Here is a 57671-nt window from a genome sequence, read left to right as displayed (position 1 = left end):
TCTCGGTGTATATACATGCGTTAAAATAAATAAAAACTGAATAATGAATCAAAAGAAAATCCATTTTGAACAATCCTTTTTCAAAATGGATTTTTTTTAGTTACGCTAATATGGGGGTTAAAGAGGACATTTTGATTAATCTTTATTTCAAAGCTACAACAGTTAAAACATTTCATTAACTTCCCATGATTCGACTATTTGATGCGCCATCCTTGGATCATATCCTTTACCCATCAGATAGGCAATAGCTGCAATTTCCATCATTGCATGAGGGACAGATGTTTTTTGAGCTTCGTTTAAACCATACTGTACCCAAGGGCCAACCTGTGACAATGTTTCTTGTTTGAGATGGTGTGGGTTAGTGTAAGAAGGAAACACAATATTACATCCTTTCAAAAATATAGATAAATATCACAATCCTATTTTATGCACCTTAACTTATCCCGTGTTCGATATTCTCTAATTTTATAGATAAAAGTTATGGGTCAAAGGATGTTCTTCTTCAACAATGGGTGGAAATAAGATTTTATTAACAAAAAATCAAGATGATGAGGGGTATTTTTATCTATTCCCCGGCGGTGGACAAGAACACGGCGAAACCATTCATAACGCATTATTAAGAGAGTGCATGGAAGAGGTTGGAGAAGAAGTGGAGATTGGAGAGCTGCTTCATATTCGTGAGTATATAGGAAAAAACCACGAGCATTCTTCATTCGATTTTCATGTTCACCAAGTTGAATACTATTTTGTTTGCAGCCTGGTAAAGGAAAAAAATAATAAAGCGCCTACCAATCCAGATAGTCACCAAGTAGGGGTAGAATGGATACATATTAATGATTTACTTCAGTATAGGATATATCCTAAAGAACTAAGGAAATATATCATACAGCATGTTAATCATCAAAAGTCTCCAGTTTATTTAGGGGATATTAATTGAAGCCTTGTTCAACGAACGGGCGCGATGAATCAGCTAAATGAGTGAATAAATTAAGCCATATTCTTTCGAAAAGAATATGGCTATTTAAAATTGATTCGGTAGTTTTGAAAGATTGTTTTGCAGGATTACCTTTAGCGGGACACTTCGCCGGAAGCAAATCATACACCTATTAATCTCGTCATAATACACTATTTTCATCTTATTCCATCTGTAGTATCTTTGTTTCACAGAATACATAAATGGGGAGAGTCCCACACAAAAGGAGGTCTTCCAAATGAATAAAGAATCAGTACTGATCGTGGAAGACGAAGAAAAGATCTTAAGACTGCTTGAATTGGAGCTTGAAATCGAAGGCTATCAAGTCGGAAAGGCAATTGACGGCAAGGAAGCCCTTGAAGCATATCAATCAAGAAAGTGGGATTTGATCTTATTGGATGTGATGCTTCCGGGCATAAGCGGGATCGAGCTGCTTCGGAAAATTCGAACGAAGAATACTATCACTCCTGTCATCCTGTTAACGGCAAAAGGCTCGGTTGAAGATAAAGTTTCCGGTCTTGATCTCGGCGCGAATGACTATATCACCAAACCTTTCCAAATTGAGGAATTGCTTGCCCGAATTCGTGCGGTTTTAAGAATGCGGCCTGCTGCACCTTCAATGGAAGCTGAAATCGGTGGATGGCTAAATACTGCCGATTTAAAAGTGAATGTCAAAACACGCGAGGTCATTAGAGGTGATAGTCATATTGAACTAACGCCAAAGGAGTATGATTTACTTCTTTATTTACTGAAGAACAAGCGTCAGGTGCTAAGCCGTGATCAAATTCTGGGAGCGGTTTGGGGGTATGATTTCCAGGGAGAAACAAACGTGGTGGATGTGTATATCCGATATGTTCGCAAAAAGCTCGAACATGGCTTTGAAACGCCACTCATTCATACCGTAAGAGGCGTTGGCTACGTCATGAAGGAAGCAAAATGAGACTTCGCAAGAAAATAAACTTATATACAGCGGTGTTATTCATTTTCCTACTGCTTTTGATGAATGTTTCCATTTATTTTGTTTTCAGTAATCTGATGATGGTGAATGAAATGAACCGTGCGAAAGCGGAGACAGGGAAAATTGCCTTTGATGTTAGTGAAAATGTTAATAATATATCTCCAAATGATTTACTTCGAGCCTATCTGCCTATAGATGGCATGATTGGTATCGTAATCGAAGGTCAACGAAAAGGAACAGCTGTTACATCCAATTCTGAAAAACAATTAAGCAATCGAAATAGCAGCTTTTACCCCGGTGAGAAGAGCGAGATCATCACTTATCAGCAGAAAAAGTATGTATTCGTTTCAAACCCGATCGTTTGGGGGGATGGAAGTGTAGTTAATCTTCAAATCACCAAAAGCATGTCAGCAACCGAAGAAATGCTCGCTGTTCTGCGCATCGTATTAATCGCTGTAACCATCATTGCCATGATACCTGTTCTGATATCAAGCACTATTCTTAGTAACTTCATCGCCCGTCCGATTCGATCGATGATCGATACGATGAAGGAAATTCAAACTAGCGGCCAATTTAAGCGACTTAGCCTAGAAGAAAAATCAAAGGATGAGCTTGTGGAAATGGGAAAAACATTTAATCACATGATCGATTTACTGCAGGCCAACTTCGAAAAACAGGAGCAATTCGTATCGAATGCTTCACATGAATTAAAAACACCGCTAACTGTCATCGAAAGCTATGCAAGCCTTTTGAAGAGAAAAGGGTTGGAGCGTCCTGATTTGTTTGATGAATCCATAGAAGCCATTCATTCTGAAGCCATTAGAATGAGAGAGATGACAGAGCAAATGCTCCTGCTTGCAAAGCATCAGGAAAAATGGAATATAGAGAAGGAAAACGTCAATCTGACCGATATCATGGCAGAGTTAGCGAAAGTATATAAAAATGCGTACAATCGGACAGTGGAGATTTATAGTGGCGATGCAATTGAAGCAGTAACGGATGTTCAAAAGTTAAAACAGCTTTTGTTTATTTTTTTGGACAATGCCAGAAAGTATAGTGACGAGCTAATCTCCGTCTACATAGGACAAACAAGTAATGAAGCATATATCCGCATCGAAGACAGAGGGGATGGAATTCCAAAGGCTGAATTGCCAAAAGTGTTCGATCGTTTTTATCGTGTAGACAAAGCTAGAAACAGAAAGCAAGGCGGATCAGGATTGGGGCTTTCCGTGGCAAAGGAAATTGCTGATGCAATAGATGTGCGGATTGAAATGGACAGTCTCGAAGGCAGGGGAACGATCGTTACTCTTTTATTTAATTAAGCCAGAATGATGTTGGATGGGGGATACGATGAAGATTAGAAAAGTGCTGATAACAGCCGGATCGACTCTCGTTTTTGGTCTGCTATCATTCGTCGGATTTCAATGGTGGGCTCCATCATTATCCGCGGAAAGTTTGACGAAAGAAGAAGTGAACCAGACAGCAAAGGATAAATTTCCTGGAACCATTATAAAGACAACGAAAAGTGAAGGTGAAGAATATAAGATTGAAATGCAGCTTGAAACCGGGGTCTATCAAATTAGGATGGATGCGAAAAGCGGGGAAGTCCATTCTATAAAAAAAGAAACCATAGGTCATACAGCTGAAGCGACTACGGAAAAAATACCTCAAAAGCAACTGACCCAAAACGAAATAAAGGCGCGAATTTCCTCACAAGGTGACCTGGAACAAATTGATTTTGTACAGGAGAAAGACAACTCCTTTTATAAAGCAGTGGTAAATAAGAATAACGAAAAAATCACCTTAATACTCGATCCACATACAGGAGCTATAATTGACTCGACAATGGTGGCAGATAGTATCATTACAGAAAGCGAAGCAATTGCGATTGCCGAAAAACATGTAAAAGGAACAGGTGACGATACAGAATTTTATCAACCTCTAGATCAGACACCTTATTATTTGGTCGAAGTTGAATTGGAGAACGATCGAGACGCAGTCGTTCAAGTGGACGGCTACACGAAGGAGGTAAAAACAATCACATGGGAAGATGACGAAGAGAACGATAATGATGGCCCTGAATAAAATAGTGGCTCATAAGGGTTTACTAATCTAGACGTAAATTGAATAAAGCATAAAAAAGGGTGATGCTATTAGCTGTCTAATACGCATCACCCTTTTTGGCTTTAGTGAGTAAGAGAAATGCAAAAAAAAAGAGAAGGAACTGTAATAATTCTCACCAATTTCTAATCCTTCTATCATTTAACTCTAATTAACTATCTCTAACATGGAATAAAGCACCAAATGATAAAACAGAGCCAAAGAAGTGAGTGAATGAAAGGCATCTGGATTATTGTACATAAAACATTCCATCATATTTCAACACCTTAACAAAGTTTTGCAAAGAGAAAGGAGAATCAGTAATGTCAGTTATTTCTAGCATTCTGGATTACAACAAGACGTTTGTCGATCAAAACAAATATGAAAGGTTTCAAACGACAAAGTATCCAGATAAAAAGATCGTCATCATAACGTGCATGGATACCCGTCTGTTGGAATTGCTTCCAAAGGCGATGGGGTTAAGAAATGGAGATGCGAAAATCATTAAAAACGCCGGTGCTATTGTTTCTCATCCATTTGGCAGCATTATGCGCAGTATCCTTGTCGCCATTTATGAGTTGAAAGTGGAGGAAGTGTGTGTGATCGGACATCACGGTTGCGGTATGGTGGGGCTTCAATCCTCTTCACTGCTTGATGCCGCAAAGGAGAAGAAAATCAGCCAGGAGCAAATTGATATCCTTACAAACTCTGGTATTGATTTAACAAAGTGGCTGACAGGCTTTCAATGCGTTGAGGAGAGTGTAAGGAATAGTGTCCATTTGATCAAAAACCATCCATTATTACCGGATTCCATTGCCGTCCACGGTATGGTCATCCATCCCGAAACGGGTAAACTCGATCGAATCATAGATGGATATAGCAATATTGTCAGCAAGGACGAAATGCATATTCAATAAAAGAAGGAGCGATAAAATGAAGGGTTCTAGCAGGTTTGAAGGATATAACTTAGGCCATTTTCAGAAAGACCTGGTTGCCGGGGTGGTAGTTGGGATAGTAGCGATTCCTTTAGCGATGGCTTTTGCCATTGCATCTGGAGTAAGGCCGGAATACGGACTGTACACATCGATTATTGCAGGAATCATGGTCTCCCTTTTTGGCGGATCGAAATATCAAATTGCAGGCCCGACTGGAGCCTTTGTCCCGGTCTTGTTAGGGGTGGTCATGCAGTACGGATATGAAAAACTCCTAATCGCCGGTTTCCTGGCAGGTATCATGATTTTTCTTTTAGGTGTCTTCAAACTGGGAAGATTCATCAAGTTTATTCCGCGTCCAGTTACCATCGGCTTTACAGCTGGAATTGCCGTGATCATCTTCTCGGGGCAGATTGCCAATTTCTTTGGACTCAGTAACTTAAAAAAAGAAGATGTCTTTCTTTTAAATATGAAAGAAATCTTAGTGAACTTCAATACAGTGAATATCTATAGTGTCCTGGTAGCTAGCATAAGTCTGACTCTCGTCATATTAACTCCAAAATATTTACCGAAAATCCCTGGAGCATTGCTGGGATTGATTGTATCAACCCTAGTCGCCAGCTTATTCTTTCCAGGTCAGGTAGCGACCATAGGATCGGCATATGGCGCCATTCCTAATGCATTGCCCCATTTTCAGTTTCCCCATATCACTGGCGGTCTGGTGATTGAACTCCTTCCGGCTGCTTTGGTCATTGCCATGCTTGGAGGAATTGAATCACTCTTATCCGCTGTAGTGGCAGATGGCATGACCAACAGTAAACATAACAGCAATAAAGAGCTGATGGGACAAGGATTGACCAATATGATTACGCCTTTATTTGGAGGCATTCCGGCTACAGGTGCCATCGCCCGTACCGCGACGAATATTAAAAACGGTGCAGTCTCCCCCATATCAGGCGTGATTCATGGGTTGGTGGTATTGCTGGTGTTAGTCAGCTTGGCTCCTTATGCTTCGGCCATTCCTTTGGCCAGCATGGCCCCGATTCTTATGTTTGTCGCATGGAACATGAGCGAGCGCAAAGAATTTTCGCATATCTTAAAAGCCAAAACTATGGACTCGGTCGTATTGCTCGTTACCTTCGTGTTAACCGTAGTGATTGACCTGACAACAGGCGTCGGGATCGGATTACTATTAGCCATTCTATCGTTCGTTAAACTGATGAGCGGTACATTGAAATTATCAAAGGTATTACCAGATCCAGCTGATAAACTAGTTAAACCAGAAATGGTGCAACAAGGTTCAAGCTGCCCGCAGATTAACATTTATACGATAGAAGGACCTTTATTCTTTGGCACAATCGAAAGGCTGCAAGAAGAAATCGAGGAAATAATGCGATCAAAACCAAAAGTCCTCCTATTAAGAATGAGCAATGTGTCATTTATCGATACATCGGGGGAAGCACTGCTGACCGACATCGTGAAGCAATTCAAGTTTCATAACCTACAAGTGCTGATTTCAGGAATTCAACAGGAACCTAAAGAAATGCTGAGAAAAACCGGATTTATTGAACTGGTTGGTGAGGAACAGTTCTTTTCCAGTACGGGTGATGCCATCAATAAAGCTTTATCCAAACTGGATGAGAACCGTTGTAAAGGGTGTAAACAGTTTTCATTTGCTGAATGTACCGCACTCTCACATCAAGTTCAAAAGCCTGCGTTATTAAAACAGAGCAGAAAACGGGAGATAGGGTTAACTTGACTCCTGTCAAGAAGAAAAGGCATCTGCTTTTGGCGGATGCCTTTCTCTTCAACTTCTTTTATTTTCGCTGCAAGATGGCGGATTATTGAAATCATTAACACATCGAGCTTGTTCGCTCAGGGATTTATCCTGACTATGCATGCGTGAACGTTTATTCCTCTATGATATCCAACTCTTTCAGGGCTTCAAGCGTAATCGTTTTGGCTTTGCTTCCGCTGCCGTCCATGTTCGTTGCGAAGGCCCATTTCCCTTTGTCCGTTTCGATGTACCCCACATACCAGCCCAATCCCATATCAGAAAGGCGTGTACCGGTTTTTCCATGGAGGACATATGAGTCAGCTTCTTCATTGATCATGATTCTCTTTACGGTTCTCATATGCTGCTTATCGATAGGCAGCTTTTCCTCTACAAGCTTTTCGATGAATTGGACTTGTTCCCGGGCTGAAATCTTTAAGCTGCTGTCCAGCCAGAACTGATCAATCCCGCCGGAGATATCATGATTGCCGTAATCGAGCAGGTTCACATACTGCTGCATGTTTTCCGCCCCGATATCGCGGGCCATTGCTTGATAATACCAAATCACGGAATGCCGCATGGCTGAAGCAAGCGTATGATCTCTGTTCCAATCTTCAAATTCCCTGATTACGCCATCCCAGCGCTTCACTTCATATTCATCGCTTACCGCTTTTGTCTGTAAACCGATTAATGCATTCGCCACTTTGAATGTCGATTCTGGAGTGTAGCGTACTTTACTTCTCTGTTTATTATAGATAAATACCTTATCATTTTTTAAGTTTTGGAGTACCATCGTGCCTTCCGCACCATCGAAGGAATCCCCGATATCCAGTTCTTTCACCTTTTGATCGTTAGCACTTGCATGAATCGTGCCCATGGAACCAGTGACTAGCAGGACAAGAATGAAACATAACGTTTTGATTTTCATTACACACTCTCCTTTAAGGCATGGATTGATCGATCATCAAATAATTTACATAAAATAGGTTGATAGCTAAAGTTTATCTATTCCTGATAAAAAACGAAACCTTATTCTTGGATTCCATCTAGATAGTATCGATTAAGGAGGAATGCAGCGGGTAGCTAATGAATATATAGAGCAAACGATAGAATGGGAGGAATCTATCATGGAGGTTAACCAAAGAAAAATAAATAGTAATGAAAAAGAAATTACATACACACATATTGAAACCGGAAGTCCGGCCGTTTGTTTTATGTTTTCAGGTGCGGGGTACACGTATGAGAAACCGCTATTCTATTATTCGACGATGATCATGCTTCAAAATCAGTATGATGTCGTGCATATTCATTACGCCTACGACCAGGATATATTCAAGCATCCATTGGTAGATATCACAAAAGTGATCGTTAATGATATCAATCCCGTCATTGCGGAAGTGCTTCAAAATCATGAATATCAAGGAACTGTGTTTCTAGGCAAATCACTTGGCACCATCCCCATCATCAACGGAATCATAAAAAGTGAGCAGTTTACGAATGCCAAAATGATTTTGCTGACGCCGCTATTGAAGTTCGATTCGATTTTTGATGGGTTATTGAGCAGCAATCATTCAGCACATATAGTTATTGGTGAAAAAGATCATCATTATATTCCAGATAAAATTCAAGCGATTGAAAATAAACCGAACATAAGCATGAATAAAATCCCGCATGCCAATCATTCCTTGGATATTGAACCTTTCGATACTTCAAGGACGATCATCGTGCTGGAAGGTGTAATGAATAGAATGGAAGGGTTTTTAAAAAATATAGGTTAGCGAAATACAAAAGGGATTCAATCCAGGGGTTAGCAGGTGGAGAATGTTATAATAAGAGTATTGTAGTTTGGAGTTCTGAAAGGAGAAATGATGGTGGGAACCAATACATTTCATTCAATTGATGAATATATCATACAATTTCCCGAGGAAGTTCAGGAGATATTAAAAACGTTAAGAAAAGTCATAAAGGATGCAGCACCGGATGCAGAAGAGAAGATAAGCTATCAAATGCCTACCTTTGTTTTATATGGAAATCTGGTACATTTCGCTGCCTATAAAAAACATATAGGATTCTATCCAACTCCAAGCGCGATCTCTGCGTTTGAATCTGCCTTATCTGAATATAAATGTTCAAAAGGGGCCGTTCAGTTTCCACTAAACAAGCCAATTCCTTATGAATTAATAACCAAGATGGTTATATTTAGAGTGGAAGCGAACAAAAAGAAAAAAGCAGAAGGCAAATCTCAAAAGAAAAAATAACATCGATTATTATCAGAATTCACAAAATGCTTAATATATGAGAGTATGAGCAGCAAGGATTCAAGACCGAAAGAGAAAGGTGGAAATAATATGTTCAAAAAATTATTCAGTAAAAAAGAAAGTGTGGAACAACTGCTTGCTCCTATAAACGGACAAGTAATAAAAATAGAAGATGTTCCGGATCCGGTGTTTTCCGGGAAAATGATGGGGGACGGAATAGCGATTCTTCCTGAGGAAGGGTTGGTCGTATCTCCAATCGATGCAGAAGTGATCCAGGTTTTTCATACTAAACATGCCCTAGGCCTCCGTACGAAGAATGGCATAGAATTGTTGATTCATATTGGCTTAGAAACAGTTAACCTTAAAGGTGAGGGATTTGAAGTCCATGTCGCAGAAGGGCAAAGGGTAAAAGCAGGAGACAAGCTTGTGACATTTGATATCGATTTTCTAAAATCCAACGCTCCAAGCATCGTAACTCCGATCGTTGTCACGAATGGCGAGCTGGTTGAAAAACTGGAAAAAACAAATAATACCCAAGCAACTATTAACGATACGGAGATTATGAGTGTTTATTTGAAATGAAAAGAAAGATTCCATGCTGATCTCTCCTTTTAGTCTGCAAGCAGGAAAATCCAAAATTGCAGCGAATAGTAGGTGAGTGAACAAATAAAATCAAGCGAGGGTGAATTGGATGGGAGTTCAAGCAGAAAAGATTTTTGTAAACTTGCCTGTTAAAGATTTGGATGCCTCAGTAGAATTTTTCACAAAGGTCGGTTTTGAGTTTAACGAGCAAATGACCAATGAAAATGCGACATGCATGGTTATAAGTGAGTCCATATATGTCATGTTGTTGGTGGAAGACTACTTTAAAACGTTTACCAAGAAGGAAATCCCTGATTCTGCAGCGAGTAAGGAAACCATCGTCGCCCTGTCCGTTAAAAGCAAGGAAGAAGTCAATGAGATCGTGAATAGGGCACTGGATGTTGGCGGAAAGCCTTTCAATGAAGCCATTGATCATGGTTTCATGTACGGTTGGAGTTTCCTGGATATCGACGGCCATTCTTGGGAAGTATTTTACATGGACGAAAGCGGATTTAATCAAGATTAAATCCAAAGCAAGGCACAATCCTTCACGAAGGACTGTGCCTTTTTTAGCAATCTTAGCTGAATTTCATTCATAACAATACGGGGCTAATGTCTTTCCACTCATAAACCAATAGATTCAATTCAGCACCAGCTATTTTGATTTTTTCGGTTTTAAGCAATTCAGCACCAAATGCCTCATAGAAGTATCGAGATTTATTATCTTCAAGCACCTCTACGAAAATAGTCTTGAATCCCAGTTCTTCGAATTTAAAGAATAATTCTTTGATGAGTTTCTTACCTATCCCCATTTTTTGTGAATTTTCGAGGATATATATTGCAGTTAAATCGCCCGAATCCTCAACTTGATTCGTCTCCCTTTTCCCTCCACATATAAATCCTACTATTTTTCCTTCGTTAATCTCTGCGACATAAACATAATTTCCATTACTAGTTATATTCTTTATCCATATGTCTTTCCTTTTCTCATAAGAAAGTTTATCTAAAAAATCACTCGGCATTATATCTTTATAAGTGGTTCGCCAGCAATCCACATGGACTTTCGCTATCCCTTCCGCATCAGCCAACGTTGCCTCTCTTATTAGCATAGTGGTTCCTCCTTTTTTAAGTTTGCTATACTTCTTATTTTTTACTAATATTATCCATTTAGCAACTGATTGGCCCGGGATATTCCGATAATTAACTTTGTATGTTACTATTTCCTATAGTTTGTTTAATGTGGGAGAAGGAATGGGATGAAACAGATTTTCCGTAGTAAAATATTTTATTTAATAATCTTCTTGGTTATCTTGGGGGTTGTGCTGGTTTTTAATAATGACGAAGAACCGACTGAGGAATTAACTGCCGATGATTTTTTTTACAACTTTAGCGGATGGAAAAGTGACATTTATAGAGGTGGAGCAGCGAAAAAGTGTGATTGAAATAAGCGGTCGGCTGGCAGGGTATGAAAAGGATCAATACTTTGTCGCGTCTGTCCCAAATAGTGAAACTTCGCTAGATAGAATGAATAATGCTGCAGAGGAACATGATATAGAAAAAATGGAATTTACACCATACAAAGAGGCAAGCGGATGGGTCACCCTGTTTACAACGACCATCCCGTTCATAATCCTTTCCATCCTGATTTTAGTCTTATTACTATCTAGAGTTATAATAAAAAGATAGTTTTCGACGATATATTCCCATTTTCGGAGATAAAACATTAGTTTTCGACGATATATTTCTATTTTCGCAGATAAAACTGCAAGTTTCGTCGATATTTCTAGTGAGTTATGGTTTCTGCAAAAAAATATTGAAGATTGCTGAATAGTTTGATAGAATAAAATAAATGAAAAAGACTATGTGCAACTGGCGAAACACGGATAACCGTGAGGGAACACATAGTGTCGTAGCCGTTCGCCTGGGCAGAGGTAAGGGATTTTATCCCTTGCCTCTTTCTGTATATTAACAGATAGTTAAGCTTTAAAGTCAATATTTTGAAATTTCAAAACTATTATATTCAAAAGAGGAGCAAACAAAATGAGCACAATACTTTTAGAAAAAGTCAAAACGATCAAAGCGTTAAATAATATTGCCGAAAGCGGGCTGAATGTTTTCAATAAAGGCGATTTTAAAGTCGACAATGACAGTGAAAACCCTGATGCGATCGTTCTTCGCAGCTTTAACATGCATACTATGGAATTCGGCGATCAGTTAAAAGCAATCGCAAGGGCAGGGGCTGGAGTCAATAATATTCCGGTCGACAAATGCACTGAGCAAGGAATTGTCGTTTTCAATACACCTGGTGCTAACGCAAACGCTGTAAAAGAAATGGTGCTGACGACATTGATGGCTTCATCTCGTAACCTTTTTGCCGGTGTGGCTTGGACAAAGACGCTTGAAGGCGAAGGGGAACAAATTCCGAAGCTTGTCGAAGCAGGAAAGAAACAATTCGTTGGTAAAGAAATCAAGGGAAAAACTCTTGGCGTAATCGGTTTAGGAGCAATCGGTGCACTTGTAGCGAATGATGCGCTTGATTTGGACATGGATGTCATTGGCTTTGACCCGTTCATCTCTGTTGATACAGCTTGGAACTTATCACGCAATGTACAGCGCGCCATGACAATTGAAGAATTGTTTGCAGAATCTGATTATATTACAGTACACGTTCCATTAACTGACGACACAAAAGGAATGTTTAACCAAGAAACATTCAGCATCATGAAGCCGGGCGTACATATCTTGAATTTCTCACGCGGCGAGCTAGTGAATGAAAATGATATGCAAGCTGCACTTGAAAGCGGAAAAGTAGGCAAGTTCATTACTGACTTCCCGAATGAAAACGTGTTGAAAATGAAAAATGTCGTTCCAATTCCGCATCTTGGTGCCTCTACGCTAGAATCAGAGGAAAACTGTGCCATCATGGCAGCTCGTCAGTTGAAGAACTTTTTAGAAACAGGGAACATCAAGAACTCTGTGAATTTCCCAAACACTTCGCTTCCTTTTACAGGAAACCGTCGTGTGGCAACTTTCCACGAAAACGTTCCGAATATGGTTGGGCAAATCACGCTGGCTGTATCAAGCTTTAATTTGAACATCGCTGACATGGTTAACAGAAGCCGTGGGGGATATGCATATACGATCATCGACATTGATGGAGAAGTAAACGGCGATATCATTCCTGCCTTGGAAGAACAAATCAAACAAATCGAAGGCATCGTTACAACTCGTATTATTTAATTGGAACCAAAAGAAAGCTGATAAATAGTGAAAGCCTCAATTCCTTTAAGGAGTTGAGGCTTTTTTAGGCTTTATTAATGATTTTGGAATAAATATTGGGGTGGTCATACTAAACTGGCTCACGTGTTAACAACCTAGGGATTACAACGGACTTAGCCTGCGGGCAGCTCGATACATTCAGTTTAAGTCAAAACTTCTTAGTATCGAAATTATCAAAATCTATCATGGTTTCCTTCTGTGTTATCTTCATAATGTACAAAAAACATCAAGTAGATTGCGAATAGGAGATGCAAATAAAGTGGAACATCTTCATCACTTTGAATGACAACAAATATGTAAATTCCATATAGCAAAATGGGAATGCTTAAAAGGATTCTGTGCTTAGTCACATGTCATCCCCCCATACATCCTCAAATATTAATACATAAGCTGCTTGAAAATCCTTTTCTGCTAGAACATCTGCTAATTTCATAGTTTCATCCCCCTAATTAACCAAATATTCTGTCACTTCTATTAATACAATAGTATGAAGTACAGAGAAAATGCTGTCAATCTATATTCCATCTGTACTCATTTTAAGTTAACGGATTCATAAGTTATCTACCAAAATAACCATCTCATATATGGGCAAAACGGTACCAAAGCGGGGAAGCAATGTGATCAACTGAACGCCAGGGAGCAACGTGTTGCGAACGTTCACTTCAGCGCATCTAAGTAAAAGAATCGCCCCTAATCCAGAGACGATTCCCTATCTTAAACACCCATTCTACAAAAAAAGGATGTCCCTATATTGTTCTTCCCCAAAAATTTTGGTGCTGATGAAGGATATTCGTTGTTAAAAAAGCTCCAACAGGAGGCAATTGCCCGGTATACGCATTACCGCTAACAGGAAATTGATTCAGGGCTATATCTGTAGTGGCAATCCACGATCCAGACTCACCTGCTTGCAGAGAGGGAGGCTTCATAAGAAAACGTCCTTGAAGAATGAAATGCCGAATTCCGCTCTGTTGATCATCAATTATGGTTAAGTTGCCAGAGAACGTGGCATAAGGTGAATCAAATGCGATTTGTTTGGTGTTTTCATTCCAAAATCCATTAATCGGAATGGGCCTGCCACGAAAATTAACCGTACCAACCACCCTATTATCTATAATGGAATGAATGGAAAGTGTGCCCCAAATAATCGTTCTGCCAGCTATTGAAGAGTGGATACCCCATACAGATGGGAATGGAAAGCTAACCGAAGCAGTTCCCTGTGAAGTTACCAATGCTATGCCCTCCCTTAATGGTTGTTTATGTTCCGAGGAAGATTCCTTGTTTAAAGCAGTATATGCAGCACGAGCAGAATAATTTAATAAAGAAAGGTGAACTCTTACATCCCCTGCCTGAAATTGCATGATGAGTTACCAGTACTGCTGGAAAATAGGATTGAACGGATCAGAGGAAGGAATGGAGGGAAATGAGGTAGAAGCGGCGAAAGTAGTCTATAGAAATGTGTTGAAGATAGGAAGAGCAGCAAATGTGAACGGATCAGATAAACAGCTAAGGAGCATGAAGAACGGTTTGAAAAACGAAATGATAATAGATCGTAAAAAAACATGAAGGAGTGACGCATATGCATAAAAAAGGTTGTTCCAAATTGAAGTGTCAGTGTTTCATCGTACCTAACTATATTCTTGAGAACTTGGCACAAAATGAAGTGGAAGAAGCACGGATCAGTTTAGCGAAAAGCCGTCAAATGCGCAGGCGCAGAATATTGAAAGAATACGATATTGACGGTGTTGTCGCACTGACGGATGCAGGATCTGGACGTCAAGGTGAATCTGCCCGTCATGTTTACGATTGCAAGGGAGGAACGAAACTCCGGGAGAATGAGGCTAGGAAAGAAGGAGACCGATCAAGTGCAGATCCCATTGTTAACGCTGCATATGATTATAGCGGAGTTGTGCGTGATTATTTCAAAGATGTTTTGCACCGTAATTCAATTGATAACCAAGGTCTTGATCTTATTCTGAACGTTCATTATGGCAATAAATTCACGAATGCTTATTGGGACGGAGATGAAATGGTATTTGGTGACGGCGATGGGGTCATCTTTAGCAATTTTGCCAATTCACTCGATGTAATTGGACATGAATTGACACATGGGGTTACGCAGTTCACAAGTGGATTGGAGTATGAAGGTCAGTCCGGGGCATTGAACGAACATCTTTCAGATGTGTTTGGAGTTGCCATAAAACAATTTCACTTAAAGCAAACAGCAGGAGATGCCGATTGGCTGATCGGTGCTGATATAATGGGACCGACATTGAAAGGGCAGGCCCTCCGTTCGATGAAGGCACCAGGTACGGCATTCGACAATAAGTTAATGGGTAAAGATATTCAGCCTGATCATATGAAGAACTTCTATAAGGGAGAACGCGATAATCATGGTGTCCATATCAATAGCGGCATACCAAATAAAGCCTTTTATCTAGTATCCATGGAAATTGGAACGGACAAAGCAGCCGTGATCTGGTTCAATGCGATGCAGAATTTATTTGCGACGGCAAATTTCAATCAATTCGTTCAAATCGTCATAAAAGCAGCGCAAAAACTTGTTGATAGCGGCGATGTTACGAAAACAGCCATCAAGACGATTGAAAATGCTTTTAAAGCGGTTGGACTGCCTGAGTAGTCATATTCCATGAATAGGAGGCTTCATCTACCATGCATATCAAATTTAGCTGCATAGGGGGATTTGCCAACCTCGACTTGAATTTCGAAATAGATACGGATGAATTGCCGAAAGAGAAGTATGAGGAATTGCAGAACTTAATGAAACAAGCTGACCTTCCTAATGCTGCCCAATGTAAAATGGTAAAAACGCAAGGGTTCGACTCGTTTTCATACCAGCTGGATATAGCCGATGAAAAGAAGAAGCAGTCTTTCTCATTTACTGACATTTCAGCTCCAGAGGAAGTCCGGCCCTTATTGGATTATTTACGGAACATAGCAATTGAAATAAAGATGGCAGAATAACCATGTCAAAAAAGTCTATCATCTTGATAGACTTTTTTGTTTGTCTTAAAACTTCACAAAAATGTCATTTCGTTTCACTTTTATCTGGATTTTGGCTGTTTGTTCTCTAAATGGACACAAAATAGCGATCTGCAGTAGCAAATTTGAAACGGAAATTAGAGAGTATAGCCCTTTGATGAGATTTTGTAAAGAGTAAGCCAATCAAACAGGTAAAGCAGTCACAAAAGGGAACTAATTTTGAGAGAGGCAATACAAGAGCGGTTTTACAAAAAAAGCATAAAATAGGATAATGGTCGCAGAGAGGTGAAGTGAATGACATATCAAGAAATGAAAGTGACAATAGCCGGAAACAGCCTTACCCAATTCGGGAAAAGAATATTAATCTCGCAGATTCAATTCTCGACATTGGAGGCGATATTCGAAGTCGATGAGGCGGTTCAAAGAAAGCTTGATCTCAATCGAAGGACTGAAATCAGGGAGTTCATCATCGATTCTGTATCGGAAGGGGACTTTTACTTTTCCCCATTCATCTTCTCGAGCAGGGGAGCGATCCAAGAAGTGCCCGTGGGCGGGGAACTGCCACCAGGAAGTAAAATATACATACTTGACGGTCAGCATAGGACCTACGCCCTCATTTCAGCCATCAGTCACCTAAGGGCACGGAAGGAAACGGAAGAAGAGATCGGTAACTTTCTTGAAGCGGCAAAGCTCCAAAATCAAATTGATAAGTTGAAAACCTATCCAGTCACGATTCAAATCTATTTAAATCTGGAAACGCATGAAGAAAGACAGCTATTCAATGATATTAATACGAAGCGAAAAGAGCCGCATAACGGCTTGGTGATGAAGTATGACCAGCGCGATGAATATGCAGAACTAACACGGAACATTGCCAGGATATTAGAAAGTAAGATGGAGATAGAGACCACCCTTTCGAGGATCACCGTGAGCTGTACGGCGCTGACTACGCTGACGATCATGAGGCGCTGCCTTATTGCTTTATTTGAAGGAAACGTCACCGCGAAAACGGGTAAAGCCAATTATGGTGATATAACCAAAGCCGAAATCATCAACACCGCGACCGCGTTTTTCGAGTCATGGCTGGAAATCTTCCCGAAGAAGATGACAGACCGGACCACATTCACATCAGGGTATTCCGGCATCCAAATAGCCCTTGCCCAAACGATCCACCAACTCCACAAACATCATGAAATCCCCTATGAAGAAGCAATAAATCATATGCTGCATTTGAAGAAAGCCTGCACTTGGAAGCATGATGATGTCCTTTATTCACACATTTACGATCCCTTGAAAAAAAGAGTCAAAAACCATTCGACTACAAACGCCATCCAGAAAACGGCTCTCGCGTTCAAACGAAAAATAGAACAAGAAGGAGGATGGCTGCATGATTCTAAGTGAATTGGATCGAAAAAGAAGGACGATGATTTCCTGCTCCATCATCGAGCTGGTCCATATGTATCGCAACGGTCAAATCGCCACGAGGGAAATCAACCAACTGCGGGTCCGATCGATCAAAAACTATCTTTTGGACAATGCGTTAACGAAAAATATCTACCTGCCGCCGCTTGTTGCCAGCAGCAGGGAAGGAACCGCCCCTAATGGAGACCCTATCAAATTATCGATCATCGACGGAACACAACGAATAGCGGCCTTCGCGCAATTGGAGGACAGTATCCTTAAAGCGTTAAAGAAGGATGAAGAAAAGGTGAAACAAGCATACGAACTGGATTCACTCATGAAGGACAGCTCGATTGCGATCCAAGTATTTGAAGGGCTAACAAGAGCGGAAGAATCCCAGCTCTACCTGGATCTCAATCTAAAAGGCAAGAAAGTGGCCCTTTCCAAACGGATATCATTCGACTCGCGAAACAACCTCAACGTCATTACCAATCAGGTGCTCCATACCCATCAATCGCTAAAAACAGCCGGTGTCGAACTTGAAAAGCGTTCCATCAATCGTCCAGCCAATAAAAACCTCTTATCGCTATCGCAATTGAGGCAGGTCATCGGCATCTTCATGACTGGGAGGGCACACGTAAACATTGAAGAGAAAGTATCACAAAGTCCGCTTTCGAACAGTGAATACATCACACTCATTCATCTCTATCTTAATGAACTATTCGACATATACCCGGCAGGACAGATGGGTGATTACACAAAATGCATGCTTGCCAGTTACCCGCTTTTCATTGCCGTTGCCCTTTATGTCAATGACAAAATGGAAAACCAGCCTATCGAACAAAAACAACAGCTGATTGCCACGAGAATGTCAAAATTGAAAGAGGTGGACTGGAGTCCTGATAATCCCATTTGGAAAGAGTTTAAAGGAACATACAAAGGGAGGCCGCCATTATTTCACCTAAGCAAAGATAAAAACAATATCGAAGAGCTAGTACGCTGGCTGTATAGCTGTTGAGGAGGTGAGGGGAAATGTGATAATGAAAAAGTGAAAAACCCCTAGGTGAGGACGTCCGGTCAGACAATCACCTAAGGGCTTGTGAGCAGGAGTATACCTGCCTCTATGTCCAGTATACTCCATAAAAAGGAATAGTGAAATGGGGAGTGAATGGAATGATGATACGAAAAAACTATTTATTGAATATGGAAACGGTAGGAATGATGGAGCGATACGACGCCAATGGTGTCGAGATGACTACGGTAGTGGAGGGAGAAAACACATTCCATGTTAGGCAACCGCGCCAGGAAATCCTGAATAACACGTTAAACCACTTTGGATTGGATCTGGATGGCGGACTAGCAGCAGCCAAATCCGTACTGGGAGGTAAATACAGACTGCCCGTCTGTATAAACGCCCAGCTGGGGATGGTCTGGTTCTCCTCCCGCTCATTCCGGAAAAGAGGAGGAGTCTGGTTTTCCTACATCCACATTCGTGACTTAGAGGAAATGAACGAAAAGGAAACACTCGTCCACACAAACTACGGTCATTGCCTACCAGTAAACTTAAGCAAAAATCAGCTCGCCTTCAAAAGGGACCAAGCATCCTATTTGCATACGACCTTCCATGAACGCTCATTGGGTAAAAAAACCTTTTATTACGAACCGGGAAGCGGAATCACCTTTTGCAAAGAACCCGGGGAGGTCCATTACAGGGTGAAAGGAAAGGAATAATATAATCTATGAGACCGCTGAATTGGCGGTCTTTTCTTTGGAATGGATTAAGTGAGAGCAGGTTTTATTTAAAATCCAGAAATATAGTTATTGTAAAAAATGGAATGATACATTATGATTAGTAAAAAGTTAATTATTAGGAAAGGGAGTACATATTTTGAAACGAATATTTGCTATTTTACTATCTTTTGGACTAGTTTTAGGTCTCTCGTTTGGTGCGAATGACATTGCCAGTGCCAAAACAAAAGTGAAGACTTATAAAAACTGTACAGCATTGAATAAAGACTACAAAGGAGGCGTAGCCCGTACATCTTCCGTTAAAAATAAAGGAGGAAAAACGAAATACAAGCCTCACGTTTCAAAGGCGCTTTATGATGCCAATAAAAAAAGCGATCGCGACAAAGACTTTATCGCTTGTGAAAAATAAGGATTATTCAAAGAGACCTCTTATAGGAAGGTCTCTTTAGTTTGTAGATAAAAGGTCTTCCATCTGAATTATTAAACAAAGTTGATTGGAGCGGGTGTGAGAGACTCCTGCGGAAAGCGAGTGCCTGGAGAGGACAGTTCATTTTTGTACAAAACTAAAAAAGCGGAAGCTAAAGCCTATACAGGTCTTTAGCTTTTTTCTCGTGGGTTATCTTTCAAACCGTCCAAAATGTGTATTTTCCCGATTTATAAGTGCATCCCCAAGATTGATTCTGCTCATAAGTCTTTCATGGTCCGAAGGAAAACGTTCTTTAACATTTGCAACACCCTCTGTTGTTGGGATATTACCATTAAGCATAGGACGTTCTTCTCTTTGAAACCCGGGGTTCAAACTATCATTATTAGTAGGGTCTCTACGTGCATCAAGGTTACCGGCATTGTTATTTGGATCATTGTTATTATCTTGTGGCATATATTTCACTCCTTCGCTTATATTATCCGCTGATGACAGTAATCTATTCGCACGCTGTACTTATCCTTTATTTATCCTGTTTTCCCCAATTTGCAGCAACGCCAATTCTCTTGAATGGTCAACAAGTACGAAGGGTCTTTTTTTTGCCTTTTAAAAAAACTTCAAAATATTATGATTGACTTACATTTTAATTTGTCTTACAATTTCAATGTAAATAGTCGAAAGATTCAATCAAATGGAAGGAGAACTTACTTAAGAGCTAATTCACTTCAACATGAAGCATGACAACATACTGCGCGTTAACTTTATGTCAATTCCGGAAATGACGTAAAGTTCTGTCATATTTTCAATATCTGAATGTCTAGAGTTATCTAAGTATTATTGCTTTAGAAAAAATGAAAGCGAATACATACTCTTTGGAATGGAGTGAATAACTTGAAAAATCAATCAAATCTTGCTGAATCCACTGTGATTGCTCCGGAGGTCGTAAGTAAGAAAACAAATTTCTTCACGAAATTTAAAACATCCTATGGTCCGGGAATCCTTGCCGTGTTAACGTGGCTTGGGGCCGGTGATCTGGTGACGTCTTCTGTTGCCGGGGCGGATTATGGATATAGTTTAATGTGGATTTTAGCACTGTCATTAATCCTTCGTTTTCTTATCGTTAATGTTATCGCCCGGTTCCAGCTTTGTAACACAGAGGGTTTAACCATACTTGAAGGCTATGGACGTATCCACCCATTTTTCGGTTATTTCATGTTTGGTTATGCATTAATCATGGGCCACCTGTTTAATGCCTATATGATTAAGGGAGCGGGAGAGGTATTATCGACCCTATTCCAAGTCAATCAGCCATTCTTAGCTTCATTGGTAGTTGTGGGATTAGTTTTTATGCTTATTGGCAGGAATATTTATAATAGAATTGAGAGTGTAATGAAAGTGCTTTTGGCATTATTGACCATTGCCTTCTTGTTCCTGGCCATTCAAGCTACACCGGATGTGGGGCAAATCATTAAAGGAACAGTTGGTTTTAGCATTCCAAGTGATACTGGCGTTCATGGAGCATTATTGGTAGCGGTTTCGATTATCGGTGCAGTAGCAGGCTCCATTTCGAACTTTGTTCATCCATATTTCATGAAGGAAAAGGGCTGGACGAAACCGAGTCATCTAAAGGTTCAAAGAAATGATTTGCTTTTTGCCATCGGAGTTTGCATCGTGATAAATTTGGCCATTTGGGTGGTTGGGGCAGAAATTTTAAAACCGAATGGAATTCATGTTGAAACGATTGATGACTTGGCAATGGCATTACAAATGTCGTTAGGGAAATTTGGCTGGTACATTTTCTATCTTGGTGTTTTTGGCGTATTATTCGCGAGTGTAGTAGGCAAGTCAACTGGTTTTCCAAGATTGATTGTAGATGCCTTTTACGTAATAAATAAGGATCGTCGCGAAAAGTATAATGGTAAATATGAAAAAGATCCAATGTTTAAATGGATTATGATTTTTGTATTAGTTACGCCGCTTATTTGGTCCATTCCCGGCATGCCTGGTTTCATTGCATTGACTATTGGCGTTAATGCCATAAATATAATCGGCTTTCCGGTAATCGCAATTGGCATGCTCGTGCTTTCAAATAAAAAAAGCTTGATGGGAAAATATAAAAACAATTGGTTCGAAAATATTATTCTAACGTTAGCTTCCGTTTTAGCGATTTGGTCCGCCGTTCAATTAGCTACTACCTTTTTTTAAAATAATGGTAGATTATAGATAGAGGCGTAAAACAAAAAGGTTATGTCAACATTTGAACCCGATGGGGTCCTACTTTATTGGAAGTGAGGTATCAATGATGAAACCGAAAGTAATCGTCTATAAGAAAGTGGATCAAAAGGTGTTGGATTATATTCAAGAGACTTGTGATGTCGTTTATTTAGAGGGTCTTCATTCACAAAACTATCCTGAATTTCTTCAGGAGCTGAAGAACGCACATGGTATATTAGGTTCAGGATTAAAGGTGGATAAAACGTTACTGGATCAAGCACCGCAATTAAAAATAGTCTGTAATTCATCGGTTGGTTACGACAATTTGGATGTAACCGAGTTGTCCAATCGAGGAATCATGGCTACGAACACTCCCGAGGTATTGAATGAGACAGTCGCCGATACGATTATGGGTTTGATGCTCTCCACAGCGAGAAGAATGCCTGAGTTGGATCAAATGGTAAAGTCAGGGCAATGGACATCGAATATCGGAGAAAAATCGTTTGGGTTGGACGTCCATCATAAAGTATTAGGCATTATCGGGATGGGCGGAATCGGATCTGCCGTTTCAAAAAGGGCCCGTTTTGGGTTCGATATGAACATCTTATATCACAACAGATCCAGAAACGAAGATGCGGAACAAAAGTATGGAGCTACATACTGTTCTCTGGAAGATCTGTTAAAGCAATCTGATTTTGTCTGCTTGATGACACCGCTAACTCCTCAAACCGAAAAGATGATGGGGGAAAAAGAATTCAAGCTCATGAAAGAGTCCGCCATCTTCATCAATTGTTCAAGAGGGAAAACAGTGGATGAAGAAGCGTTGATCGATGCGCTAAAAACCGGAGAAATTCACGCGGCAGGACTGGATGTCTTTGTACAGGAGCCCGTCCAGGAAGACAACCCGCTGCTTTCCATGAAGAATGTCGTCACTCTGCCTCATATCGGTTCCGCAACATATGAAACCCGCCTGAAAATGGCGATGCTGGCCGCAACAAACCTTGTCGCCGGATTACAGGGGGAAACTCCGCCTACGTTGATTAAAGCTGGCGTAAAGGTGAAGTGATCTTTTATAAATTAATCTGGATAGCCTTATTTGGGGCTATCCATTTTTTTGTTTCGGATTATTATTTTTACTCATCCTCAAAACAAATAAGCCCTCCCATAAAGGAGGGCTTTTATATCAATTCCCCAGACTTTTGTTATTCATCAACCACATCTGCCATTTCATCAAAATCGGAAATTACGATCTAGCACTAGAAATACCTGGGTTTGTCATCTCGAAAGGATAATTTGTAATCGGAGGCTGCACGCAATGTTTGGATACATAGTATGCATGCACTGGTACTTGTTTTGATCCCAAGAAGTCTTTCTCAATACGTTCGTCATGATTTATTTGGATTGTTGACACCGTGTTTCCTCCTTTATAAGTTTATGCTACGTCTGATTGTTTAATTGAATCAACGTAATGGTTTGCTTTATCCTGGTCAAATTCCCCTTCCCATTTCGACATGACAATCGCCGCCAATGAGTTCCCTATGACATTAACCGCTGATCTTCCCATATCCAAAATTCGGTCGATACCGGCAATGAACGCAACCCCTTCCACTGGCAGTCCCATAGAACCAAGTGTTGTTAAAACAACAACAAATGAGGCACCCGGAACGCCAGCCATTCCTTTTGACGTTAACATCAAGACTAGTAACAAAGTGATCTGTTGTGTAATGGATAAATCTATACCATACATTTGTGCCACGAAAAGTGAAGCAAGTGCTTGATAAATCGATGAGCCGTCTAGATTAAACGTATAGCCTGTTGGAATAACAAAAGAAGTAATGGATTTCGAGCAGCCAAACTTTTCCATTTTGTCCATAAGCCTTGGTAATACCGACTCTGAACTTGCTGTTGTAAATGCCAAAATCAATTCATCCTTTAACACTTTCAGGATAACAAAAATGCTTGTCCCTGACATTTTCGCTATAATTCCAAGAATGGCGAATACAAAGAATATCATCGTCACATAAACAGCAATTACTAGGTTCCCTAAAGGAATTAATGTTGCGATACCAAATTTTGCAACGGTTACACCAATCAGCGCAAACACACCAAAGGGGGCAAATTTCATGACTAGATTCGTCACCCAAAACATTACTTCCAACACACCTTCAAAGAATCCAAGAATGGGCTTTCCTTTTTCGCCTATCGCAGCGACACCTAAGCCGAATAAAACAGAAAAGAAGATAATCGGTAATAAATCCGCTTGAGCCATTGATTCAAATACATTTGAAGGAACAATATGAGAAATTGTTTCTCCAAAGCCACTGCTACCAGCAGTATTTGTTGTTTCTTCATATTTTGAAATATCACTTTTTTCAAGATTTCTTGTATCTAAGCCAGACCCTGGGTGGAACAAGTTTGCCGCCAGTAATCCAATAACAATGGCAATTGTGGTGACAATCTCAAAATAAAGAAGAGTCTTCCCGCCTAATTTTCCTAGTTTCTTTATATCGCCGACTCCCGCTATGGAAACGATTAATGCAGCCATGACGATCGGGATGACGATCATTTTAATTAAATGAATGAAAATATCCCCGATAGGCACCAAAATGGCCATGACTGTTTCATTACCATGGAATAAAGCACCGACAACGATACCTAGTACAAGTGCAATAAAAATTTGAGTAGCTAAGCCAAACCTTTTCATTTGAATTCCTCCTTTGATAATCTTCCTTTTGTTAACGCTTTCATTTTTTTAGATTATTTCAAGTTTATGCTCATCCTACTGGAACCTACTGAATCCTACTGATACTTACAAGGGACAGAAAAAATAATAATTTCAGTCAAAACCCTTCTCACTTTTTTACCTTTTCATATGTTATGTTTTTAATATAGTGACTGGGGAGGGACCGTATTGAAAAAGAGTATAAGGATATTACTATTGATTATGATTGCGGTGCCTCTTGCGGGCGAATTCAAGTTTTACCCCTTCGATGATACATTCAGAGTCAGTTTGGGAACCCCCGTCTTCTTCTTGTTTTTACTATGGGGGAGAAGCATCCACCCGATTATTGCAGGCATAGTGACGGGAATGAGTGTGTTTTTTTTACGTTTTTCACTGGCTGTCGGGATACGGGACATATCCGTTGAGGATGCGATGTATCTTCATGTTCCCGCCTTTTTCTACTACTTCATTTACGCGTTGGCCTTTCATAAAACGAAATTGAACGAACGGCATGATCAGCCGTTTATGATCGGGCTTTTAGGGGTATTGATCGAGCTTTTTGCAAGTGTATCGGAGATGACGATCCGATCCATCCTGGCGAATCAGGACACACCCTTGCTAGCCATTGACCAACTTGTTTTAATCGCCTTTATTCGAAGCTTTTTCGTTCTCGGCTTTTTTAATATATTAAAGCTAAGAGAAGCGAAATCCGCAGAAGCGGAGCAGCGCATGCAAAAGGAACAAATGCTGCTTTTCATTTCAAGTTTGTATGAGGAATCGGTTCAACTGAAGAAAACGATGCAAAATGCGGAAGAAATCACCCGCACTTGTTATGACTTTTACCGTCGGATAAAAACAAGGGGGACTAATGGAAGCGATGCGCAAACTGCGTTGCAGATTGCCGGTCTCGTGCATGAAATCAAAAAAGATAACCAGCGGATTTATGCGGGGCTATCGAAACTTATGTCATCCGAAAACCTGCAGGAATTTATGAAGATCGAAGACCTTGGTAACATCATGATCGTGTCCAATAGACGATATGCAGAGTCCCTTCGCAAAGTTATTACATTTTCCTTGCATATAGATGATGACCATCCCCGCTATCATGTATATATGGTATTATCATTAATAAATAATTTATTGGCCAATGCAGTGGAAGCCATTGAAGAAGAAGGATACGTATCACTGCATGTGAAAAGGAAAGATCAATTCGTGGAGTTTTGCATCTGTGATAATGGGTCCGGCATTGCGCCAAAGCAGAAGGAAATCATTTTTACAGCAGGATATACAAAGAAATTCGATGAGGCGGGAAACCCTTCGACGGGAATTGGCTTATCGTATGTGAAACAAACAGTTGAAAAATTTGGAGGACATATCAGGCTAATGGATACCTATAAAGAAACCGTATTCATCGTAGGAATTCCGATTGATGCTATTATGGAGAAAGGGTTAACGAGATGAATTATTTCATTATAGATGACGATCCTGCCATTCGAGGAATGTTGACAGAGATAATTGAAGACGAAGATTTAGGCAAAGTGGTGGGAGAAGCAGAAGACGGAGCTTTAGTGAATAATGGCTTGTTGCTTTTAAAAAAAGCAGACGTTGTCTTAATTGATTTGCTCATGCCATTAAGGGATGGAATTGAAACAATCAGGTCTCTTGCTGATGGATTTCAAGGAAGATTTGTTATGATTTCGCAAGTGGAATCGAAAGAACTGATTGGAGAGGCGTATAGATTAGGAGCGGAATACTACATTACAAAACCGCTGAACCAAGTTGAAATTTCATGCATATTAAACAAAGTGAACGAGCGAATACTGGTGGATCAATCGATCCAGGGCATTCAAAAGTCGTTGAACGTGTTTACGGGCCGCCCGAAGTCTTCGAAAGTGCCCTCCATTCATACAAAAAGTATCATGGAAGCCGGACGGTCCTTAATTTCTGATTTAGGTATGATTGGCGAAGGGGGAAGCGAGGATTTATTAAACATTTTAGGATTCCTCCAAAATGAAAAGCAAAGACTCGGTCCTGCCTACACATTTCCATATTTAAAGGAGATATTTGCTGGGATTGCTGCTGAAAAGCTGGGAGGTCAAGCGAAAGAGGCCGAAATCCAGAAAGAAATGAAAGCTTCTGAGCAGCGTGTCCGTCGCGCACTTAACCAGGCACTCATCCATATCGCTTCATTAGGATTGACGGATTATATGAATCCAAAATTCGAAGCCTATTCATCCACATTTTTTGATTTCTCGGAAGTCCGCAAAAAAATGCTGGAGCTAGAAGACAAAAGCAAAAAAGTAAGCAGTCAGAGCCGCAATAATATGAAAAAGTTTATCCAAGTGCTGTTTATGGAAGCAAGGCAGATGATGAAATAATAAACCAGTAACACAAGTTGAATAGATTGAAAATTCACAAAAACATTTTATATTTTTCGATGGAAGAAACATAAAGACAAATCCGTTTATATAGGATTTGTCTTTATCGCAATTTCCTCCGTATTTTTTTATAAACAGTATGACTTTGTTTCAAATCTATAGAAAAAAGAACTAGTAATGAGGCTTTCTAATATGTAGGCATAAAAATAACCAGCCAAGCTATTGCTCAACTGGTTACTGGCTTTACATGTTAAATTAAAGTTTAAAATGAAGATTCATTATGGCAACTGTTGTGCAAAATACATTGATATCATTCGGAATTTATGATAAATTAATATAGAAACACATTTAACTATATACAAAAACAGTTTACCCCTTACTATAAGTATAAGGTAAAACTCACCTCTAGTCAACCCTAATTTCTCATTTTTTAAAGGAGTGTCCGTTATGAACAATGAAATTCGGCAGGAGCAAGAACGTTTGAATGAGGTGATAGATACAATCACGAAACAAATCAGCAAAATAGAAGGAGAAACTTCAAAGCGTAAAAAAGAAGTTGTTAATATCCGTAAACACTTTTGGGATGACCTCAAGGTTAATATTGATACCTTCGATGATTACCTCGAGACGATCATTGGCTTAAGGCAGCAGGCTCAAGACTTGTCACAAAGCGAAGGCGCACATAGATATGCCTTCAAGAGGCTGTCAACACTGCGCCGCATGCAGGAAGTTCCTTATTTCGGCCGGATTGATATCACTGAAGAAGGGTCTCCCCTTACGGAACAAATTTATATTGGGACCTCCACTCTTACTGATGCAACAGGAGAAAACTTCATTATCTACGATTGGAGGGCCCCAATTTCTAGTGTTTATTATGACTATCCTCCCGGTCCTGTAGAATACTCCACTCCCGGAGGCGTAATTCGGGGAATGCTGGAGAATAAGTGGCAATACACCATCAAGGGAGGCGTTATCGAATCAATGTTCGATACGAGTCTCACCATAGGGGATGAGATCCTACAGCAGGTACTGGGCAAGGGAACGGATAAGCATATGCACAGTATCGTGTCCACCATTCAACGTGAGCAAAACAGGATCATCCGGAACGATCGGGGACGTCTGCTCATTGTTCAAGGTGCCGCTGGCAGCGGGAAGACATCAGCTGCCCTTCAACGGATCGCTTACTTGCTCTACAAGAACCGAGAAAGGCTGAAAGCCGATCAAATCATTTTATTCTCTCCTAACTCCATGTTTAATAACTACGTATCCAATGTGTTACCCGAACTTGGCGAAGAGAATATGCAGCAGGTAACATTCCAGGAATACCTGGATCATCGTCTGACTGACTCTTTTCAAGTTGAGGATCCTTATGAGCAATTGGAATATTTGCTGACTGCAGCGGATGATCCTTCCTATAGCACCAGGACAGCGAGTATCCAATTTAAGGCATCCATTCGCTTCTTTGAAATCATCAAGACCTACAGACAATCACTTGAGCAATCCGGAATGATCTTTAGAGGGTTAAAGTTCCGAGGGGAAACGCTCGTCTCCGCCAAACAAATCACAGAAAGATTTTATAACACAGACACCACATTAAGATTTCACAATAGGATTGAAAAGCTGAAAGAGTGGTTATGTGAGCTACTTGATGAAAGGGAAAAGTTTGAGTTGAAACAACCTTGGGTCGAGGAGGAAATCGAGTATCTTAGCAAAGAAGACTACCAAAAGGTATACACCTATTTAGAGAAAAAACGCGGTGATAATGAAGATTCCTTTGACGATTATGAGATAGAGAATAAGATGCTTGCGCGTATGATTGTTCGAAAGAAATTGAAGTCGTTACGCAAACGGATAAAAGCACTTCATTTTATCAATATTAAGGGCATATACAAGCAACTTTTTGACGAACAAATACGGTTCGAACTGTGGAATGAGGGTGAAACACCTGCCGAAAGGGAAATTTGCTTATCAACCCAAAAAATGCTGGACGAAGGTAAACTGTATTACGAAGACGCGACTCCGTTTTTGCTGCTGAAGGAGTTAATTCAAGGATTCCAGTCGAATACTTCTATAAAATATGTGCTTGTTGACGAAGCACAGGATTATTCTCCATTTCAATTCGAGTTTTTGAAACGATTGTTTCCTTCTGCCAGGATGACCGTGCTCGGTGACTTTAACCAGGCAATATTTGCTCATGCCAGCGAACGGGTGGATTTCCAGACTCTTACCAGTTTATACGGAATAAGTGAAACCGAGAGCATAACCTTGGATCAAAGCTACAGATCCACAAAGCAGATTATAGAATTCACACGTGAACTAATTCCAGAAGGCCATCGAATTAAGGCGTTCAATCGTGAAGGCGAGAAGCCTGTACTCACTCAAGTGTCCAGCCGTGATGAATTGCACCGCAAAATCATGTCTAAAGTCAAAGACTTCCAAAGCCGTGAGTACAATACAATCGCAATAATCTGTAAATCTGCTGCCGAAAGTGCCGCCGCATACGATGCCCTTAGTGTCCACGGTGAAATTAAACTCGTACAGAAAGGCACAAATGAATATGAACAGGGTGTAGTTGTTATCCCCGCTTATTTGGCCAAAGGCATCGAATTCGATGCAGTCATCATTTATGATGCATCCATGCAAACATACGGTGATGAGAGCCTGCGTAGATTGTTCTACACCGCATGTACCAGGGCTATGCATGATTTGCAAATTTATACGGTTGGCGAACCCAGTCCCTTCTTGAAAAACGGTGCAACGGAGAGTTTACTTCTGACCTCCAAATAACAAAGAATGGAGTCATTATAGTGCTTCCTTTTTTCTCCTTTCATTTTATTGCTCTTTTATCGAAATACTATAAAAGAAAAGCTTTAGAAAAGGAGGAGATGGATTGACTAACGATAAAGAAAATGGCGCGGAAACGGGAGCGAATCATGCTACTGGTGAAGCAACAACGCAATCAGTTAATGATGGTCATTATCATTATCCAGGGCCCATGGAAGAAGGCTATAGCGGAAATACAGGAAGAGCGGTACAGCCTGCCGGGAAAAAAGATCCTGATGTTCCTCAGAACAAAGACACATTTAATTACACCCGTAATGTAAAGTAGATCCGTCCAACATCATATACTTGGAGGTGAAGGAAATGAGTAAAAAGACAGGAAGAGGTCGCATCGCACCAAGTGTTAACCCGCAGGGACATGGAAAAGATGTAGAATTCTCCACCGAGCCTAAAAGCGATCTTGAAAACAAGGCAAAAAAGTCTAATACAAAATAAGCGTATTGGATAAAAATGTGGTCATGCTTTATAAGGAATGCCCTTCTCTTAATGGAGAGGGGCTTTTATAATCTATAAGAAGGCTTTAATCATCTTATTGGTTATGGAAAAAATCCAATCCTTACTCCTCGTTTTTTGTCGATGAATCATACGTTTTTGAAGCAGCGGAATGTGAAAGAATAGAAGGATGGGGTTACCGTTAAAAAAATACCAAATACATATACTGCTGTGCTAATATGAAAGACTGAGCTTAAAAAAATCAGAGGAGTTACAAATGAAAATAAATCGATTAATAGCGAACAATATAAGCCATTTAGATTCATCACTTCCAGACGACCAATCATTAGGAATTGCTGGTTTATCAGGTTCCGGGAAGACGACTTTCTGTCAAACCATTGGCGAAGAATCCAAGAAGCGTCTCGTTTCCTTATTGCCGAAGTCTGAATATCAGTATTTATTCCCTAATATTATGGAAACCAACTTCAGTGCCATCAAGATGGAGGAAATGCCGCTGGTCCTTTTTCTCGGCAAATCATCCATTTCAGCTAATCCCCGTTCGACCATTGGCACACATACTGGTGTGTTTAAAGAGATTCGTGTTTGTCTTGCAGAAAAATTCAATCTTTCTCCGGAAGTTTTTTCATTTAATAATGCTTTAGGCTGGTGCCCCACTTGTAAAGGACGCGGTACGACGAAAAACGTCGAATGTCCAAAGTGTGAGGGGAAGCGCTACAATCAAGAAGTCGAGCAATATACCATTGAATTATTAGATCGCCCGCATACTATATCCGATATCAACAACTTAAGCATCGAAACGATCCTTTCACTCGCAGAGACATTACATATTAGTGAAGCTAAACAGCATATTCTCCAAAATATAATCAATATGAATATTGGTTATTTAGGCTTGAACCGTATTATGGGGACAGTGTCAGGAGGGGAATTAACCCGGCTTTATTTGGCCGAATTCATGGCAACAAGTGAAAATACCGTGATCATCATCGATGAAATCTCCGTCGGTCTTGATCATCAAACCCTTTTGAAAATTTTGGAGCAGATTAAGCAATTAGGTTATAAAAATCAAATTTGGCTCATTGATCACTCAGATACGGTGTTGGATAGCACTGATGACCAATTGTTCTTTGGACCCGGCAGCGGAAAATATGGCGGGAAAATCGTTGAGGAATCACCGCGGCCCAAACCAATCAGCTGGGAACGAAATGAAGCCGCGCCTACTGAATACTATCAATTTCAGGATCTTTACTGCCGTAATATTCAAATGGAAGAAATCCGCATTCCCAAGAATAGACTCGTTACCTTTACGGGTGAGTCAGGCTGCGGTAAATCTACACTAGTCAATGAATGCATCTCCAAAGATTTTCAGAAGCGGTATCCAAAGGATAAGCTGGTCATGGTCGGGCAGGACCGAAATAAATCGATCACCAGCCGGTCAACCGTTGCTACGTTTCTTGATATTAAAAAGAAGCTAACCAAATACAGTGATGAAATTGATGATATTTTTCAGCGTTCGATCGAAGATATCATCGAAGAATTGCCATCTGAAGACATCGCACATAAACGTTTGAGCTTATTGATCAAACTTGGGCTTGGTTATTTAACGTTAGAAAGAAAAACACAAACACTATCGACGGGTGAGTTTCAATGTGTCCACTTAGTTTCCGAGCTGTTTGCGAAGACAAGAAACCCGCACACGCTGTTCATTTTTGACGAGCCTTCAAAAGGGTTATCGCAAAATATTTTAAACCAATTCATTGACAGTGTCAGGGTCATTCTGGATGATGAATCCGTCTCCATCATCATGATTGAACATAATGCCTATATGCTGGAAAGCTCGGATTATATCGTGGATTTTGGTAAAAGACAGCTAACGCCTGTCCAGCATCTTGACGTTGTCAGTCATGATGATTATTACAGTCACAAAGACAGTGACGATCGAGTGGAGCCGTTGCATATCTCTTCCACGCTCCGGTCAAAAACTGGTATCGATTATTTACAGGAAAATCATCTGGACTATTTCAAAAACGCAGAGAACGTCTATAAGGGCGGCATTTTAAAAAGCTTATCACCAATCGCTCGCGTGATTTATGGGGAGTTTGAGTCCGACACGATTGCACCTGTCATCGCCATTGATCTTGAACGGCACTTGTACAGCCAATATACGTTTCTTTATGAAATTGGCGGAATGATTAACCATATAGTGGCTGCACATCCGACCAATAAGGATACAAGAAGCTTCGATTTCTATTCAGCAGAAAATCATTGTCCAAGCTGTTCGGGACGTCGGGTCATTGAAAAATTCGATTTCGATGTAGTCATACAAGACAAAAACGTGCCATTCTGGGATGGTTTATTACATCCGGACGTGATGGAAGTACTAAAATATTATCAGCATTCAAAACTGCAATTCCTGTTTGATGAGATCAAGAATGAACTCGGTCACGACATTAGTAAAAGCTATAATGAGATGACAGATGCCGAAAAACATACCTTCTTATATGGGTATTGGGAAAAGTCCTTTTACGATAAAGCGGGCAAGGCATCGCGAATTTGGGAAGGGTTCAATTTCATCATTGGGCGTTATATCTTTGTTTCGAAATCAATCATTAAAGAGCAGATGAAAGAAACAAAAGAGATGATCGACTGTCCAGTCTGCCAAGGAACGGTTCTCAAACATCATAAAAAGCTGATGTTTGGTGATACGGACATTCGGGAGATCATCCAACAGCCAATTGATCAAGTCATCAAAATTGTAGGAAAGCTGCCGGAACTGGAAAAACTAAAAGCGATTGTGGGCGGCGATATCGCACTCACTGATGATGTCTCATTCCTTCCACGTGAAACAAAAGCGGCGTTGAAAATGCTCGAACTCGAACTAGCAAGCCTCAAAGGCTATGAAGTGGTTTTACAAAATACCCAACCATTCTGGGACAGCATTAAAGGCAATATCGAAGCAATCAGCAGCAAAAATCAGATCACCATCTGTGACTTTGCCAATATTAACGAAACAAGAGAAACCATTATTGATAAATATTTCACCAATGGCAAATACAAAAAACTAACCTATGTCTATGAAGCATTCGGCTACAAAAAAATCGTTACCCAAATCAATAAAATTAAAGCAAGTCATAAATGCCCATTCTGTAATGGCAAGAAAGTCATTTCAGAAGACAACATCCATGACGGTGTGTATAAATTAACGATCCCTTGTGTGAGCTGTCATGCCAGTGGCATCGATGATGAAGGGCGTAAAGAAATCGTCGAAAGCATCGACGTCCAGACCTGGCTGACAGGGAAAGTGAAGGATGTCGTGGCTGAAAGTGAACGTACCGAGGCCGTTGCCGATATCCCCATATTCGCCCGGATTCGTGAATTGAACAAACGAGACATGATGGCGGTTTATCAATGCCTTGACCAGAAAAAATAAAGTAACAGCACTCTATTGAAAATCAAGTTTGTCTACAGTTATAGGTTTGTACAATTTGACCGTTGATTTCCACTCCAGGGACTCGCTTTCCGCGGGCGGTCCGGGAGCCTCCTCGGCGCCTTTGCGCCTGCGGGGTCTCCCTTGGACACGTTTCCCCCCGCAGGAGTCTCGCACCTTCCGTTCCAATCAACTATGGTTTTAAATTTAAATAAAACCATATTTGTCTACAAACTAAAAGTCCGCCATTTACGGCGGACTTTTTATTATTTTGCAGAATAATCTTCATGATAAACGGGGAGTGTTATTGAAATCGTTGTTCCCCTATTCAAAGCGCTAGTTATATGAAGTGTACCATTCATCGTTTGGATGGTCTTGACAGCCACCATTGATCCCAGCCCAGTCCCTTTTTCTTTGGAACTGTAATAAGGCTCGCCAAAACGATTTATTTGTTCCTTGTTCATTCCCACTCCATTGTCACTGATTTCGATAATGATATCGAAATTATTTACATAAGAAACAATATTAAGTTCCCCGCCATTTGGCATTGCCTCTATACCATTCTTGATGAGGTTTAGGAAGCATTGCTTGAAATGTTGAATATTCCCCCGGGTAATGGCTGGAGCCAACTGTTCAGAAATAGTAACTAAATTCATGCTAGCCAATGGTTTGATCATTTCAATTACATACCCTATTTCACGGTTAATTGAAATATTATCCACTTTCTCAAGTGCAGGTTTTGCAAATGCTAAGTATTCACTAATTATGGATTCTGCACTATTAAGCTCCCTGACAACATGCTCTATATATTGTTCTTTTACATCCTGAGTCAGATCAGGAGTCTTTAGCAGTTGAACAAATCCTTTCACAACCGTTAAAGGATTTCTAACTTCATGTGAAATGCTGGCTGCAAGCTGACTGACTACCTCCATTTTTTCAAGCCTTATCATTTGTGTCCGGATTAAAATGGCATCCTTTAAAATTTCCATGATATAAACAGCTAAACCAATAATGAAAGGAGGGAGGATGATAAAGTAAAATAAATACGCCTCCGTTATTTGAAAATAATCAGACATAGCGAGTGAAATGAAGCTCGTTAGAATTCCAAGAAACAAAATTAATAGTATCGAGCTATTAAGCTTATTTTTCCGATTGAAATTTTTGAATTTGGAAGAAAATAGAGCCGTTATAATAAAGATTACGATATATACAATTAACGTAAGCAAATTAAAGCCATAAAAAGCAAACCTAAAAGATAATATGATGACTAACAGAGCAGCCCCTACAGGCCAACCACCATAAAGGGTCCCTATTATAAAAGGAATTTGCCTGAGATCGTGGACACAATATTCATCGATATAAATAGGAAACTTCATACTTAATATAATAGGAATGCTCATGCATGCAGTAATAAGGGTCTTGCCATATTGACTTAACCTTTTGCCATGATCTAATAAAATGTAATAAATCAAAATACTTACTAAGATATAAAAAAGATTATCTAATATGTTTTGATTGATATAAATAAAATTCATAGGATTCTCCTGAAAAAGTAACCGTTTGGTTTATTATACAAGAATAACACCAAAAAAGAGAATCTTAATAAGTAATTTATTTACAGAACGACATTTAAATTCAAAAAGAATTGGTTAATGTATCTAATAACTTGAATTATTTGCCGATTTATCAGTTGGAAATTTGGTTTTACATAATAAAGGAAATATAATATAGGTAGAGGTGATTTTATTTGAAAAAATGGACAAAAGAAATAGAAGTAAACGCCCCAATTGAACAGGTATGGAAGTTTCTTGATGGTTCTGTAGAAAATATGCAAAAAATCATGCCTCAAGTAGTTGAACAAAAGCCGGTTAAAATAACGGAAGAAGTGGTTGGAAGCGTATATCGTCAAACATATAGAGAAGGAAAACGAACAGAAGAGTATGATATAGAAACATTGGAATATTTGAATGAGATAAATGAGAAAAAGCTGAAAGTAGGCTTCATACTTGCAAAAATGTTTGATATTACCGCTTTATATGAACTAAATAAAATCAATGACAATAGAACTTCCTTTACATATACAGTCACCAGTCGCCCATTGAAGTGGTTTTTGAAATTACTTTTATTATTTGCCACCGATAAAGTGGTCGTTGAATTTTTAGACCGCGTCAAAAAGGTAGCTGAAGCAGAAACAAGTACCAACTAGCCCCTCTTCGATAAAGCTAGAAAAATCTTCCCAGCCGGGCACGATTCTGGAGGAATACAGGTAGAAAATGATTCATCTTTTTTTGTGAAATTGTGACGTTGATTTCCACTCCAGGCACTCGCTTTCCGCGGGCGGTCCGGGAGCCTCCTCGGCGCTTTGCGCCTGCGGGGTCTCCCTTGGACGCGTATTCCCGCAGGAGTCTCGTACCTTCCGTTTCAATCAACTCTGCGTGAAAACTAAGTCGACACAGCAACACAGATAGAAAATGATTCATCTTTATTCAAGGTGGATTCTTTTTTATTTGTCGTGAAAGATTGGGGTGTAGGATACTTGACTGAACTTAGAGGTGGTTACCCCAAAAAGGGAGTTGCTTCCGGCGTTATTTTTCTAATGGAGGCACTGAACGACGTTTTAAGAAATACGAGAATAATAGGTAAAGGTAGGATTAGAAGAAGATAATTAATTCTAAAAAACAGTGGTTAAAACAAAATAAAATTAAGATGGTGAATTTTGAAATTGATGTCTACAAATAAAGAGAATTATAAAAAGGCTTTAAATTTCGGATTATTATTTTATGCGATATTCATGGGGTTAAGTGGAACAATTTCCTTTGCAGTTTTATTATTTTGGGTTGTCCCAAAAGATCAAATATCAACAATATTAGTACCTTTACTTTTCATAGCCTTATTTCTCTATGGTTCTTGTGCCATATCTATACTTATTCGTTCAAAAATCAATAAAAAATAGGGATGATATTATGAGTAATTCAGAGTTGAAACTTTTACCAATAGGGACTGTTATTAAACTAAAAGATGTGAAAAAATGGGTATGGTACAGCTATGTAATCAAGTTTGTATCTGATGTCTTCCGTAAATCATAAAAAGATATTTTAGGAGGATTCTATGGATAATAAGGAAAAAGCAATAAAAATCTATGATTTAATTAAGAATGGGGATATAGAACAAGCGAAAGAGATAATTATTACTGATAAAAGTTTGCTTGATTTTGTAACACCTTTTGGAACGTGGCTTCATGTTGCTGCTAGAGCTGGTAAACTGGATATGATAAAGTTTCTAGTTGAATCTGGTATGGATATTAACATAAACGAAGGTGTACCAAATTCAGCAACTATTGCACATGCAGCTAGTGAAGGTGAAATTAGTATTGTAGAGTACTTATTTGATAATGGTGCTATATTAGATGTTAGTGACCCAAATAGAAATCAGCGATTTATGGTGGGCACCTTGATATTGTAAAGTATCTTGTTAAGAATGGTATAGATATTACTGTTAAGTATACAGGGGATACTATGAAAGATATGGGAGCTTATGAATTTGCTATTGAAAGAGGGCAAACAGAAATTGCTGAATATCTAAAGCAGAAGATGGATGAAAAAGAATAGAAAAGAGACTTTTTAGTTAATGTCTTTTTAGTTAATATATTTGCTATGGGATAGTACAATAAAATGGTTACAATGACTTTATAAGTTATTCTATCAAGTACCGGATGAAGCACTTGGGAACAGGTGCTTTTTCGCCTTTTAATATGAAGTGCTAAAAAAGGAATTAGGAGCTGTATGTAGCGATTGATGAAAATCATGCTTCTATAGTGCCGACCATTATTAGTAGGACCTTTCGATTCGACAATAGATAAAGACCTTTTTAAAAAGCAGCCCCCAAGACATGAGGAACATCACCATTCTTGGGGGCTATTGTGATGCAATCGATTAAGACAAATTAACGTTCCATAGTTTCGTTTTTATTTTCTTTGCCAAATAACCAACGAAGTGACTGAATGAAGTAGTAAGAAAAAATAGGTCATCATGAGTTCCTTTTGGATCTGACGCGAATAATAGATTAGATTCCGAATAGCCTTCCTTGATAAATTCAAGGTGGGCTTTCTTCATGTAGTCAACCATATGCTTTTGTATCGTTTCTTTATAAATTCCCTCTAATTCACCGACATATAAATAGAGCTGATGATTTTGACGATTCACTTTTGGTTTGAGATGGATATTTCCTTGCCGTTCAATCTTTTCTCCTTGAAGATAGCGAAGAACGCCCTCGTACCAAAAGGAAGCAGATAATGAGATATATTGATGGAATAGCTCTGGATAATAATAGGAGGCGAAAATCGAAACAAGTCCTCCTAATGAGCTGCCGGAAATAGCTGTATGTGAAGGCTCAGGATTCGCAGCATAGTCTTTAACTGTTAATTTGTGTCTTTGCATTAGGTCCTCATTAGTTGATAAAATGATTTATCAGCTGTGTTTCTTTGATGAAACGATAATGTGGAGCGCTATACTTACCTTTCAACAAATAGAAAGTGGGATTTTATGATTAACCTGGATCAAGTGAGTAAAAAATTTTCACAATTTCAGGCTATTAAGTCTGTTACTTTAACAATACCTAAAGGTGAAATTCATGGAATAATCGGAGCAAGCGGAGCAGGGAAATCAACGTTGCTGCGGTTAATGAATTTGTTGGAGACCCCAGATACGGGCGAAGTGGAGGTAAACGGCGAAAGGTTGACAACATTGAACAATAAAGCACTTCGAGGGGCACGGAAGTCGATTGGCATGATCTTTCAGCATTTTAATCTTGTGGCAAATAAAACGGTATATGACAATGTAGCAGCCTCTTTAGAGCTGGCAAATTATCCAAAGAAGGAACGTCGGAGCCGTGTTGCAGAGTGTCTTCAATTTGTCGGATTGGAGGGTGAGATGGAGAGATATCCTGCACAATTAAGCGGGGGACAAAAGCAGCGTGTTGCCATTGCAAGGGCATTGGCGAATAACCCGCAAGTGTTGTTATGTGATGAACCGACCTCTTCCCTTGATCCAAATACAACGGCTGAAATATTAGACGTGCTAGAGAACATCAACAAACGCTTCGGTGTGACGATTGTCATTGTTAGTCATGAGCTGGATGTCATTAAAAGTATATGCAATCGTGTATCGATCATGGCAGAGGGAGAGATTTATGACACGGTCTTAATCGAACCAACCGGTATTCAAAAAAAGGATAATCGTCCAGAATACTTTATCGAACAATTAGCAGAGAATGGTGGGCTAGGCCATGCCTGAGATTTTAGTTCAATATGAGGCAGAAATTTGGCAGTCAATTGGAGAAACCATTACGATGGTTGGTGTGTCCATTTTTGCTGCGATGTTGATTGGATTGCCTGTCGGGACCTTGCTATTTCTTTCTAGGAAGGGTCATTTGCTTGAAAATCCGTGGGCTTTCTCGATGTTAAATTTACTTGTGAATATTATTCGTTCATTCCCATTTTTATTATTGGTTGTTTTTTTAATCCCGTTTACAAGGCTCATAATCGGCACAGCCATTGGTACAGCAGCTGCTTGCGTTCCATTAGCCATCATCGCCATTGCCCATTATTCGCGATTGGTCGAGCAATCTTTATTGGACGTGCCAAAGGGTGTGATCGAGGCAGCCATTTCCATGGGGGCTTCCGTTAAGGATGTCATCTTTAAATTCCTTTACGTGGAGGCTCGTTCAGGGCTTGTCCTCGGACTAACAACATCGATTATCAGCTTTATTTCCTATTCAACGATCATGGGAGTGGTCGGAGGCGGCGGTATCGGCGACTTTGCCATCAGGTATGGCTACCAGCAGTTTAAAACAGAGCTAATGATTTATATGATTATCATTATGATTATTCTAGTACAGCTTATCCAATTCATTGGAACAGCTGTAGCCAGAATGATTGATAAAAGATAAATAATGGAGGGAAACATCATGAAAAAAATACTCTTTCTCATGGCAGCAATTATGTTGTTTTTAGTAGGATGTGGAAAGACGAATGAAGTAAAAGAGAAAGAAAATGCGCAGAATCAGGAAAAGGAAGAGGTTACATTGAAAGTGGCCTCACTCATTCCCCCAATGACGGAAATCCTTGAGCTTGTTAAACCAAAGCTGGCGGAGGAGGGCATTAACCTGGAAATGGTGGTATTAAGTGATAATGTGCAGCCTAACACCGCACTAGCGGCAAAAGAAGTGGATGTGAACTTCTTCCAACACGTTCCATATATGGAGGAATTCAATCGAAACAAAAATGCCGAGCTAGTACCAGTGAAACCCATTTATTTTGCCAATTATGGTGTGTACTCCAAAGAATACGATTCAATGGATAAATTGCCAGAGGGTGCCGTAATTGCCATTGCAAATGATGTGTCGAATATCGATCGCTCATTGGCATTGCTGGCACAGCATAAAGTTATCACTTTAAAGGAAAAAAATGGTCCATACTATACAATGTCTGATATCACTGAGAACTCTAAAAACTATAAGTTTAAAGAAGTGGATTTATTAATGCTGGCGAGAACGTATGATGAAGCAGATGCGATCGTGATAACACCTGCTTACGCTGCACCGCTTGGTTTGACTCCAAAAAATGACGCCCTTCTCACAGAAGGTGTTGAAAATGACTTTGCGATTACATTAGTGGCACGCAAGGATAACGTGGATTCTGAGCCAGTCCAAAAGTTGGCCAAGGCCATGACAAGCCCGGAGGTACGCAAATTTTTAGAAGAGAAATATAGTGAAACGGCCATTCCGGCATTTTAATTCTGATACAAAGAAAGGGCTATTCCTTCAACAGGAATAGCCCTTTTTTTCGTGTCGGTTTAAAATACTGTCCAGCTTGCCAATTTTGTGGCTCCTGAAATATTACAAAGCATAAAGAAATATTCTATTGTCCTACCTTCTTTATACTATAAATCCGTTTAATAAAAAGTCCCCTCATTTCTTGAATAAATATAGAAACTCTTCTAAAATATATTTAGTCCATAATTTTACAGTGAATAAAAATATTACATAGAAAATGAATAAGAAAAGAAGTTGAAAGGACTTTCCATTATGTCGATGATCTACGAATCTCAAACACTAGTTTCTGCCATGCAAACGCGTGTCGGACAATATAAGGATCTAAAGGAACAGCTCACGGAATTAAAAAAAGGATTTGAGAGTATCGTTCATTTGGATGATGAGCTGCAGGGGCAAGGCGCAGAGGTCATTAAAGGGTTTTACAAAGCACAGGTCGATGTCGTGGATTCTTGGCTGCGTCTAATCAATCGGCATGTTGCCTTTTTAAGTGGAATTCAAGGAGATACAATCGAAGCGAACCTTAGTGAAACCGTGGTTACTGTTCCTTTTTTAGAGGAAGAGCTGACAAATGCCACTCGAAATTCCAAGGAAATGGTCACAGCCCAGAAAAATGATCTGAAAAAAATATTGGCTGGAATTGATGATATCATTCAGTTAGAGCCTTTTTCCGATGATGCGTTCTTTGAAAATATTGAGAAGGCTGAAACAAAACGGACCGAAACGATAGACAAAGTAAACGAAATCGATCATAAGTGGACGACTGAATATGCCAAATCCGAAGAGGACCAAGCGGCAGTGACGGCACTAATGGAGCAATTGAAAGTATCCAGTACAAGGGGAGGAGTAGTATCCCCGCTCTATTTTAATGCAGCAGCTTATAAAAATAGTGAAGCCTATAAAAACCTAGAAGTAAGGAAAAAAGAAACCGCGCAATATCTCAAGGTTAAGAAAGAAGAAGCGGAGAATCGCCGGATCAAAGACTTGAAGGCACAACTCGATCATGTAACAGATCCAGATGAGTTCCTCAAAATCGCCAAGCAGATCGGGTATGAAAACCTAGCGCCCACTCAGCAGCAATATGTCATGCAGCTAGAAGCGGCTAAGCAAACCGCAGACATTGCAAAAGGAATCGGCGTAGGCCTTTATGATGTAGGAAAAGACTTCGTGACAGGAGTTTGGGACTTTGTCACAGATCCTGGGGAAACGGTTGAAGGTGTAGCAAATTCAATCATGCACCCGATTCAAACCTATAAATATATATCCAAATCCATCACCGACTCATATGAACGGGATATGGTAAATGGCGATGCCTATTCGCGGGCTCACTGGGTATCCTATGCCCTCGGAACAGTCGTCACATCAGTAGTAGGAACAAAAGGCGCGGGTGCTGTAGCGAAGACTGGGGTAGCAACTACAAAAGTCGCTGCAGTAAAAGGCGTTACGAAAGCAAAAGAACTAGTCTCCATCCCTAACCTATTGCCATACAATCCAAAAAACCAACTGTCGTTGGCAGGTGGAGTACCTTATAATGTGGTTAATGGCACTGGGTTGAAGGATCAGTTAATATCTATGGCGAAAGTGGAGTCTGAGGTTAGTGGTAAAGGTGCGGATATAGGCACTTACCGACATTTTAAAGAATACGAGAATAATAAGTACTTTACTCGAATAGTAGAATATAATGCAGGCAAATTAGGAACAGGCTTTACTTATAAAGTCTATCAAAGAAGCGATATTAATTGGGATATGGTTCGAACAAGAGGAGCTAAAAAGGGTCGAGGGTTAACGAATGCAGAAGCATCCTCAAAGTATGGTCTAGCCCCTATCCTCGATGATGCAGGTAGTGTTGCAACGCTACACCATTCACAACAAAAAGGCATTGGGCCATTATTTGAAGCCTCAACTAGATATCATAACATCAGTAATGCAAAAAGAGCCCCATTACATCCTTACAAAGGAAAGTTGAACCCATATTATCCTATGGATGAGGGAACAAGAGAAGCATTTCAAAAAGTAGATTCTATTAATTATTGGAAAACAAGGGGACGAGAAGCTTTAGGAGGGAATTAAAAATGAGTATTTTGCCTGAGAAATTAGATCAAGTTCTGGGAGAGGACATTTATAAACGTGAAGATAAAAGTAAAGTAATTGATGCATTAAATAGTTTAGAAGTAGATGTATCAAATACATTCCGTGAATTTTACCATTATTATGCTGGACCTTTTTGGGAAGAGTTTGTACCTTTTGAGTTACTAGATATCGTAGATGAAGAGAATAATATTGAATCATATACATTTATTTCCCGAAAAGAGCATGGCTTTCCGAAAAAGTTTTTAGTTTTAAGTGAAATGTCAGCAAATGCTGTATTAGTGCTTGATACTGTAACGGATAAAGTCTATACGGTGAATTTTGAGGGCGGAGATGAGCTACTTATAAAAGGAGAATTAAAAGAAACGTGGCCTACATTCTATGAATTTTTGAAAGCATATTTTAATTGCTAGTAGAAGAAGCTCTAAACCACCACATCTTAGGCAAACAATGGACCAAATGTTTACTAGAACCATCAGAAAATGGTGCAACAGCCATCACAGGTGTTACAGACGGAATGTAATACTAAAAGTCTTTTAAATTGGTACCAAATAAAAAAACGGGCTTGCGTAATGCTTGCCCGTTTAATTTGCGTCATAACTCATATTAATAAAATGCTTTGCCTTTTCGATATCTTCATCGCTAGCTATTACAACCTCTAAATCCCCAGTACCGTAATGCCCGATATTACTTACATCACGAGTAAAGCCACTTTCTAACGTAATACTTTGCGGATTAACTTTTAAGTAAAGAAGTAATTTGCCCGTTTGGGGGTGTATTTCTACGCACGCAAAGTTTTTAATCCGTTTAAACGCTATGTAATGTTTTAATATCTTTACTTGTACATCATCACCTAAAGCTAACATATACGCTTTTACAGTTTCAAATCTATCGGTTAGTTGCGTATTGGCTTGTTCCAAATAATCCGACACCGTTTTTGCTTTTGTATTTCTGTTAGCATGAGTAGTTGGTGCACCTTCATTGCTATTATGAACAGTTTGTGCAGTTGTAGCGTTAACTAAATCGAGTAACAATAGCCCGTCTGCATAATGCTTATAAACGTATAGCTCAATATTTCGGTTAATTTGTTCTACTGCGTGTTCATCATATTTAGTAAAACCGCCTGCTATGCAAAGTAAGCGAGGGCTACTCCAGTCAATAGCGTCGGAAACTGTTTGCCCATATTTACGCATAACCATTAGTTCAAATTCGGCTTTATGGTCGAGCAGCCAATTTAAATAAAATAATCCTTGATTAATAACATTTTCGTTAATGGATTGCTTATATTCAATAATTACGGGAGAATTATTTTCATCTATACCTAACGTATCAATTCTACTTGCATGGCGTTTACCCTTGCTATATTCGGAATCTAAAAAACGCACACCTAAAAACGTATCTAAATGGCGTTCAATAATGTGTTGTAAGGATTTTTCAATAGCAACTGATTTTCCTGCTAGTTCATCAACGGTATCACCGTTTAAACGAAATAGTTTTATATCTCCCATAATACGCTCCCTCCTTTACGTTACGTAAAAATTATATCATTATCGGTTTGGATAATCTTCCCTTACTCATAGGCTTATCGTAAGATACTTGTATTTATTTTACAGTTAATCTTTAGGAATCCATGCGAGAAAGAAGAAAAAAAGCATCTATTTTTTCTAAATAGATGCTTTTTTTGTGTGTGAGTTATTATCGGAAATTTAGAACCTGAATTTGGAACGTATTCAAAATAACTCTTTTAGACTTTAAGCAATAATAGCAAGTTTTGCTAAGAACTGGCTCACCATAGATGAGTATTCTTTATCTGGATTTGTTAGATCTATTAAATCTTTTAGAAGAAGTTTGCGTAACACTTCATCATTTGTCATTTCGTATTGTCTTATCAAAGGCTCAATCTTTTTAAGATAATCCGTTCTCCGTTCAAACAACCCTGTACGATTCAATTCCAACTGTCTTATTGTTATAACTGCACTTTGATAACCAATTGCTGAAACAGATAAAGGGCCTGCAAAAAGTATCTTATTCTCAGGATTATCAGTATAGGGATTTAATAAGGGGAAATTAGGGTTATAGTAATTTGTCTTTTTTAAATTACACTTTGAACAACCGATAGTAAGGTTTTCCCATGAAAATGTTTTTTCAGGTTCTTCACTTTTAGGAATAATATGTTCAATATCCCCATGATCAATATGACGAATTTTACTTTCACAATAAGCACATTTATCTTTCGTTTCCTTTAATAACTCTGCTTTTATTTCTGGGTGGCCGTATTTTCCTTTTACATATTTTGGGATAGTCTGTCCTGAATTCACATAACACATTAAGGCATCAGTCCATCTTGTTTCTTCTTGGGATAATATCCTCGGCTTCGTCCTTTTATTTAGTGTGATCATCAAAACCTTCCTCCCTGTAGTGTTCCTAAAGCTTGAGGAAGATGATCGTCTAATCCAGCAGAAGCTAAATCTTCCTTTAAACTAGTATAACTTTCCGAAGTTAGCTCAATTCCTCTATAATTCTGTAATATATTATTTAAGCGCTCTTCAACCCATAGCGGTATAGTGACAGGTACATCTAATACATCTCTTAGAACTTCCGAAGCATTAGCAGCCTTATTTTCAAAATCTAACAAATGACTAAAAACTGCATTGTTTTCATTATATGCTAAAACATATATTGCAGAATCTTTCACAGCATTAACCATTAATGGACTATTAGTTGATATTACAAACTGTGCATTAGGAAAAGACATTAATAGACTTGGGAGTAGTCTTCTTTGCATCGATGCATGAAGGTGATTTTCTGCTTCATCAATAAGTACTAGGTAAGGGTCCAATTTATTGCCATCGAACATGTATATTTGCCATGCTAAGTCTAAAATTGCACCTATCCCACCAGAAACTGCATCTAATAAGAAATCTCCACTTTTCGTTTCTAAAACAACTTCTCCTTCCCTAATAGTTAAACGTTCAAAGCCTAATGTTGGTGGTAATAGAACTTTTAATACGTCTATAAAACCTAAAAATAAATCAAATGCTTCTTTATCTTCTTGAACATAACTATTACCTTTACCAAAGAGGGCTAAGCTAAGCTAGGGAGAAACTATACTTATCGGCCATTCTTGACCTGTTTAATGGAGAAATCATCGCCTATAATATCGAATCTCGGCCTGTTTATCCACTCGTTTCCAAAATGCTGGATAAAGCCTTTGATCGCTTGGAATCGAAAGATTCACCCATTCTCCATTCAGATCAGGGCTGGCATTATCAGATGAAACAATACTCGCATGATTTGAAAAGACATAACATTACACAAAGCATGTCCCGCAAAGGAAATTGTCTCGATAATGCGGTCATTGAAAGCTTCTTTGGCTTATTAAAATCCGAATTACTCTATCTTCAAGAATTTGAAAGCGTGGAGCAATTCAAACAAGAACTAGAAGAATATATCCATTACTACAATCATCAACGAATCAAGGTAAAATTAAAAGGCATGAGCCCGGTAGATTACTGGGTTCATGCCCTCAAGGCTGCCTAAGTAAATAAAGTGTCTAACTTTTTGGGTTCACTTCACTTGTTTGGTTCTCTTTCTTTTGTACCTGGCATAGTTGATAATCTCACTCATTTAGTAAACGAATGAGAATTAATCACGAACAATATATTAGGTGAAATTACAATGAAAGGAGATAAAAAGGTTACTGATTTTCCAAATGAGGGTGAAGAGGAAAACACTATTCAAAATAACAACCAAGTCCTTATTTACCCATATTAAAGGATATTTACACCTAAATATCTAATAAATACTTATAAATAAATTTAAAAGGAGAGAGTCACATGTCATCTTCTAAACCTCAGCTGTTTTCAGCTGATCTATTTATTATAAATAAAAACCAAGTGAATGAAGCATTTTCTAATTACTTTAGGAGTAAAGAGTGTTTCTCGAATTCTAATGAGCTTTGTATATGGCATTTTTCAAGTAACGCAATGTCTTTTTTTATATCACGCTTATAATCCTTATGATATAGACCTCCGTCACCGGAATGTCCAACATATAAATCACCAAATCCAAATACATTTTTTTATGATCTTAAAAATTATTCAATGAAAGCATTTCAAATGTGTCTTGAAAAGATATTTACTGATCATATTCAACAAAGATCTGATATAAATATTGAAAGAGATAATGTGTCAATTATAGATTTAATGGATCGTTGGGGATTATGAAAATTCATTAGCCAATGTTAGACCCATACTTTTAAAAGAATGGGATTACCATAAGAATGGGGATTTAAAACCAGAAAATTTTAAAGTTGCAAGCCATGAAAAAGTAAATTGGGTTTGTATTCATGGGCATCAATGGCCTGCTACAATTGCAAGTAGAACACATTGAGGTAACAACTGTCCTGATTGTGGAAATAGAAGAATAAATTCACGTAATAATTTAGCTGATGTAAGCCCCACACTGGCGAATGAATGGGATCCAACTAAAAATGAAAAAGGCCGCAAGATTACTTTGCAAACTCCCACTTTAAGGTTTGGTGGTTATGTAAAAAGTGCAGTCACGAATGGGGTGCACGAATATACAATAGAAATGGTAATCGTAGTGGATGTCCGAATTGTTATAAGAACGGGCTTAGCGATAGAAAATAAGAGCATAAGGGAAAACTGATATCACTTTCAGTGATATACTTAGCAGAGACTATTGTTTTATTGATATAAGGACTTTAAAGCGTGTCTGGTTGTTGTGTCATGCTTTATTTGATTTGTCACAACACTGATGAAATGAAATACGATAAAAGCTTTGGACTGATGGGCCAAAGCTTTTATATATTATTTTTCGATTTTTTACAACATTAAGTTAAATGGAAAGTATAGTAGTTTGTTTACATGTTTTTCAGAAGTTTTATATTCTACCTGTTCTGGTGCAAACTAATATATGTAAATATCTTACATTGAATAGGAAGAAAGGTGGATTTATACTATAATAAATGGAATAAAGTGTAAGGTGATGATATGATGAAGCAGATTTTTTTAGAAGAACAGAAACATCTAGATCATACGATTCAGATTATCGATAGATTAATAGATACAAAGCAACAGTTAGCTCGTAAAGAGGTAACTTCCCAAGTAGAAGCACAACTGCTCGAAACATATAATAAGCAGCTTCGCAAACTGGATGATGCGAAGAAAAGACCTTATTTCGGAAGATTAGATTTTGAAGATGAATATGATAAAGATACGATCTATGTAGGCAAAAAAGGGATTGACGATGATGGAGATTTAGTTGTTGTCGATTGGAGAACAGACTTAGGTAAACTGTATAACGCTTACCAGGGCGTTCAATCTACATTTTATCTTGGTAATGGTTCTTCACGTCCCATTACCATTCACGGAAAACGAGGAATTATTATTCATGGTGGAACGGTAACGAGTGTTAGTGATATTGGTAAGAGTGGAATTGTTGAGAATGAAGATGGCCAAAAAGTAAAATATATGGACGATTATTTGAAAGAAATTTTAACAGATACGAGTGATACTCATAAACTGCGAGATATCATTGCGAGTATCCAGGCGGAACAAGACGAAATTATTCGTTTGCCATTAAAAGATACGATTATTGTCCAGGGCGCAGCAGGAAGTGGTAAATCTACGATCGCGCTTCATCGCATTTCTTATCTTTTGTATCAATATCATGAACAAATAAAGCCGAAAGATATTTTAATTTTGGCTCCGAACGAAATCTTTTTATCGTACATTCGCGAGATCGTCCCAGAAATCGAAGTGGAAGGCATTGAGCAGCGGACGTTTTATGACTGGGCCTCTACGTATTTTACCGATGTAAATAATATTCCTGATCTTCATGAGCACTATGTAACGGTATATGGTGCAACGGATAAAGAAGATTTAGTGAGGATTTCTAAATATAAAGGATCGTTACGATTTAAAAAGCTGTTAGAAGATTTCGTTGAATATATTGGGAGTACGATGATTCCTCACGGTGATGTTGTCATTGACAGCAACGTTATGTTGCCAAAGGAAGAAGTTCATCAATTTTATTACTCGAAAGAACACTTGCCTTTGAATGTTCGAATGAAAGAAGTCAAAGATTTCATTTTAAACTGGAGTAAGGCTGAGATTAAGAAAGTTCAAATGGAAATTGATGATGAGTTTGAAGATGCTTATCGTAAATGGGTCGTGACTCTCCCAGAAGGAGAAGAACGAAAAGCGATCTATGAGGCGTTAGAGAACGCTAAAAATTTGCGTGTGAAACTGTTTATGGAAAAAATGAAACATGAAATAGCTCTTTATGTTAAGAAAATGGAAAATATTCCAGCATTATTAATGTATAAGTCTGTTTTTCAAAAGAAGGTATTTGATAAATTCCACCCAGATTTAGACGAAGAGTTATTAAGCCTTTTATTAAAAAATGGCCGACAAGTGAAACAAGAGCGTTTTACGTATGAAGATATTGCGCCACTTATTTATTTAGATGCAAAAATTAACGGTAAAAAATTAGAGTATGAACATATTTTTATCGACGAAGCACAGGATTACAGTCCATTCCAGCTGGCAATTATGAAGGACTACGCCAAGTCAATGACGATATTAGGTGATATCGGACAGGGAATCTTCTCTTTCTATGGATTGGATCGCTGGGAAGAAATCGAGTCGTATGTATTTAAAGAGAAAGAATACAAGAGGCTGCACCTTCAAACAAGCTATCGTTCAACAAAACAAATTATGGATATGGCCAATCGTGTTTTATTAAACAGCAACTATGATTTTCCACTTGTCATTCCAGTCAACCGTCCTGGGAATGTTCCTTCTATTAAAAAAGAGGTGAGTATTGGCGAATTATATGATGAAATGGTAAACTCAATTTTGTCGTTTAAAGAGAAAGGGCATAAAAAGATTGCTATTTTAACGGAAACAAAGCAAGGAGCCATTGATACATTCGATCAGCTAAAACGTCGAAACATCAATCATGTAGAAGTAATTACAGCAGGACATCAAGAACTGAAAGAGGAAGTTGTCATTATTCCTTCTTATTTAGTAAAAGGTCTTGAATTTGATGCTGTTATTATTGAGAATGTAAGTGATGAGACATTTAAAGATGAGACACACCATGCGAAACTTCTATATATGTCGATTACACGTGCCCACCATGACTTGCATCTTTTCTATCGCGGCAACTTATCTCCATTATTGGAAGAGCGTGATCCAAATGCTCCTCCAAAACCACGCAAATCATTTGAAGATTGGCTGATTACGGATATTACAGATCCAAATGTAGAGCCACAAGTAGAAACGATGAAGGTGGTAGCGAAAGAAGAAACTCTTCGTTTGTTCGATGATGAGGAAGAAGAGCTTGTGATGGAAGCATTTGAAGATGATCGCGAACGCTATTACGATTTCTACGCATGGTTAAAGGTATGGCATCGTTGGGCAGAATTAAAGAAGAAAATAGATCAATAAGAGAGAGTTAAAGGGTAGTGGTGCAATGGGAAAAGTGTACTCTGGAGGATTTACAGCCGAACATTTATATCGAAACGAAATGAAAATAGTAGTAAAGCTTCAGTTAAATGGGTTATCGAAAGAAGAAATTAAAGAAAAAATTATGGAGGAAAACCTCTTTCATTGCCGTAGTGAAGCGGCGATGAAAGATTTGTTTCCTCGTGTGAATAAACGAGCGGTTGTTTTAGATGAAACATTAAAAACCATATTAGTAAAAGGGTCACGTTCTGATCAAAATGCCATTCTATTGTATGGATTTTTAAAGTGTTTCAAATTCCCTCGGGATTTTGTTCTTGAGGTCATTCATTATAATATGAAGAAATTTAAGCCAACTGCAACAGAGGGAAATATTCGTACCTTTTTTGAAGAAAAAGAACAGCAATATGAGCAAGTGCGTAACTGGACAGATCAAACGAAATATAAGCTTAAGCAAGTGACATTAAAAATCTTAGTCGATGGGGAGCTTCTTGTAAAAAGTGGAGAGGAATATGAAATAAAACCAATTCCACTAAGCCGAGAGCTGCATGAGTACGTGGAGAAGAGCGAACAGTATCGCGATTTATTATTACTGACATTAAACGACTAGCGGAGGATTAGAGTGGATATTCAACAAAAATTAGACCGGTTTTTTGAAGAAATTCAAAAAGAGGACTTCTTACAAATGAGGGGTCTCGGAAATGAGGTACCTTACTTTATTTTTGATTATAAACCTGAATATGAATTGATGGTTCGAAAATCTGTTCAATATTTTGCTGATAAGATCGAACTAACTATAAAAGTAATAAACCTCTTTGAAGTGATGCTAGAGTTGTTTGAAGATATCGGTCTAGAAGGGCTTAAGCAACATGAAGAGGAGCAAGGGATAGAACAATTATTAGACGACATGCGTCCAACTCTAGAAGATGAAACATTGGTAGATAGAATTGGAGAGGAAGCACAAGATACTCAAATTCTGTTTATTACAGGTATTGGCAGTGTATTTCAGTTAATTCGAACACATGAGCTTTTAAATCAGCTTCATGCAAAAGTAACGAGCACACCTGTTATTGTTTTTTACCCAGGAGAATACACCGGGCAAGGATTGAGTTTATTTAACCGTTTTGAATCAAATGGATACTATCGAGCATTCTCGATTTAAAGGATAGGGGAGAGCAGACGTTGTTACAAGATACATTTACGATTGGGGAACTGTTTAAAAAGCCGATTAACCGTGAAATTAATGGCGTTGTTCAAGCGGGCCAGCATGATGAAAAGGTTGTGCTTAACGAGTTAGAAGAGTATGTCATGACAAAAGAGATTAGCGAAAATATGGCCTATTTCTTTAAAAACTATGCATACAGCTATAGCAACCCTACAACAAAGATGGGTGTATGGATTTCTGGTTTCTTTGGATCAGGTAAATCCCACTTTTTAAAGATCTTATCTTACTTATTGAACAATGAAACAGCATATGGCAAACGTGCAGTCGATTTCTTTAAAGAAAAAACAAATGATCAAGAGCTGTTAGACATTATGCAGCAATCTGCAAGTTATGATAGCCATGCCGTTTTATTCAACATTGATTCCAAGTCTGCTGGCGGTAAAAAAGAGAAAGCCACTATTGTGGAAGTATTCCTGAAAGTATTTAACGAACATTTAGGATATTCATCAACACTATGGATTGCAAATCTGGAACGTCAGTTGGCAGACGAAGGGATTTACGAGCAGTTTGTTCAATATTTTGAAGAAATTGAAGGGAAGTTATGGGCTGAAGAACGTGTCCGTGTGACATTTAAACGTAAATCATTTGTGGGAGCTCTTATGCGTCTTGGCTATGATGAAGCAACTGCATCTGGCGTATTAACAGCAGCCAACAAAAATTTTGAAATTAGTTCAGAAGAATTTGCGAAAATGGTTGCAAAATACGTAGCGTGTAAAGAGGAGAATTACCGTCTTACGTTTCTAGTCGATGAGATTGGTCAGTATATCGGTGATGACATTAATTTAATGTTAAACTTACAGACCGTTGTCGAAGATTTAGGAAACCACTGTCAGGGTAAAGTATGGGTGATTGTCACATCCCAAGAACAAATGGATGCCGTGACAAAAATTAAAGGATATGACAACTTTTCTAAGATTCAGGGACGTTTCGCTACAAAAATCCACTTAACAAGTTCAAATACAGATGAAGTTATTAAACGTCGTCTTCTTGAAAAAACACCTGCTACTTCTGATCGTTTGAAAATTGATTTTGATCAAATTGGCCAAAGTTTAAATAACACATTAACGTTTGAGAAAGATAAATGTGTTTTAGACAATGGGTTTAAAGGTGAAGAAGAATATGCAGCCATTTATCCGTTCGTTCCGTACCAAGTAGAGTTACTGCAAAAAGTGTTTAACAAAGTTCGTCTTCAAGGAGAAGCGGGTGCCTCGTTATCAAAAGGGGAACGTTCGTTATTAAATGGTTTCCAAGAAGTTGCCTTGAGATTAAAAGATGAAGATACAAATCAACTAGCCAAGTTCTCACAATTTTATGAGACGGTTAAACGCTTCTTAAGTACATCCGTATCGGCAACGATTACAGAAGCAGAAAAACGAGAAGGCATTACAGCGTTTGATATTGATGTGTTAAAAGTATTGTTCATGATTAAAGGAATTGACGAAGTAAAAGCTACACTTGAAAACATCACAACATTGCTTGTAGACAGTGTAGATTGTATTAAAAATGATCTTGAAAAACAAGTACGCCAATCGTTAATTCAGTTGCGACAAAAAATGTTGATTGCTGAAAATGCTGATAAAACATTTGTGTTTTTAAGTGATGACGAACAAGAAATGAACCGTGAAATTCAAAACGAACATGTCAATGAAGCGAATGTGACGGATGCGTTAGGTAAAACATTTTATGAAGATATTGTTCAGATGAAATCGTATCGTTATCGAAAAACACATGATTTCGACTTTAATAAAAGCTTTGATTCGTACAATCGAGGCGGTAAAACAAACGCATTAACGCTTCAAGTGCATACAGGAGATATCTCAGAAGAACAGGCGCGTTTAGATGCGAACTCTGGAACGCTCATTATGTATATTCCAGAAGAATATACAGAAAAATTCTTTGAACCGATGCAATATGCCCAAAAGATTCAGGCATATGCAAACAAAAAAATGTCAACTGGCTTAACTGAAAAACAACGCCAACTACTAACTGAAAAACGCCAGCAAATTAGCGAGTTCGAAAAGAAAGCACAAGAGGCATTAGCTGAAGCAGCGCTGCATGCCAAATACTTCATTCAAGGACAAGACTATACGTTTAATGGTAGCTTAGAAAACCAATTGCAAAGTGCGTTTGAAATTCTTGTGCGTAACACGTACAGCTATCTGGGTTATATTGATGAGCCAGTACCAGTCAAAAATGCGAACGATACGATTTATGATTGGGCAACGAAAGGATTACCTGCACGATTAGATGGTACATTTTCAAATCACTTAGCATTTGATGATATGCTTCGATACCTTGAACAAAGACAAAATCGTCAAATTGTCACAATGAAAGTGTTAGTGGATAAATTTAAAGATGTACCGTACGGCTGGAGTGAAAATGATATTGCCGGTATTGTAGCTGCTTTAGTTCATAGTAAAAAGGTTAAACTTTCTTATTTAAGTGAAAGCTCTGATACTACTGATTCACAATTTGTTGCACGTATTACGAAAGCATCTGAGAGAGAAAAAGTGGTCTTCGATGTTCAAATCGGATTACCGCAACAAGTAAGAAAAGAAGTAGTAGAAATTATGAAGGAACTATTTAATTTCTATGATATTGGCGAAACATATGGTGAAGTAGCAGGCAATATTCGCGTTCAAATGGACAAACATTTTGTGCAGCCTCTTTCTGAGATCTTTAATGAAAAAAATCGTGAAGATAAGCAATATCCTTATCCGGGTGGTATTCTACTTGCGAAGTTGAAAAACAGTGTTGATGAATTATTATCGATCTCGAAAAAAGAGAATCTCGTTGAAGAATTTATTGAACTAGACGAAGATTTAGAAGAATGGTTAGAGGAATTAAATAGTTTGTCGTCCTTCTTTAAAGGCCATGCACTACGCCATTTTGATGATAGTGTTCGTTTATTAAAAGAGCGTGCAGATGATTTGGAAGTGGCGAAAAACGAAGTAGCCGTACAAAAAGTAAAAAATCAAATTGTCTCAATTTTAACGATGGACAGCCCATATAAACAAATCCCTAATTTGCCAACTCTTAATGAAACATTGAGAACAGAGCTAACGAATTTTGTAAAGAACGAATTAGGTATTCATCTGAAACAAATGGAAGAAATTCGTGTTACGATGGAAAGCTTAAAAGAGCGATATAACATCGATGAAATTAAGGCTGTCGTTCAAGCAGAATTGGATGAATTACAAAAACGCATTCAACAGTTCCAAGACATTGAAAGCATTTCACGTGTGTACACATATACACAAATGACAGCCAATGATCTTCGACGACTGCAAGATAAAGTGCGTGAAATGTATGAAAAATATATAGATGACATGATTGTTTACGATGATGATGACGCCCAAAAGATAAACAAGGTTGAAATCCATGCTACAGAGTTAATATCAATTATCTCACCAATAGGAACAATAGAAATCAAAAATGAGTATGATGTTCATGATTTATTAGAAAAAATGAAGAAACAATTGTTAAAAGAACTAAGCAATGGAAATACAATTGTAATTAAGAAATAAAGGGGACGAAATGCGATGAATAAACGAGCATTAAAAGAATTTGCGGTCTATGCCCGCAATGAACTTTGCAGCCAAATCGCATTACGAGCACAAGCCTTTGGGATCACTCCCGAAGGCTCTCCTGTGCTTGTAACAGGTGCAGACTATGTAGAAGTAAACGGAAAGAAACTTCCATTAACATATAAAAACAGCCTTCAAAAGCTGTTAAAAGAAATTGAAACAAAAGGTTATGATAATGTCATTGAGGAAGTGGCTTACACTTGGTTTAACCGCTTAATCGCCATTCGCTTTATGGAAGTACATAATTACCTTCCTTCGAAAATTCTGGTCCTTTCTAGTGTAACAAAAGGGAAAGTTGATCCGGATATTTTAACGGAGTATCAATATGCAGGTTTGCCAGTCAACGTAGAAGAAATCTCTACTCTTTTACAGCAAGGAAAGCGTGAAGAAGCATATCGTAAGCTATTGATTGCACAATGTAATGAGTTAAATCAAATAATGGACTTCTTATTTGAAAAACTAGCGGATTATACCGAGCTATTATTGCCAGAGTCTTTACTTCATGCGGACTCGCTCATTAATAAACTAGGTAAAGATTTAGACGACGAAAACTTTGAACATGTAGAGGTGATTGGTTGGCTTTATCAATATTACATTTCTGAGAAAAAAAATGAAGTATTTGCAGGTTTAAAGAAAAATAAAAAAATTACAAAAGAAAATATCCCAGCTGCGACACAATTGTTTACGCCACATTGGATTGTACGTTACATGGTAGAAAATTCGCTTGGTCAAATGTGGTTAGAGTCACATCCGGAGTCCGACTTAAAAGGAGAGATGAAATATTATGTAGAGCCTGCAGAACAAGAAGCTGAAGTGCAAGCGAAGTTAGAGGAATTACGTAGCCCTAACTTATCTCCTGAAGAGATTACAGTTATGGATCCAGCGTGCGGTTCGGGCCATATCCTAGTTTATGCTTTTGATTTACTTTACAAGATATATGAAGAACGTGGATATCCAGTTCGTGAAATTCCACAGCTTATTTTAGAGAAAAATTTGTATGGAATTGATGTTGATGACCGTGCAGCTCAACTTGCATCGTTTGCGTTAATGATGAAAGCGCGTGAGAAAACGAAGCGCATTTTCCGTAATCGTCCAAAACTAAATATAATTTCAATTCAAGAGTCAAATGATTTGTTAATTGAACAAGCTGCGGAGTTGATTGGTGAAAATGTTTCGGAAATAGAAGAACTCAAATTATTATTACAAACATTTATTGATGCAAAAAACTTTGGCTCTATTTTACAACCAGATAAATTACATTTTGATAAGTATTTGCAGAAAATAGAAGGATTACAACGAACGGGTGAGCAAACGCTTGAAACGTTTGAGGTATATGAGGAACTAGACAAACTAAAAAAGATCATTTATCAAGCAAAAATTTTTACTTTCCAATACGATGTAGTAGTGACAAATCCCCCCTACATGGGGGCTGGAGGAATGAATGTCGAGTTAGTTGAATTTATAAAAAAGAATTATCCGGACTCTAAAGCTGATATATCCACGGTATTTATGGAGAGTACTTTGAAATTAGTCTCCAGTACGGGATATGTAGCAATGCTCAATATTCCTTCTTGGATGTTTTTAGCTTCTTTTGAAAAACTTAGGGAGAAAATTTTAAGCTTTAATACTTTCTATAGTTTAATTCATCTTGGAAGAGGTGTATTTGGCTCTGATTTCGGAACAGTTGCATTTGTTATAAGAAAAAAATACGTTAAGGACTTTTTGGCAGTTTATAAACGTCTTATTGACAAAAGAGGTGAAGTGGATTCCTTAGAGGAAAAGGAAAAGAAGTTTTTTGGAAAGGAAAGGGAGTTTATTTCAAATCAAAATGAATTTAATACTATCCCAGGTTCTCCAATTGCTTATTGGGCCTCAAAAAAAGTGAATAAAATATTTAAGGAAAATATTAGTCTTGAGAAAGTTGCTGAACCAAGAGTTGGAATGCAAACAAGTGACAATCAACGCTTCTTACGACTTTGGTATGAAGTGCAAATTAATAAAATTGGATTTGGATATAGTAGTATAGCGGAAGCAAAAGAAAGTAACGAGAAATGGTTCCCGTATAATAAGGGTGGTAAGTTCAGAAAATGGTACGGCAATCAAGACTACGTGGTTAATTGGGAAAATGATGGTCAAGAGCTAAAAGATTATGCAACCAATCTTTATAAGAATGCTACAAGAACAATTAAAAATATTCCCTACTATTTTAGAAAAGGTATTACATGGTCTAGAATTAGCTCTTCATACTTTGGGGTGAGATATTCACCCGAAGGTTTTATATTTAGTGATGCAGGTATGATGATGTTTTTAGAAAATGAAGAGGAAATATCCTATTTTTTAGCTTTACTTTCATCAAAAGTAGTTCCTTTTTATATTAATATTTTAAATCCATCACTTGCAATTCAAGGAGGAACTATATCAAAAATTCCTGTAAACTTAAATTTACTTGAAATTAATAAAATAAAGGAATTAGCTGAATCTAATATTGAAATGTCAAAATCGGAGTGGAATTCTTTCGAAATTTCTTGGGACTTTCAAAGGCATCCATTATGTGTATTCGGTAAACATACAAATAAACTAGAGGAAAGTTATCAAAATTGGGAAGAACATACTGAAAAGCAGTTTCTCCAGCTTCATCAAAACGAAGAAGAGCTTAACAGAATCTTCATTGAATTGTACGGATTACAAGACGAACTAACACCAGAAGTACAAAACGAAGAGGTAACGGTGCGCCGTGCAGATCGTGTACGCGATGCAAAATCGTTCCTATCCTACTGCGTTGGTCTCATGATAGGTCGCTACTCACTAGAAGTAGAAGGGTTAGCGTACGCAGGCGGTGAATGGGATGCAAGCAAGTTCCAAACATTCCAACCCGACCAAGATGGAATTTTACCGCTTACAGATACAGCGTACTTTGAAGATGATGTAACGGCTCGTCTACAAGAACTGTTAACCATTATGTTCGGTGAAGAGACTTTAACAGATAAT

Annotated in this window: 51 protein-coding genes, 3 pseudogenes and 1 riboswitch (1 of these 55 running past the window's edge); of the genes and pseudogenes, 42 read left to right on the top strand and 12 right to left on the bottom strand. The window is 38.6% G+C overall.

The window, feature by feature from the left end:
- Positions 1 to 162: 162 nt before the first annotated feature.
- A complete protein-coding gene (locus ACZ9AO_RS17440) occupies positions 163 to 378 on the bottom strand; it encodes a hypothetical protein (RefSeq protein ID WP_476109592.1) in 216 nt (71 codons plus the stop codon).
- Positions 379 to 508: 130 nt separating this feature from the next.
- On the opposite strand from ACZ9AO_RS17440, the gene ACZ9AO_RS17435 reads away from it, so the two are divergent.
- From ACZ9AO_RS17435 to ACZ9AO_RS17410, 6 genes are all read left to right on the top strand, one after another.
- Positions 509 to 937 (top strand): NUDIX domain-containing protein, encoded by a 429-nt coding sequence (locus tag ACZ9AO_RS17435; RefSeq protein WP_476109591.1) that lies wholly within the window; start codon positions 509 to 511, stop codon positions 935 to 937.
- Between the two features lie 274 nt (positions 938 to 1211).
- Positions 1212 to 1913, top strand: a complete 702-nt coding sequence (locus ACZ9AO_RS17430; RefSeq protein WP_476109590.1) for a response regulator transcription factor — start codon at positions 1212 to 1214, stop codon at positions 1911 to 1913.
- The gene (locus tag ACZ9AO_RS17425; protein ID WP_057277010.1) at positions 1910 to 3253 is read left to right on the top strand and encodes a sensor histidine kinase; all 1344 of its coding nucleotides are present in this window, start codon (positions 1910 to 1912) and stop codon (positions 3251 to 3253) included. The genes ACZ9AO_RS17430 and ACZ9AO_RS17425 overlap by 4 nt, the downstream gene beginning before the upstream one ends.
- A gap of 28 nt (positions 3254 to 3281) precedes the next feature.
- Positions 3282 to 4016, top strand: a complete 735-nt coding sequence (locus ACZ9AO_RS17420; protein WP_251542261.1) for a PepSY domain-containing protein — start codon at positions 3282 to 3284, stop codon at positions 4014 to 4016.
- A gap of 338 nt (positions 4017 to 4354) precedes the next feature.
- Complete coding sequence (locus tag ACZ9AO_RS17415) at positions 4355 to 4948, top strand: beta-class carbonic anhydrase (protein WP_476109589.1); 594 nt, start codon at positions 4355 to 4357, stop codon at positions 4946 to 4948.
- Positions 4949 to 4964: 16 nt separating this feature from the next.
- Positions 4965 to 6722, top strand: a complete 1758-nt coding sequence (locus ACZ9AO_RS17410) for a SulP family inorganic anion transporter (protein ID WP_476109588.1) — start codon at positions 4965 to 4967, stop codon at positions 6720 to 6722.
- A gap of 151 nt (positions 6723 to 6873) precedes the next feature.
- On the opposite strand, the gene blaOXA is transcribed toward ACZ9AO_RS17410, so the two are convergent.
- Positions 6874 to 7665, bottom strand: coding sequence for a class D beta-lactamase (blaOXA, locus tag ACZ9AO_RS17405; protein ID WP_476109587.1), 792 nt, complete (start codon positions 7663 to 7665; stop codon positions 6874 to 6876).
- Positions 7666 to 7864: 199 nt separating this feature from the next.
- Between blaOXA and ACZ9AO_RS17400 the strand changes: the two genes are divergently transcribed.
- The 4 genes from ACZ9AO_RS17400 (at position 7865) to ACZ9AO_RS17385 (ending at position 10103) form a co-directional block, all read left to right on the top strand.
- Complete coding sequence (locus ACZ9AO_RS17400; protein WP_476109586.1) at positions 7865 to 8515, top strand: alpha/beta hydrolase; 651 nt, start codon at positions 7865 to 7867, stop codon at positions 8513 to 8515.
- Between the two features lie 90 nt (positions 8516 to 8605).
- Positions 8606 to 8995 (top strand): iron chaperone, encoded by a 390-nt coding sequence (locus ACZ9AO_RS17395; protein ID WP_476109585.1) that lies wholly within the window; start codon positions 8606 to 8608, stop codon positions 8993 to 8995.
- 90 nt (positions 8996 to 9085) lie between these two features.
- Entirely contained in the window at positions 9086 to 9577 is a 492-nt protein-coding gene (locus tag ACZ9AO_RS17390) for a PTS sugar transporter subunit IIA (protein ID WP_048687174.1), read from the top strand.
- A gap of 109 nt (positions 9578 to 9686) precedes the next feature.
- Positions 9687 to 10103: a VOC family protein gene (locus ACZ9AO_RS17385; RefSeq protein ID WP_476109584.1), complete on the top strand. Its 417-nt coding sequence runs from the start codon at positions 9687 to 9689 to the stop codon at positions 10101 to 10103.
- A 67-nt stretch (positions 10104 to 10170) separates the two neighbouring features.
- Here the strand turns inward: ACZ9AO_RS17385 and ACZ9AO_RS17380 are convergent, their stop codons facing one another.
- Positions 10171 to 10686, bottom strand: a complete 516-nt coding sequence (locus ACZ9AO_RS17380) for an N-acetyltransferase family protein (RefSeq protein WP_476109583.1) — start codon at positions 10684 to 10686, stop codon at positions 10171 to 10173.
- Positions 10687 to 10945: 259 nt separating this feature from the next.
- Between ACZ9AO_RS17380 and ACZ9AO_RS17375 the strand changes: the two genes are divergently transcribed.
- Positions 10946 to 11263 carry a hypothetical protein gene (locus ACZ9AO_RS17375; RefSeq protein ID WP_476109582.1) on the top strand — a complete coding sequence of 106 codons (318 nt, stop codon included), beginning with the start codon at positions 10946 to 10948 and terminating at the stop codon, positions 11261 to 11263.
- Positions 11264 to 11432: 169 nt separating this feature from the next.
- A riboswitch (ZMP/ZTP riboswitch) is annotated at positions 11433 to 11511 on the top strand.
- 106 nt (positions 11512 to 11617) lie between these two features.
- Entirely contained in the window at positions 11618 to 12817 is a 1200-nt protein-coding gene (locus ACZ9AO_RS17370) for a phosphoglycerate dehydrogenase (RefSeq protein WP_048687182.1), read from the top strand.
- 212 nt (positions 12818 to 13029) lie between these two features.
- Here the strand turns inward: ACZ9AO_RS17370 and ACZ9AO_RS17365 are convergent, their stop codons facing one another.
- On the bottom strand, positions 13030 to 13206 hold the full coding sequence (locus tag ACZ9AO_RS17365; protein ID WP_153246150.1) for a hypothetical protein: 177 nt from the start codon (positions 13204 to 13206) through the stop codon (positions 13030 to 13032).
- Between the two features lie 396 nt (positions 13207 to 13602).
- A complete protein-coding gene (locus ACZ9AO_RS17360; RefSeq protein WP_476109581.1) occupies positions 13603 to 14085 on the bottom strand; it encodes a hypothetical protein in 483 nt (160 codons plus the stop codon).
- A 160-nt stretch (positions 14086 to 14245) separates the two neighbouring features.
- On the opposite strand from ACZ9AO_RS17360, the gene ACZ9AO_RS17355 reads away from it, so the two are divergent.
- From ACZ9AO_RS17355 to ACZ9AO_RS17325, 7 genes are all read left to right on the top strand, one after another.
- On the top strand, positions 14246 to 14419 hold the full coding sequence (locus tag ACZ9AO_RS17355) for a hypothetical protein (RefSeq protein ID WP_323598216.1): 174 nt from the start codon (positions 14246 to 14248) through the stop codon (positions 14417 to 14419).
- Positions 14420 to 14432: 13 nt separating this feature from the next.
- The gene (locus ACZ9AO_RS17350) at positions 14433 to 15494 is read left to right on the top strand and encodes a M4 family metallopeptidase (RefSeq protein WP_476109580.1); all 1062 of its coding nucleotides are present in this window, start codon (positions 14433 to 14435) and stop codon (positions 15492 to 15494) included.
- A gap of 32 nt (positions 15495 to 15526) precedes the next feature.
- Positions 15527 to 15838 (top strand): protealysin inhibitor emfourin, encoded by a 312-nt coding sequence (locus ACZ9AO_RS17345; protein ID WP_476109579.1) that lies wholly within the window; start codon positions 15527 to 15529, stop codon positions 15836 to 15838.
- A 312-nt stretch (positions 15839 to 16150) separates the two neighbouring features.
- Positions 16151 to 17257 carry a DNA sulfur modification protein DndB gene (locus tag ACZ9AO_RS17340; RefSeq protein WP_251542247.1) on the top strand — a complete coding sequence of 369 codons (1107 nt, stop codon included), beginning with the start codon at positions 16151 to 16153 and terminating at the stop codon, positions 17255 to 17257.
- Complete coding sequence (locus ACZ9AO_RS17335; RefSeq protein WP_476109578.1) at positions 17244 to 18275, top strand: DNA sulfur modification protein DndB; 1032 nt, start codon at positions 17244 to 17246, stop codon at positions 18273 to 18275. Before ACZ9AO_RS17340 ends, ACZ9AO_RS17335 begins: the two co-directional genes overlap by 14 nt.
- Before the next feature lie 155 nt (positions 18276 to 18430).
- On the top strand, positions 18431 to 18988 hold the full coding sequence (locus ACZ9AO_RS17330; RefSeq protein WP_249595665.1) for a competence protein ComK: 558 nt from the start codon (positions 18431 to 18433) through the stop codon (positions 18986 to 18988).
- Positions 18989 to 19145: 157 nt separating this feature from the next.
- Positions 19146 to 19415, top strand: coding sequence for an excalibur calcium-binding domain-containing protein (locus ACZ9AO_RS17325; RefSeq protein WP_318290604.1), 270 nt, complete (start codon positions 19146 to 19148; stop codon positions 19413 to 19415).
- Positions 19416 to 19622: 207 nt separating this feature from the next.
- On the opposite strand, the gene ACZ9AO_RS17320 is transcribed toward ACZ9AO_RS17325, so the two are convergent.
- Complete coding sequence (locus tag ACZ9AO_RS17320) at positions 19623 to 19886, bottom strand: hypothetical protein (protein WP_251542242.1); 264 nt, start codon at positions 19884 to 19886, stop codon at positions 19623 to 19625.
- 435 nt (positions 19887 to 20321) lie between these two features.
- Between ACZ9AO_RS17320 and ACZ9AO_RS17315 the strand changes: the two genes are divergently transcribed.
- Together ACZ9AO_RS17315 and ACZ9AO_RS17310 are read left to right on the top strand one after the other, a co-directional pair.
- Positions 20322 to 21635 carry an Nramp family divalent metal transporter gene (locus ACZ9AO_RS17315; RefSeq protein ID WP_476109577.1) on the top strand — a complete coding sequence of 438 codons (1314 nt, stop codon included), beginning with the start codon at positions 20322 to 20324 and terminating at the stop codon, positions 21633 to 21635.
- Between the two features lie 97 nt (positions 21636 to 21732).
- Complete coding sequence (locus tag ACZ9AO_RS17310; RefSeq protein WP_476109576.1) at positions 21733 to 22710, top strand: 2-hydroxyacid dehydrogenase; 978 nt, start codon at positions 21733 to 21735, stop codon at positions 22708 to 22710.
- Between the two features lie 366 nt (positions 22711 to 23076).
- Here the strand turns inward: ACZ9AO_RS17310 and ACZ9AO_RS17305 are convergent, their stop codons facing one another.
- Positions 23077 to 24348 (bottom strand): cation:dicarboxylate symporter family transporter, encoded by a 1272-nt coding sequence (locus ACZ9AO_RS17305; RefSeq protein ID WP_476109575.1) that lies wholly within the window; start codon positions 24346 to 24348, stop codon positions 23077 to 23079.
- Positions 24349 to 24555: 207 nt separating this feature from the next.
- On the opposite strand from ACZ9AO_RS17305, the gene ACZ9AO_RS17300 reads away from it, so the two are divergent.
- From ACZ9AO_RS17300 to ACZ9AO_RS17275, 6 genes are all read left to right on the top strand, one after another.
- Entirely contained in the window at positions 24556 to 25827 is a 1272-nt protein-coding gene (locus ACZ9AO_RS17300) for a sensor histidine kinase (protein WP_476109574.1), read from the top strand.
- Entirely contained in the window at positions 25824 to 26744 is a 921-nt protein-coding gene (locus ACZ9AO_RS17295) for a response regulator (protein WP_048681949.1), read from the top strand. The genes ACZ9AO_RS17300 and ACZ9AO_RS17295 overlap by 4 nt, the downstream gene beginning before the upstream one ends.
- 447 nt (positions 26745 to 27191) lie before the next feature.
- Positions 27192 to 29531 carry an RNA polymerase recycling motor HelD gene (gene helD / locus ACZ9AO_RS17290; RefSeq protein WP_476109573.1) on the top strand — a complete coding sequence of 780 codons (2340 nt, stop codon included), beginning with the start codon at positions 27192 to 27194 and terminating at the stop codon, positions 29529 to 29531.
- 103 nt (positions 29532 to 29634) lie between these two features.
- Complete coding sequence (locus ACZ9AO_RS17285) at positions 29635 to 29853, top strand: hypothetical protein (RefSeq protein WP_252267611.1); 219 nt, start codon at positions 29635 to 29637, stop codon at positions 29851 to 29853.
- Between the two features lie 35 nt (positions 29854 to 29888).
- Entirely contained in the window at positions 29889 to 30020 is a 132-nt protein-coding gene (sspL, locus tag ACZ9AO_RS17280) for a small, acid-soluble spore protein L (protein ID WP_034304091.1), read from the top strand.
- Between the two features lie 274 nt (positions 30021 to 30294).
- Positions 30295 to 33465, top strand: a complete 3171-nt coding sequence (locus ACZ9AO_RS17275; RefSeq protein ID WP_476109572.1) for an ATP-binding cassette domain-containing protein — start codon at positions 30295 to 30297, stop codon at positions 33463 to 33465.
- Positions 33466 to 33728: 263 nt separating this feature from the next.
- On the opposite strand, the gene ACZ9AO_RS17270 is transcribed toward ACZ9AO_RS17275, so the two are convergent.
- Positions 33729 to 34997: an ATP-binding protein gene (locus ACZ9AO_RS17270; protein WP_476109571.1), complete on the bottom strand. Its 1269-nt coding sequence runs from the start codon at positions 34995 to 34997 to the stop codon at positions 33729 to 33731.
- Positions 34998 to 35209: 212 nt separating this feature from the next.
- Here ACZ9AO_RS17270 and ACZ9AO_RS17265 point away from each other — a divergent pair, with 212 nt between their 5' ends.
- Both ACZ9AO_RS17265 and ACZ9AO_RS17260 read left to right on the top strand, forming a co-directional pair.
- Complete coding sequence (locus tag ACZ9AO_RS17265; RefSeq protein ID WP_476109570.1) at positions 35210 to 35668, top strand: SRPBCC family protein; 459 nt, start codon at positions 35210 to 35212, stop codon at positions 35666 to 35668.
- Between the two features lie 902 nt (positions 35669 to 36570).
- Positions 36571 to 37070, top strand: a pseudogene (locus tag ACZ9AO_RS17260) (ankyrin repeat domain-containing protein).
- A gap of 324 nt (positions 37071 to 37394) precedes the next feature.
- Here the strand turns inward: ACZ9AO_RS17260 and ACZ9AO_RS17255 are convergent.
- A complete protein-coding gene (locus ACZ9AO_RS17255; RefSeq protein WP_476109569.1) occupies positions 37395 to 37898 on the bottom strand; it encodes an alpha/beta hydrolase-fold protein in 504 nt (167 codons plus the stop codon).
- Positions 37899 to 38003: 105 nt separating this feature from the next.
- On the opposite strand from ACZ9AO_RS17255, the gene ACZ9AO_RS17250 reads away from it, so the two are divergent.
- The 5 genes from ACZ9AO_RS17250 to ACZ9AO_RS17230 all read left to right on the top strand — a co-directional run bounded on the left by ACZ9AO_RS17250 (position 38004) and on the right by ACZ9AO_RS17230 (position 42791).
- Positions 38004 to 38753 carry a methionine ABC transporter ATP-binding protein gene (locus ACZ9AO_RS17250; RefSeq protein WP_476109568.1) on the top strand — a complete coding sequence of 250 codons (750 nt, stop codon included), beginning with the start codon at positions 38004 to 38006 and terminating at the stop codon, positions 38751 to 38753.
- Positions 38746 to 39408, top strand: coding sequence for a methionine ABC transporter permease (locus ACZ9AO_RS17245; RefSeq protein ID WP_476109567.1), 663 nt, complete (start codon positions 38746 to 38748; stop codon positions 39406 to 39408). Before ACZ9AO_RS17250 ends, ACZ9AO_RS17245 begins: the two co-directional genes overlap by 8 nt.
- 18 nt (positions 39409 to 39426) lie before the next feature.
- Positions 39427 to 40254, top strand: coding sequence for a MetQ/NlpA family ABC transporter substrate-binding protein (locus ACZ9AO_RS17240; protein ID WP_476109566.1), 828 nt, complete (start codon positions 39427 to 39429; stop codon positions 40252 to 40254).
- Between the two features lie 291 nt (positions 40255 to 40545).
- On the top strand, positions 40546 to 42360 hold the full coding sequence (locus tag ACZ9AO_RS17235; RefSeq protein ID WP_476109565.1) for a ribonuclease YeeF family protein: 1815 nt from the start codon (positions 40546 to 40548) through the stop codon (positions 42358 to 42360).
- A 2-nt stretch (positions 42361 to 42362) separates the two neighbouring features.
- On the top strand, positions 42363 to 42791 hold the full coding sequence (locus tag ACZ9AO_RS17230) for an SMI1/KNR4 family protein (RefSeq protein WP_476109564.1): 429 nt from the start codon (positions 42363 to 42365) through the stop codon (positions 42789 to 42791).
- Between the two features lie 171 nt (positions 42792 to 42962).
- Here ACZ9AO_RS17230 and ACZ9AO_RS17225 read toward each other — a convergent pair whose 3' ends face one another.
- The 3 genes from ACZ9AO_RS17225 to ACZ9AO_RS17215 form a co-directional block, all read right to left on the bottom strand.
- The gene (locus ACZ9AO_RS17225; protein ID WP_476109563.1) at positions 42963 to 43886 is read right to left on the bottom strand and encodes a DUF5655 domain-containing protein; all 924 of its coding nucleotides are present in this window, start codon (positions 43884 to 43886) and stop codon (positions 42963 to 42965) included.
- A gap of 243 nt (positions 43887 to 44129) precedes the next feature.
- Positions 44130 to 44777, bottom strand: a complete 648-nt coding sequence (locus ACZ9AO_RS17220) for an HNH endonuclease (RefSeq protein WP_476109562.1) — start codon at positions 44775 to 44777, stop codon at positions 44130 to 44132.
- Entirely contained in the window at positions 44777 to 45340 is a 564-nt protein-coding gene (locus ACZ9AO_RS17215) for an AAA family ATPase (protein WP_476109619.1), read from the bottom strand. The genes ACZ9AO_RS17220 and ACZ9AO_RS17215 overlap by 1 nt, the downstream gene beginning before the upstream one ends.
- 137 nt (positions 45341 to 45477) lie before the next feature.
- Here ACZ9AO_RS17215 and ACZ9AO_RS17210 point away from each other — a divergent pair.
- The 8 genes and pseudogenes from ACZ9AO_RS17210 to pglX form a co-directional block, all read left to right on the top strand.
- Positions 45478 to 45918: pseudogene (locus ACZ9AO_RS17210) on the top strand (IS3 family transposase); the annotation flags it as partial.
- 669 nt (positions 45919 to 46587) lie between these two features.
- Positions 46588 to 46770: a zinc-ribbon domain-containing protein gene (locus tag ACZ9AO_RS17205; protein ID WP_476109618.1), complete on the top strand. Its 183-nt coding sequence runs from the start codon at positions 46588 to 46590 to the stop codon at positions 46768 to 46770.
- Positions 46771 to 46889: 119 nt separating this feature from the next.
- Positions 46890 to 47030: pseudogene (locus ACZ9AO_RS17200) on the top strand (zinc-ribbon domain-containing protein); the annotation flags it as partial.
- A gap of 366 nt (positions 47031 to 47396) precedes the next feature.
- On the top strand, positions 47397 to 49856 hold the full coding sequence (gene helD / locus ACZ9AO_RS17195) for an RNA polymerase recycling motor HelD (protein ID WP_476109561.1): 2460 nt from the start codon (positions 47397 to 47399) through the stop codon (positions 49854 to 49856).
- 25 nt (positions 49857 to 49881) lie between these two features.
- The gene (locus ACZ9AO_RS17190; RefSeq protein ID WP_476109560.1) at positions 49882 to 50481 is read left to right on the top strand and encodes a DUF1819 family protein; all 600 of its coding nucleotides are present in this window, start codon (positions 49882 to 49884) and stop codon (positions 50479 to 50481) included.
- Between the two features lie 12 nt (positions 50482 to 50493).
- Entirely contained in the window at positions 50494 to 51033 is a 540-nt protein-coding gene (locus tag ACZ9AO_RS17185) for a DUF1788 domain-containing protein (protein ID WP_476109559.1), read from the top strand.
- Positions 51034 to 51053: 20 nt separating this feature from the next.
- Positions 51054 to 54623 (top strand): BREX system P-loop protein BrxC, encoded by a 3570-nt coding sequence (gene brxC / locus ACZ9AO_RS17180; RefSeq protein WP_476109558.1) that lies wholly within the window; start codon positions 51054 to 51056, stop codon positions 54621 to 54623.
- A 15-nt stretch (positions 54624 to 54638) separates the two neighbouring features.
- Positions 54639 to 57671: the 5' portion of a BREX-1 system adenine-specific DNA-methyltransferase PglX gene (pglX, locus tag ACZ9AO_RS17175; RefSeq protein ID WP_476109557.1), read on the top strand. Its footprint extends 477 nt past the window's final position; the window shows 3033 of its 3510 coding nt (coding positions 1-3033); it begins with the start codon at positions 54639 to 54641; its stop codon lies off the right edge, out of view.

This window comes from Peribacillus sp. TE19612, assembly GCF_056279465.1.
Note: the sequence above shows the minus strand (reverse complement) of the source record. Positions and strands in the feature narration are given on the sequence as shown.

Coding starts and splice junctions, on each gene's coding strand:
- ACZ9AO_RS17245 (WP_476109567.1), top strand. CDS start 38,746: ATGCCTGAGATTTTAGTTCAATATGAGGCAGAAATTTGGCAGTCAATT.
- ACZ9AO_RS17375 (WP_476109582.1), top strand. CDS start 10,946: ATGATTTTTTTTACAACTTTAGCGGATGGAAAAGTGACATTTATAGAG.
- ACZ9AO_RS17225 (WP_476109563.1), bottom strand. CDS start 43,886: ATGGGAGATATAAAACTATTTCGTTTAAACGGTGATACCGTTGATGAA.
- ACZ9AO_RS17420 (WP_251542261.1), top strand. CDS start 3,282: ATGAAGATTAGAAAAGTGCTGATAACAGCCGGATCGACTCTCGTTTTT.
- ACZ9AO_RS17410 (WP_476109588.1), top strand. CDS start 4,965: ATGAAGGGTTCTAGCAGGTTTGAAGGATATAACTTAGGCCATTTTCAG.
- blaOXA (WP_476109587.1), bottom strand. CDS start 7,665: ATGAAAATCAAAACGTTATGTTTCATTCTTGTCCTGCTAGTCACTGGT.
- ACZ9AO_RS17270 (WP_476109571.1), bottom strand. CDS start 34,997: ATGAATTTTATTTATATCAATCAAAACATATTAGATAATCTTTTTTAT.
- ACZ9AO_RS17390 (WP_048687174.1), top strand. CDS start 9,086: ATGTTCAAAAAATTATTCAGTAAAAAAGAAAGTGTGGAACAACTGCTT.
- ACZ9AO_RS17220 (WP_476109562.1), bottom strand. CDS start 44,777: ATGATCACACTAAATAAAAGGACGAAGCCGAGGATATTATCCCAAGAA.
- ACZ9AO_RS17345 (WP_476109579.1), top strand. CDS start 15,527: ATGCATATCAAATTTAGCTGCATAGGGGGATTTGCCAACCTCGACTTG.
- ACZ9AO_RS17395 (WP_476109585.1), top strand. CDS start 8,606: ATGGTGGGAACCAATACATTTCATTCAATTGATGAATATATCATACAA.
- ACZ9AO_RS17310 (WP_476109576.1), top strand. CDS start 21,733: ATGAAACCGAAAGTAATCGTCTATAAGAAAGTGGATCAAAAGGTGTTG.
- ACZ9AO_RS17255 (WP_476109569.1), bottom strand. CDS start 37,898: ATGCAAAGACACAAATTAACAGTTAAAGACTATGCTGCGAATCCTGAG.
- ACZ9AO_RS17425 (WP_057277010.1), top strand. CDS start 1,910: ATGAGACTTCGCAAGAAAATAAACTTATATACAGCGGTGTTATTCATT.
- ACZ9AO_RS17295 (WP_048681949.1), top strand. CDS start 25,824: ATGAATTATTTCATTATAGATGACGATCCTGCCATTCGAGGAATGTTG.
- ACZ9AO_RS17235 (WP_476109565.1), top strand. CDS start 40,546: ATGTCGATGATCTACGAATCTCAAACACTAGTTTCTGCCATGCAAACG.
- ACZ9AO_RS17330 (WP_249595665.1), top strand. CDS start 18,431: ATGATGATACGAAAAAACTATTTATTGAATATGGAAACGGTAGGAATG.
- ACZ9AO_RS17385 (WP_476109584.1), top strand. CDS start 9,687: ATGGGAGTTCAAGCAGAAAAGATTTTTGTAAACTTGCCTGTTAAAGAT.
- ACZ9AO_RS17230 (WP_476109564.1), top strand. CDS start 42,363: ATGAGTATTTTGCCTGAGAAATTAGATCAAGTTCTGGGAGAGGACATT.
- ACZ9AO_RS17275 (WP_476109572.1), top strand. CDS start 30,295: ATGAAAATAAATCGATTAATAGCGAACAATATAAGCCATTTAGATTCA.
- sspL (WP_034304091.1), top strand. CDS start 29,889: ATGAGTAAAAAGACAGGAAGAGGTCGCATCGCACCAAGTGTTAACCCG.
- ACZ9AO_RS17335 (WP_476109578.1), top strand. CDS start 17,244: ATGATTCTAAGTGAATTGGATCGAAAAAGAAGGACGATGATTTCCTGC.
- helD (WP_476109561.1), top strand. CDS start 47,397: ATGAAGCAGATTTTTTTAGAAGAACAGAAACATCTAGATCATACGATT.
- ACZ9AO_RS17370 (WP_048687182.1), top strand. CDS start 11,618: ATGAGCACAATACTTTTAGAAAAAGTCAAAACGATCAAAGCGTTAAAT.
- ACZ9AO_RS17340 (WP_251542247.1), top strand. CDS start 16,151: ATGACATATCAAGAAATGAAAGTGACAATAGCCGGAAACAGCCTTACC.
- ACZ9AO_RS17305 (WP_476109575.1), bottom strand. CDS start 24,348: ATGAAAAGGTTTGGCTTAGCTACTCAAATTTTTATTGCACTTGTACTA.
- ACZ9AO_RS17400 (WP_476109586.1), top strand. CDS start 7,865: ATGGAGGTTAACCAAAGAAAAATAAATAGTAATGAAAAAGAAATTACA.
- ACZ9AO_RS17190 (WP_476109560.1), top strand. CDS start 49,882: ATGGGAAAAGTGTACTCTGGAGGATTTACAGCCGAACATTTATATCGA.
- ACZ9AO_RS17415 (WP_476109589.1), top strand. CDS start 4,355: ATGTCAGTTATTTCTAGCATTCTGGATTACAACAAGACGTTTGTCGAT.
- ACZ9AO_RS17430 (WP_476109590.1), top strand. CDS start 1,212: ATGAATAAAGAATCAGTACTGATCGTGGAAGACGAAGAAAAGATCTTA.
- ACZ9AO_RS17240 (WP_476109566.1), top strand. CDS start 39,427: ATGAAAAAAATACTCTTTCTCATGGCAGCAATTATGTTGTTTTTAGTA.
- ACZ9AO_RS17380 (WP_476109583.1), bottom strand. CDS start 10,686: ATGCTAATAAGAGAGGCAACGTTGGCTGATGCGGAAGGGATAGCGAAA.
- ACZ9AO_RS17250 (WP_476109568.1), top strand. CDS start 38,004: ATGATTAACCTGGATCAAGTGAGTAAAAAATTTTCACAATTTCAGGCT.
- ACZ9AO_RS17350 (WP_476109580.1), top strand. CDS start 14,433: ATGCATAAAAAAGGTTGTTCCAAATTGAAGTGTCAGTGTTTCATCGTA.
- ACZ9AO_RS17435 (WP_476109591.1), top strand. CDS start 509: ATGGGTGGAAATAAGATTTTATTAACAAAAAATCAAGATGATGAGGGG.
- helD (WP_476109573.1), top strand. CDS start 27,192: ATGAACAATGAAATTCGGCAGGAGCAAGAACGTTTGAATGAGGTGATA.
- ACZ9AO_RS17320 (WP_251542242.1), bottom strand. CDS start 19,886: ATGCCACAAGATAATAACAATGATCCAAATAACAATGCCGGTAACCTT.